Source organism: Kitasatospora sp. NPDC004289 (assembly GCF_053602875.1).
Genome location: NZ_JBSGEL010000051.1, coordinates 1 through 55,378, shown reverse-complemented (window position 1 = coordinate 55,378; position 55,378 = coordinate 1). Strand labels below are relative to the sequence as shown.

The window sequence follows — 55,378 nt, the reverse complement described above, 5'->3', positions numbered from 1 at the left end:
GATGGTGCTCGGCCGCTGGCTGGCGGACTACCGGGCGCCGGACGCCGGGTTCGTCTATCCGGTACTGCCCGTCGGCTGACCTGCCGTCAGACGGCCCCGTCCGATGCCGGTTTGCCCTACCCGGCGCCGGATTGCCGCGCGCCCCATGCTCGCCCCATGCGGGCCCCGTGCTCGCCCCATGCGCGCGACTTGACGCCAGACAGGGTGACTTGATGGCGGGGCCGGGAATCCGACCACATCCGTGAGAGGCTCTTGACCGGCGAGCGGAGGACTGGCTTCATATCCCTTGGGAGCGCTCCCACGCTCCGTCCCCCACCCAGGCAGAAGGGCCCCACCCCCATGTCGCCCGTCACGTCCCGACTCCACCTGCGCGCTGCCGCCGCCCTGGTGACCGGCCTCGCGCTGCTCGCCCCCGGCACCGCGACGCTCGCGGCACACGCCGCCGAACCCGCCGCCTCCGTCCGCGTCAACCAGCTCGGCTACCTGCCGGACGGCCCCAAGCGCGCCACCGTGGTCAGCGCCGCCACCACCCCGCTCCCCTGGCAGCTGCGCGACTCGGCCGGCCGGACCGTGGCCTCCGGCACCACCACCGTGCGCGGCGCCGACCGCGCCTCCGGCGAGTCGCTCCACACCGCCGACTTCTCCTCCTACTCCGGCACGGGCACCGGCTACACCCTGGTGGTGGACGGGCAGGCCGGCCACCCCTTCGACCTCTCCCCCGCCCTCTACGACGGCCTGCGCTCGGACAGCCTCGCCTTCTTCCACCACCAGCGCAGCGGCATCGCCATCGACGCCTCCGTGGTCGGCTCCGCGTACGCCCGCCCGGCCGGGCACCTCGGGGTGGCACCGAACAAGGGCGACACCTCGGTGCCCTGCCAGTCCGGGGTCTGCGACTACCGGCAGGACGTGCGCGGCGGCTGGTACGACGCCGGCGACCAGGGCAAGTACGTGGTCAACGGCGGCATCGCCACCTGGCAGCTGGTCAACTCCTTCGAGCGGGCGCGCCGTTCGGGCACCGAGGCCGCCCTCGGCGACTCCACGCTGAAGGTCCCCGAGCGGGGCAACGGCGTGCCGGACGTGCTCGACGAGGCCCGCTGGGAGCTCGACTTCCTGCTCCGGATGCAGGTCCCGGAGGGCAGGCCGCAGGCCGGCATGGCCTTCCACAAGGTGCACGACGCGCAGTGGACCGCCCTGCCGACCAGGCCCGAACTCGACTCCGAGCAGCGCGAGTTGCACCGCCCGTCGACCGCCGCCACGCTCAACCTGGCCGCCACCGCCGCCCAGGCCGCCCGGGTCTACGCCCCCTACGACGCCGCCTTCGCGGCCCGCGCGCTGACCGCGGCCAAGCGGGCCTGGTCGGCCGCCCAGGCCAACCCGGCGGTCTACGCCCCGGCCACCGACTCCACCGGCGGCGGGGCGTACGACGACGCCTCGCTCTCGGACGAGTTCTACTGGGCCGCCGCCGAGCTCCTCGCCACCACCGGGGAGTCCCAGTACCGCGACGCGGTGGTCAACTCCCCGGTCCAGGCGGCCCCGGCCACCCCGTTCTGGTGGGGCGACACCGGGACGCTGGGCCGGATCACCCTGGCCACGGTGCCGGGGGTTGCGCTGCCCGCCGCCGAACTGGCCAAGGTGCGCGCCTCGTTGACCACCGTCGCGGACGCGCAGCTGACCACCCAGAACGGCCAGGGCTACGCGGTGCCGCTCGCACCCGACGGCTACGTCTGGGGCTCCAACAGCGCGGTGGCGGGCAACGGCGCCCTGATGGCCGTGGCCTACGAGCTGACCGGCCAACAGCGCTACCGCGCAGGCGCGTTGGAATCGCTGGACTACCTGCTGGGCCGCAATGCGCTCGACCTCTCCTACGTCACCGGCTACGGCGAGCGCGCGGTGGAGAACCAGCACCACCGCTTCTGGGCCCACCAGTACGACGCCTCGCTGCCGCACCCGCCGGCCGGCTCCTTCGCGGGCGGCCCGAACGCCGGGCTCCAGGACCCGGTGGCGCAGGCCAAGTTGGCCGGGTGCGCGCCCGCCAAGTGCTACGTCGACGACATCGGCTCGTACTCCACCAACGAGGTGGCGATCAACTGGAACGCCGCGCTGGCCTGGCTGGTCTCCTTCGCCGCCGACCGGCCGACCGGCACGCCCACCACCCCGAAGGTGCTGGCCTCCCCGACCGTCACCGTCCCCGAGGGCGGTTCGGCCACGGTCGGCGTCCGGCTCTCGGCCGCCCCCGCCCAGAACGTCACCGTGACCGCGACCCGTACCTCGGGCGACCAGGACCTCGGCGCCTCGGGCTCGCTGCTCTTCACGGCCGCCAACTGGTCCACCGCGCAGAACCTGACCCTGACCGCCGCCCCCGACGCCGACACCGCCAACGGCTCCGCCGTCTTCACCCTCGCCGGCCCGGGCGTGGAGGCCGCCACCCTCACCGCCACCGAGGCGGACAGCACCACCCAGCCGCCCGCCGCCTCCTGCGCCGTCACCTACAAGGTGGCCGGCGACTGGGGCACCGGCTTCACCGCCGACGTCACCCTGAAGAACACCGGCACCACCGCGCTCAACGGCTGGACCCTCACCTGGTCCTTCCCCGGCGCCCAGCGCCTCACCAACGCCTGGAACGCCGCCGCGACGCAGTCCGGCACCACCGTCGCCGCCAAGGACCTCGGCTGGAACTCCACCGTGGCCCCGGGAGGTTCGGTCTCCTTCGGCTTCCAGGCGACCAACACCGGCACCAACCAGCCCCCGGCCCAGTTCCGCCTCAACGGCTCCCTCTGCGGCTGACCCACCGACGGACGGGGCCCCCGACCCGTGGTGGGTCGGGGGCCCCGTCCGTCGGTCAGTGCCCCTCGACGACCGCGAAGACGCCGCTGCCCCAGTACACGGTCGCCTCCTCGGCACCGCTCGGCCAGTCGCTGTGCAGATGGCGGCGGTCGGCTCCCAGCGCCCCCACCTGGTGCGGGGTCAACCGCCCCGCCACCAGGTCCTCCGCCTCGGCGTCCGTGATCGGCAGCACCGTGCGGTACTGCGCGTCCCGCGAGCCGGCCCAGTCGACGAACTCGGTGAACACGCTCACGAAGGCCTGCGAGCACAGGGCGCACCGCTTGACGGAGACGATGAAGTGCGAGTCGTCCTGGATATAGCTCTCGAGCCGGACCCCGTCACGGTCGCGGTGGTGCGCCTGCGCCACCGCAGCGTCCTCGGCGAAGCACGCCGCGCACCCGAAACCCGCACGGTCACTGCCGTCCTGCGAACTCATGGATCCCCACCCCTCAGCCGTTCTTGATCGACCATCACCCTAACAATCCACGGTGACGCCCGGCCGCCGAACCGACGATCAAGCGCCGCCCGACCCGCGGGTTCCGTGCCGAGGCGAGGCCGACGGTCACCGCGTCGGGGCGCTCGTCGAGCCCGCGGCCGCTCAGCGCGTGCCCGGCGTGCCCGTCGGGGCGGCGGGGGCCGGGCAGGTGACGGCGCCGGGGCGGACGGTGATGCGCAGGCCCGGAGTGGAGAGCAGCCCGGGGAGCTGGAGGTCGTGGACGGTGGCGGTGACGCGGTCGAACTTGGCGTAGCCGGCCTGGATGCCGAAGCGGTGCTCGGGGCTGCCGAGGGGGTTGGGGACCGGCGGGCTGCCGTCCGGGGCCATCACGGTGTCCGGGCCGTTGATGTTGAGGTCGACCAGGCCGTCCATGTCGAGTTCGCCGGTCGCGCTGCGCAGGTCGAGCACGGTGTTCTCGGTGACGATCTCCCAGGTGGCCGGGTCGTTGTCGCCGAGCGAGAACATCAAGGTGTAGGTGGCGCCCATGATCTGCTGCTGCTGGGCGAGGCAGAGTCCGTTGATCACGCCCTTGGCGAAGCCCATCCGCAGCGGGTGGACGGTCGTGGTGGTGCCGTCCGCCCGGACCGAGGTCTGGTCGACCACGGCCGCCGCGTACCGGGTGCCGTAGAGGCTGCTGGTGGTCAGCTGGACGGTGCCGGACTGGATCTGGAGCCCGCCCGCCAGCGCGCCGTTCGCCATCGCGCCGCCGAGCGAGCCCGCCGCCACCAGGGCGGGGAGCGCGATCAGCGCGCTGCGGCGCCAGTGGGTGCGCCCCGTCTCGCCGTTCACGGGCCGGTCACCGAGATCGTGCCGGGCAGGTGGACCGGGTTGTTGGTGTTGCTGAGGTCGGAGTGGTCGTCGATGGTCCGGATCCCGTAGACGTCGGCGTCGAAGTTGGTGGCCCCGGCGGTGAGTTGGATGAAGGAGCCGAAGAAGTTCAGCAGGCCCTGGATGCCGCAGATCGGGATCAGCAGGATCGGGACGCAGATCTGCCTGATGTCGCCCCACATCACGGTGGTCTCCGGCTGGCCGGCCCTGTCGATGCCACCGAGCGAGCCGGTGTCGGGCACCGAGATGGAGATCGCGGTGCCGTCGGGTGCGGTGTGGCGGACCTGCATGTTGTCGCGGATCTGCAGCTTGGTGAAGGTGTACTGGGTGGTGACCCGGGTGGTGCCGTCGGAGAGCCGGATGGTGACGTTGTTCTTCACCGTCAGGCCGACCGCGACCATGCTGTCGATGGTGACGCGCATGGGCGTGGGCGTGGGGAGGAACGGCATTCCGAGCGGCTGCGGCTCACCGGGCAGCACGGCGGCGGGCGCGGCGAGCCGCGGCGGCCCGGCGGCATCCGCCGACCGGTCGGGGACGAGGGCCGTCCCGACCAGGGCCGCGAAGGCGGCGGTGACGGCCGCGGCCCGCCGCGTGCGGATCACGGCGCGCCCCCGCCGACCGCGGCACCGACTCCGGTGGCCCCGGCGGCTCCTGATCCTCCGACTTCCCGGCTCTCACCGGATGTTCCGGCTCCTCCCCGGTCGGGTCCGGCGGCAGGTGCCCGGCCGCGCCGCGGCCCCCAGCCCGCCGTCATCGCCCCGCCGAGCACCCCCAGCACCATCCCGAGCAGGAAGCCGCCCAGGTTGGACACCACCAGCGACACCACCGCCAGCACGGTGCCTATCAGCCCGAAGGTGACCCGCTGGCGCGGCGCGGCGATCGGGATCAGCCCGCAGAGCATCATCCCGCCGCCGACCAGGTACCCGGCCACCGCGTTGAAGCCGACCGCGGTGACCAGTTGGATCGCGCCGAGCGAGAACTTCAGCACCGTCCAGCCACCGGCGACCAGCCAGAGCCCGCCCCAGAACGGTCTGGTCCGGCGGAAGGCGGTGAACCAGCGCCAGCCGGCCCCGGCGGCGGAGCGGGTCCTGGCGGCGGCGCGCGTCCCGGTCAGCACGTGTTCGCCGATCCGGCGACGACCCGGATGTTGAGGGCGGGGAGGGTGAGCGAACCGGCGATCTCGGCGGTGTACGCGTTGGCGTTCAGCCCGGCCAGGTTGACGGTCGAGCCGTTCGGTCCGGACCCGGCCGAGCCCAGGCCGAAGCCGCCCGCCTGGGCTCCCGTCAGCGGCTGTCCGGCGACCATCACCTGGTCGGCGGACATGCCGAGCACCGCGTTCTGCAGCGTGGTGTTGCCCGAGGCGGTGAGCGTCGGCGCCTCGATGTAGAGGTTCGAGGCGTTGATGTCGGTGGTGACGGTGGCCGGCGGGGTCGCGGCCACCGGCTGACCGGCCGTCAGGAGCAGCGAGTACGGCACGCCGGCGATCGACTGGTGGACGATCCCGCACAGCCCGGCCAGCCCGGCGCTGGCGAAGCCGACCCGGGCCATCGCGGTGCTGGTGGAGGTGGAGCCGTTGGCGTTCTCGATGGTCGGGGTGTTGAGGATCGCGCCGAAGCCGGTGCCGGAGACGCCGTTGGAGGTGAGGGTGAACGGGGTGTTGGTGACGTTGAAGCCCGCCGCGAGCGCGCCGTGGGCCAGGGCCGCGCCGAGCGCGCCGACGGTCAGGGTGGCCGGCAGCAGGACGGCGGCGGAGCGGGCCCAGCGGGTGCCGTGCGCGGTGCCGTCGGCGGCCTCGCTGCGCATCGTCCGGTTCCAGTCGACCGCCGACTCGCGGAGGCGCCGCGGGAGTTGACGCAGGTTCACGGTCATCGTCTCAGGCCTCCGCTGTCTCGGGCGCCGACGGGACGAGCCCCTTGCCGGTGCGGCGGCGGAGGAGTCCGGGCCGACGGGCGGGCTTCTCCGGGAGCCAGCCGACCGCCATCGAGCCGCCCAGCACGGAGAGGAACATGCCGACGAAGAACCCGCCCAGGTTGCTCAGCGGGAACGAGGCGACGCCGACGATCACGGCCACCACTCCGGCGGTGTGCCGCTGGCCCGGGAGCAGCAGCATCAGCCCGGCCAGTGCCATCAGGATGGCGCCGCCCGCCATGCCGGTGATGCCGCCGACGCCGACGTGCAGGATCTGGCCGATCGGGGCGAGCGGCAGGTAGAGGATCACGAAGCCGCCGAGTGCGGTCCACACCGCGGCCCAGAACGGACGGGTGCGGCGCCAGCGGCGGAGCGCGAGCCGTGCGCGGGTGGGCGCGGCGGGCCGGGTCTGCCCGGGCGGGGCTTCCGGGGCCGACGAGCCGGAGACATCGGCCGGGTGGTCGGGGGCGGCGGGGGTGGTTGCCATCGGGGTCCTCGCTGGGGTCTTCGGAGGTCGGGCGTCGAAGGTTCGGGGGTGGGTGGAGCGCCGTCCGTGCACGGCGCTCCACCCCGGGTGCGGGCGGTACCGGCGGACCGAGGGTCCGTCAGCAGTCGCCGCCGCCCGCGCCCTTCCCGGCGGTGTCCCCGTTGGCCAGGTTGATCGCCAGGTTCGGCAGGGTGATGGCGCCGCCGATGGTGGCGCCGTTGGCGTTGGCCTTGAGGCCGAGGATGTCGGTCTGGCCGCCGGTGGCGTCCAGGCCGAACTGGCCCGCGGTGCCGTCGGTGATGCCGGTGCCCTTGATGTTGGCGCTGTCGGCCGCCGCGCCGATCTGGTTGGGGGTGGCGGCGGTGGCGTTCAGGGTCGCGGTGGCGCCCTTCACCGACTGGGCGTCCAGGATCAGGTTGTTCGCCTGGATGCCCTGCCCGGCGGCGAGTTGGGCGGTGGTGAGGGGGGTGGCCGCGGCCGGTGAGGAGATGTTCATCGACCAGGTGCCGATCGTGCCGACGACCGGCAGGTTGACCGACTGGACGGCGTGGATGCAGATGCCGTCCAGACCCGCCTTGGGCAGACCGACCTCGGCCGCGGCGGTGGGGCTGCCCGCGGTCACGGTGGTCATGACCGCGCCGAGGCCCTTGGAGGCCGCGACGGTGTTCGAGGACAGGGTGAACGGAACGCTGGTGAGCGAGAGGTTCGCGGCGAGCACGCCCTGGGCCATCGCCAGCGTCATCGCGGCGATGGCGGCCGTGGCGGGCACCGCGATCAGCGCGGATCTGCGCCAGCGCGTGACACCTCTGGATTCTTCCTGCATGGGGTCTCCATCCGTCGTCCCGCGCCGCTGAGGGTGTGCGCGGGTACCTGAGGCGCGGCCGGCTCCGGGAGCGCCCATCCCGACACCCCCGGAGCGCTTTACATATTTCGGCTGCGTGTCCAGAAAGTAAGCAGGAGGTGAGTAGGTGTCAATAGCGTTGGCACGGACCGGTACAGGTGTCTGCTCAGCTGACCTGCGGCGTGGCTATAGTCGGCGGATGGCATGGATCAGGGAGACCGTCAGGTCACTGCTGCGGGACCGGCTGCTCGACACCGCCCGGGACCTGGTCGCCGCCGACGGCTTCGACCGGCTGCGGATGACCCAGGTCGCCGCCGTCGCGGGGGTCAGCCGGCAGACCGTCTACAACGAGTTCGGCTCCAAGGACGCGCTCGGCGAAGCGCTCTTCAACCGCGAGCTCGAACTCTGCCTCGGCGGCATCGAGCAGCAGCTCGACGAGCACCCCGAGGACCCGCGGGCCGCGGCCGAGGCCGCCGCCCTCTTCACCCTCCGGCTCGCCGGGCGCAACCCGCTGGTCAAGGCCATGCTCACCGCCACCCGGGACGGCGAGGACGGCCTGCTCTCCTACCTCACCACCCGCGCCGAGTCGGCCTTCACCACCGCCACGGCCATGCTCGACGGTTACGCCGCCGCGGCCTGGCCCGCGATCGACCCCGACTCGCGCGAGCTCGCCGTCGACACGGCCGTGCGCCTGACCGCCAGTCACATCGTCCAGGGCGCGGACGACCCCGGCGCCTCCGCCCGCCGGATCGCCGAGGTGTTCGTCCGGGTCGCCCGCGCCTGAGGCGGGCGCCGCACGTCAGTCGGTCGGCGCCGGGACCTCGGTGAGGGTCGGCGCGGCGTCGAGCCCGCCGAACGCGGCCGGGGGCCAGACCCGCAGGCCGACCCGGCCCGAGACGGTGGCGAGGTCGCCCCAGCCGAAGGCGCGCGAGTCCTCCGAGCCGTCCGGGTTGTCCCCGAGGAAGAACAGCCGCCCCGGCGGCACCGTCTGCGCGGCCGGCCCCGCCGTCCGGGTGCCGTCCGGGGTACAGCAGCTGACGGTCCGGTGCGCCTGCGCCGTCCAGGCGGGGAGGCCGACCCGGAACCACGGGCCGCTGCCGCCCGGCTGCACCAGCACCGCGAACGGGTCCTGCGGCGTCGAGGAGATCTCCACCCGGTCACCGGGCAGTCCGATCACCCGCTTGACGATCACTTCGTCCCGGCCGGGCCGCTTCAGCAGCACCACGTCCAGCCGGTGCACGTCCGTCCCGTCGCTGCCGGGCACGGTCAGCAGCCGCTGACCGTCGGCCAGCGTCGGCCGCATGCTGGACCCGTCCACCCGCACCGCGAGCGCGGCGACCGCCACCGCCGCCAGGACCCAGGCGACGAGCAGTCCCACCAGCACGCCGGACAGCACCCGGGCGAGGAGGCGACGCGGCGGCGCGGACTCGGCGTCCACGGCAACGCCCGTGGCGGGCTGGGCAGTCGACATCGGGCGCTCCTGAGGGGAGAGGGCCAGTGGACGGTGCGGATGCGCATGCGGATGCGAGCACGGACGTGGATGCCGGGCACGGCTCGCCGATCACCGCTCGCCGGTGTGGGACGGTAGCCGGGCCACCGGCCGTTCGGGAAGACCCGGGACCGCCCCGGATTCAGGGCCGGCGGTCGAGGGCCGCCCGGATCTCCCGCCAGCGGTGCGGGTCGTCGACGGCCACCGCGACCAGCTGGTAGGCGCTGCGCTCGCACAGATCGGCGAGCTCGGCGGCGGTCAGCTCGGTCCCGTCCAGCCAGCCGACCAGCAGCTCCTCCATGTACGCGAGCCAGCCGTGCACGGTGGCGGTGACGGCGGGAGTCCGGGGCGTCCCGGCGCCGACCAGAGCGGTCAGGATCCACTCCGCGAACCGGGCCCGGAGGTCGCGGTGCAGCGTGGCCATGGCGCCCGTGCCGCCGCGCTCCACCTGCCGGACCACCGCCAGGTAGAGCGTGGGGTGGCGACCGACGAAGGCGATGAACGTCTCGATCCCGCCGCGCAGTTGCTCCGCCCCGCTGAGCGTCGGGTCCGGCGCGACCTGCCCGAGCAGCTCCTCCGCCACCAGCTGCACCACCGCGGACCGGAACCCGCGCTGGGAGCCGAAGTAGTGGAACAGCAGCCCGGGCGAGACCCCCGCCGAACGGGCCGCCGACTCGACGGAGAGCGTCTCCAGCCCGCTGGAGTGCACCAACTCCCGGGCGGAGTCCAGGATCTGGCGGCGGCGCTGGTCCGCCGAGAGCCGCCGTCCAGCGCGGGGTGGGGGAAGCATCTGCGCATCCTATTGACTTCACCGCACTCATGGCTACTTTTGAGTACTACTCAACAAGCTCCGTCCGGCCGACCCGCGAGGCGAGGTACCCGCCATGCCCAGCAGCCCCCTCCGGTCGCCCGGCACCGCCCCGGCCCGCACCCGGGGCCCGGCGCTGCCCTACGAGGAGTCGGACCTCGACCGCTACCGCGACCTGCAGCAACTCGCCTACCGGGTGGCCGAACGGGCCGCGGGGCAACTGCGTTCGGGGATGCGGGAGTCCGAGGCGGCCGAGTGGCTGCGGCAGTCCCTGCGGGCGGCCGGCCTCGGCGGCTTCGTCCGGCGGCCGGCGGCCCGGTTCGGACGGCGGACGGCCACCGGACTGACGGGCGCCGGACTGGCCGGCGCCGGACTGGCGCGCACCGGAGGCCGGTTCCTCTCCCTGCTGCGCGAGCCGGAGCGCCTCCGGGACGGCACGCCCTACCTCCTCGACGCGGTCGTCACCGCGCAGGGCTGCACCATCGGCATCGCGCTCGCCGGGCACCTCGGCGGCAACCCCGTCTGGGACGCCCTCCGGGCCGACCTGCCCGCCTACCGCGACCTCGTCCTCCACGAAGTCCGGTGCGGCAGCCCGCTGTTCCGCATCCGCCGGGCCGTCGACGTCCTCGCCGCCCGGCACGGCTACGCCGCCGTCGACCGGTCGCTGCCCGGCGGCGTCGTCGTGCACCCGGCGCGGCCCCTCCCGGACGGCCAGCGGCTGCCGCCCGGCCTGTGGTCGATCGCCCCCCGGGTCGCCTTCCGCGGTGTCGGCGTCGCCTTCGAGGAGCTGCTGCTGGTCACCGAGGACGCCGCCTGCTGGCTCGACGACGACCTCCCACACGCGCGTCCCACGGCCTGACGGGGCACCAACTGCCGTGCACGGCGGGCCGTTCGCGGGGTTACCCGGACGAAACGGCGCGGGCACCACGGCTTCACACGGCGTCCCTAGCCTCACCGGTCATCTGCCTCCGACTCCCAGGAGTGGCGATGACCGAGATCAGCAGTCCGCCCGCCCACGCGGCGAGCGAAGCGACGGCAGGCGCCCCGGCACCGGGCCCCCGGCGCTCCTACGCCAAATCGGCCGCGGACGAGAGCCTCGAGGACTACTCGCTCCGCTACGCCCCGCACTCCTTCCGCCGCTGGTCGCCCGCGGCGGTCGCCTCCACCGCCCTGGGCGGGATCGCCTACCTCGCGGACTACGCGATCGGCGCGGGCATCGTCATGTCCTACGGCTTCACCAACGCGCTGGCCTCGATCCTCACCGCCGCGGTGGTGATCTTCCTGACCGGCATCCCGATCGCCCGGGCCTGTGCGGCCAACGGGGTCGACATGGACCTCCTCACCCGGGGTTCCGGCTTCGGCTACTTCGGCTCGACCCTGACCTCACTGGTCTACGCGAGCTTCACCTTCATCTTCTTCGCCCTCGAAGGCTCGATCATGGCGCAGGCCTTCCACGAGGTGCTGGGCCTGCCGCTGCCCCTCGGCTACCTGCTGACCACGGTGATCGTCGTCCCGATCGTCTTCAAGGGAATGGCGTGGATCGCCCGGATGCAGTCCTGGACGCAGCCGGTGTGGATCGTCGGCCTGGTCGCCCCCTTCGTCATCCTGGCCGTCGAATCACCCTCCTCCTTCCGGGAGTTCACCTCCTTCGGCGGGACCCACGGGGTCGGTTCGGGCTTCACCCTGCTGGGCTTCGGCCTCGGCACCGGCGTCGCCCTGTCGCTGATCGCGCAGATCGGCGAGCAGGCCGACTACCTTCGCTTCATGCCGGCCCGGACGCCCGCCAACGCCCGGCGCTGGGACCTCGCCGTGCTCGCCGCCGGCCCGGGCTGGGTGGTGATCGGCGCCCTGAAGCAACTGGGCGGCGCCCTGTTGGCGTTCGCCGCGCTCGGCGCGGTCGGCGAGGCCAAGGCACTGGAGCCGATCGCCCCGTACGTGGAGTCGTTGCGGCCGTGGCTGGGCGGCGCCGCCCTGCCGCTGGCCGGGCTCTTCGTGGTGGTCTCCCAGATCAAGATCAACTCGACCAACGCCTACTCGGGCTCGCTCTCCTGGTCGAACTTCTTCTCCCGGATCACCCACCGCCACCCCGGCCGGGTCTGGTACATCTTCCTCAACTGCGGTGTCGCACTGCTGCTGATGGAACTCGACATGTTCAGCGCGCTCGGCTCCCTGCTCGGCTTCTACTCCAACGTCGCCATCGCCTGGATCGGCGCCGTCACCGCCGACCTGGTGATCAACAAGCCGCTGGGCCTGAGCCCGAAGCACATCGAGTTCAAGCGCGCCCACCTGCACCCCGTCAACCCGGCCGGGTTCGGCGCCATGTGCGTGGCCGCCGCCGTCTCCATCGCCGCCTTCTTCGGGCTGTTCGGCACCTACGCCGAGGCGTTCAGCCCGTTCATCGCCCTCGCGCTGGCCATGGCGCTCTGCCCGCTGATCGCCTGGGCCACCAAGGGGCGCTACTACCTCGCCCGGCCCAACCCCGAAGCGGGGATGACCGATTCGACCGAGACCCGGCAGTGCGTGGTCTGCGAGGGCCACTACGAGATCCCCGACACCGCCTCCTGCCCCTTCCACAGCGGGACGATCTGCTCCCTCTGCTGCAGCCTCGACGCCGACTGCCACGACGTCTGCACCCGGCCCGCCGCCGGACCGGTCCCCCTGGGACTGCCGACCGTGCGGGGTTAGAGCCTGCCTGACCGGCGCTAGTCGTTCTCCGCTCGCCGGGACGCGAGCTCCCGCAGCAGGGCGAACGCCGGTCCGTCCACCGAGTGCTGGGTGTCGGTCAGCACCACGACACCGGTGCCGCGCTCCGGGGCGAGGCCGACGAAGGAGCAGAAGCCGCCCGTGCCGCCGTTGTGCCAGAGCTCGGTGCCGCCGCCCAGCTTGGCGTGCAGATCCTGGCCGAACCAGCCGAGATGGGCCCGGGCGAACGGGGTCAGCGGGTGGCGGACGCTCCGGGTGAGGGCGATCGCCTCGGGCAGGGCGCTGCGCTCCGGTGCGAGCTGGGCCCCGAGGAAGGAGGCCAGCTCCCCGGCGGTGGCGCGCAGCGCCCCCGCCCCGGCCAGCGCGGCCAGGTCCCAGGCCGGGACGGGACGGCGACGACGGTCGTGGCCCTGGGTCTGAGGCCGTTCGGTGACCACCCGCACCCCGGGCAGTCCCAGCGGCCCGGTCACCAGGCGGGCCAGCATCGACTCGTAGTCGGTGCCGGTGTGCCGGGCCAGCGCCAGACCGAGCAGTCCGGCGCCGAGGTTGGAGTAGCGGTGCCGCTTGCCGGGCACCGCGCCCAGCCGGGTCCTGGCCAGGGTGCCGAGGAGCACCGGCTCGGTCAGCCCGGCGTACGGGTCGGGCGTGGAGGGGCGGAGCAGCGCGCGCAGCATCATGCCGTGCGGCAGGCGCGGCAGGCCGGAGGTGTGCTGGGCCAGTTGACCGAGCGTCACCGCGACCCCGTCCCGCTGCAAGTGGCCCGCCTCCGGCAGGAGTTCGGCCAGCGGCTGGTCGAGCCGGAGCTCACCGTCCACCACCAGGGCCGCCAGTGCCAGCGCGGTGAACAGCTTGGTCACCGAGCCGATCTCGAAGACGTCGTCGACCCCCACCGCCCCGGCGGCCCGGACCTCCACCGCCCCGCCGGACAGCGCGGCCACCACCACTCCGACCCGTTCCCGCGCCAGTCCGTCCGCCGTCCGCTGCGCCGCCGCGCCGAGGTCATCCGCCATGCCGACACCCTAACCACAGCCCGGAACTCCGGCGCAGGCTCCCCCGTTGGGGCGGAAAGGAGGGATGCGTACGATGCGGACGAGGCAGCAGGACCGGGAGGTGCCGGGGCCGGAGCAGCCGTGGAACGAGATCGTTCCCGGGCTCTGGATGGGCGGTCACGTCTGGACCGACCGGACCGGGGAGTTACAACTCGCGGTGGTCGGGGGCGAGTTCGACCTGGTGGCGAGTCTGTACCGCAGCCCTGGGCACGGCCCCGCCCCGGGGGTGGAGCACCTGGTGGCCGAGATGCCGGACGCCCGGCTGACGGGTGCTCAGCTGCGGGCGGCGGAGCGCCTCGCGGCCTCGGTGACGGGCGCCGTCCGGAGCGGCCGCACCGTGCTGGTGCGGTGCCACTCCGGCTACAACCGCTCGGGGCTGGTGACCGCGCAGGCCCTGGTGGGGCTGGGCCACCGGGTGCCCGACGCGATCGACCTGATCCGGCGGCGGCGTTCGCCCTGGGCGCTGAACAACGAGGTGTTCGTGCAGTACCTCACCACCGGCCTGGGGGTGTCCGCACTGCTCAGCGAGCTCGATGCCATCGCCTGAACTCCCGTCCGCCACCTCGGCGGTCAGCGCCGTCCGAGCACCTCGGCGGTCAGCGCCGTCCGAGCACCTCGGCGAGCCGGCTGACGCCGTCCGCGCCGTGCCCGAGCGCGATGGTGCGGCGGGTGAGCCCCTCGGCGGCGCGCATCACTCCGGAGTCGATGCCGTGCGCCTCGGCGGTGTGCACCACGTGCGCCATGGTGGAGACGCCGGAGGTGAGCGGGTTGATCGCGCCGGAGTAGCTCCCGCTGTCGAAGTCCTCGGCGAACTCCGCGAACAGCGGCGGCAGGATCGCCCCGATGCCCTGGGCGAACGGCGCCAGCTCCCGTCCGCTGATGCCCTCCGCCTTGGCCAGCGCCAACGCGTGCACGTAGCCGGCCATCGCGGTCCAGAAGATGTCCAGCAGGGCGATGTCGAAGCCCGCCGCCCGACCGATGGACTCGCCGAGGTGGGTGTGGGTGCCACCGAGCACCGCCAGGACCGGCGCGTAGCGCTCGTACAGCTCGGCCGGTCCGCTGTGGATGAGGACCGCCTCCGGGCCGCCGATGCTCGGGGCCGGGGTCATGATGGCGCCGTCCAGGTAGTCGATGCCGTGTCCGGCCGCCCAGGCGCCGGTGTCGCGGGCGCGGTCCGGGGAGTCGGCGGTGAGGTTGACCAAGGTGCGGCCCTTGAGCGCGGCCTCGACCTCGGGGCGGCGCAGCACCGCGTCCGAGGCGTCGTAGTTGACCAGGCAGACGACGGTCAACTCGCTCGCCGCCACCGCCTCTTCGGCCGTCGCGGCGCTCGCCGCCCCGGCCGCGAGCAGCTCGGCGTCGCGGCCGGGGGTGCGGTTCCAGACGGTGGTGCGGACGCCCGCCGCCAGGAAGGCGGCGGCCAGGGCGCGGCCCATCGGGCCGAGGCCGAGCACGGTGACGGACGGGAAGGCGTGGTTGGTGGACATACGGCGTCTCCTGTAGACATGGTGGTGGACAACGAAGAACCTCGGGGGAAGAGATGACGCGCAGTCAGGCCGTGGACCCGAACGTGTGCGGGGTCACCGCCGCGATCGCCGTGATCGACGGCAAGTGGAAGACGTCCCTGCTCTGGCTGCTGGAGGCCGGCCCGCACCGCCCCGCCGAACTCCGCCGACGGCTGCCCGGCCTGAGCGAGAAGGTCCTCACCCAGGCGCTGCGCGAGATGGAGGCCGACGGCCTGGTGCACCGCGAGGTGCACGACGTGCTGCCGCTGAAGACGGTCTACTCCCTCACCGACTTCGGCCGGCGCCTCTCGGTCGCCCTCGGCCCGGTCTCCGACCTGGGCCACGAGCGCCTCGACCTGCTGGCCGCCGAAGCGGCGGCCGAACGTCCGGCCTCCTGACCCGCTGTCATCTCCCCTCTGCCCACAAGTCTGCGCGCCCCGCCCGCCCCTGCCCAGTACGCACAATTAAGTGGGTACTCCCGGCGCCGGCTCGGCCCCCGCCACGGCGGACGGACCGGGCTACGGGCGGCGGGCGACGGTGACGATCTCGCGGCTGTCGGGGGTGATCGGGCCGCGGTGCCAGTCGCCGTAGTGGGCCTCGACCTGGAGGCCGGCGGTGGCGAGGAAGGCGTCGAGGGCGGGGACGTCGAGGAAGCGCAGGCTCGCGCGGTCGGTGCGGACGACCCGTCCGGCCTCGGCGGTGGTCTCGGTGAAGGTGACCACGTCGCCGGTGACGGACTCGACGCGGTGCTCGACCCGGAGGCTGCGGCCGGTGGCGGTGGTGAGCTCGGAGGCGTTGGCGGGGTTCCAGGCCTCCCAGGCGCGGGCCCGGGGGTGGCGGGTCTCGAAGACGAAGCGACCGCCCGGGCGCAGGGCGGTCCGGACGGCGGCCAGCGAGGCGGTCACCTCCTGGTCGGTGACCAGGCACTGGAAGGCGTGGCCGGTCATGGTGGCGAGGTCGAACTCGGCGTCCCAGGCCGACTGCGCAGCCGTCCTCTCGACCCATTCCACGTCGGTGCGGCGGCGGGCCCGCGCCAGCGCGGCCCGGTCCGGGTCGATCCCGGCGAGCCGACCGGTGTGGCCGCGCTCGCGGGCGCGGTGGAGCATCTGCCCCGTCCCGCACCCGACATCCAGAACGGAGGGCGCGGCGGCCACCAGGTCGTCGTAGAAGGCGTCACCCGGCCAGCGGTCCGGGTCCCAGGGGTTCAGCTGGTCGTAGAGCGCGGCCGCTTCGGCGTCGGTGAACATCGCGTCAGTATCGTCGGCCGACCACCGCGTCCCAAGTGAATTTCCGTCCTCCGCAAGGGCGTTGACGGCCCGGCATGCGGAAGGGCCCGCACCGCGTCGCGACGGTGCGGGCCCTGGCTCACGCCGCTCAGGCGACGGTGACCACGATCTTGCCGCGGGTGTGGCCCTCGGCGTTCAGCCGCTGGGCCTCGGCCGCCCGCTCCAGCGGGAAGGTGGCGGCCACCTCGACGGTGAGCAGGCCCTTGTCCGCCAGCTCGGCGAGCTCGGTCAGCCCGGCCGTGTCGGGGCGGACGAAGACGTACCGGCCGCCCAGGGCCAGCACCGCGCCGTCGGCGATGGAGGCCAGCCGGCCGCCCTCGGCGAGCAGCGACGGGGAGACGGTCAGGGCGTCACCGCCGACCAGGTCGAGCACGGCGTCCACGCCCTGCGGGGCGAGCGCGCGGACCCGCTCGGCCAGGCCCTCGCCGTAGGCGACCGGCTCGGCGCCGAGGCCGCGCAGGAACTCGTGGTTGCGCTCGCTGGCGGTGCCGATCACGTTGGCGCCCAAGGCGACCGCGATCTGGACGGCGAGCGAGCCGACGCCACCGGCGGCGGCATGCACCAGGACGGTCTCGCCGGCCCGGACGGCCAGCGCCTGGGTCAGTGCCTGGTGCGCGGTGAGCCCGGCCAGCGGCAGACCGGCCGCCTGCTCGAAGCTCAGCGCGGCGGGCTTGTGCGCCAGCGTCCGGACCGGGGCGGCCACGTACTCCGCGAAGGTGCCGCGGCTGACCATGTCCTCCCGCACGTACCCCATCACCTCGTCGCCGACTGCGTACTCGGTCACCCCGACGCCGACCTGCTCGACCACACCGGCCACGTCCCAGCCCGGAATGACCGGGAAGACCGCGTCCAGGAACCCGTCGAGGTAGCCGGCCTGGATCTTCCAGTCCACCGGGTTCACCGCGGCGGCGCGGACCTTGACGAGCACCGCGTCCGGGCCGACCTTCGGCGTCGGGACCTCGCCGTACTCGAGGACGTCGGCTCCGCCGTAGGCACGGTAGGTGATGGCCTTCATGGTGACACTCCTGTGCATAAAGATTTGAGGCACTCGATGTTTCAGTTCCTCAAGTACTTCACCGACCGTAGACCTGAATGGTTGAGAGTGTCAAGTAACTGCCGCCGCGCCCGTCAGCGGTAGAGGTCGGGGACGTCGGTGGGGTCGAGGGCGCGGACGGCGGAGCTCCAGGCCTCGGCCAGGGCGGTTTCGAGGGCGCCGTCCCGGTCGGGGTGGAGGGGGGTGCCGAAGTGGACGTGGACGCGGGGGCGGCGCAGCGGGGCGGTGACCCAGCCGGCGAGCTGTTTGGCGGTGCCGCCGGAGGCGACGCGGCGGGCACCGGCGTGGCCGATCGGGAGCAGGCGGGCGCCGGTGGCCTCGGCGAGGCGGACCGCGCCGGACTTCAGCGGGCGCGGCGGTCGGTCGGCCGAGGCCCGGTAGCGGGGCAGGCCGCCCTCGGGGTAGAGCAGTACGCAGCGTCCGGCCGCCAGCGCCGCCCCGGCGGCGACCAGTGCGTCCCCCGCGCGGGCGGTGCCCCGGTGGACCGGGACGTGACCCTCCCGGACGAGGGCCCGGCCCAGGACCGGGACCTTCCAGAGCCCGGCGGTGGCCAGCACCACCGGCCGTACGCCCAGCCGCCCCAGCACGCCGAGCATCAGCACCGGGTCGGCGAGCGAGGTGTGATTGGCCGTCAGGATGAGGCCGCGCGCGCCGCCCTCCGCGAGCTGCTCGGCACCGCTGACGGTGATCCGCCCCAGTGCCGGGAGCAGCGCCCCGGCCACGCCCGTCAGCATCCCGCCGCCGGCGGGCCGGGCCCTGTGATCGTTCATGCGGCCCACGGTAGCGCGGCGGAGCGACACCGCCCGGCAGCCCGGCGGGTGCGCACCTCCCGGGCGGCGGCGCGGTTCAGCGCGCGACCACGGACCCGGCGCCCGGCTGCCCGTACCAGAACTGCGCCAGCGCGCCCTCCTTGTAGGGCGCCGGGCTGACGCTCAGTTCACCGGAGAACGGACGGTCGAGCACCAGGGTGAGCAGCAGGCTGAAGCCCACCAGCGCGGCCACCGTGCCGACGAAGAGGAGCTGCATCCGCCGGCTGCGGACGCCGTAGAGGAAGGTCAGCGGGATGATCACCAGCGCCCCGCCGAAGACCAGCACCTGGAGCAGCAGCGGGAGTTGCTGGGTGGCCATGGTGATCCTGGCCCGGCGCTGGGCGACCACCTCGTTGAGGTTGCCGGCGGCCAGCTCGTAGAAGGTCTGCTGGGTCTCGGTCTGCGGCTCGTAGGACTGGAGCGCGTCGTAGACCGCGTCCAGACTCCGGGCCGTGGACTCGAAGTTGGGCTCGCCCTCGCGCATCAGCGGCCACTGCACGTCCACCACCGCGTGCAGGTAGCCGCCGATCGCGGCGTTCACCCGGTCCTGCTCCTGCGGGGGAAGGGCGCGGACGTTGCGCACCAGCGAGGCGGCGGCGGTGGACTCGGAGGCGACGATGGAGTTGGTGGTCTCCAGCTGGGTCCAGAGGGTGACGATGACGAACGCCAGGATGATGCCGTAGATCGCACCGAACATGCCGAGCACCACACCGACCATCTCGTTGTGCTCACCGTGCACGGTCTGCGGGAACCGCCGCCTGGTCAGCAGCGCGCCCGCCACGGCCAGCAGCACGATCCCGCCGACCACCACCGCGCTCAGCGCCGCCGTGTCCATCCCGTTGAGCAGCCAGAGCTCCACGGCGGCACCCCTCTTCCGGTCCTCGTCCCCGGGGGAGCGTAGGCCATCCGGCACGCGCCCCTGGGCGCCGCTCACCCGTACGGATGAAGCTTTCACTCCCCCGGGCGGGAACGCGGCAGTGGGCCGCCTCCGCGCTGCGCGGGGACGGCCCACCGGGTCGGACGACGGCCCCCGGCTGCGGGGCTGGGCATCCGTCAGATCTTCACGGGCTGGACGGGGGCCTCCGCCCGGGCCGGCTGCTCGACCTCGGGCGCCGCGGCACTGCCCTGCATCCGGTCGGCGAGCTTGAGCCAGATCACGCCGACGATGATGACGGCCAGCCAGACGCCCTGCACCACGGTGAGGTGCTCGTCGAAGACCACCGGCCCGAGCAGCGCGGCGCCGACCGAACCGATGCCGGCCCAGACGGCGTAGCCGATGCTGACGTCGATGGTGCGCAGCGCGGCGCTCAGCGCCCAGAGGGTCAGCAGGAAGAACACCACCGCGACCAGCGACCACCAGAGCTTGGTGAAGCCGTCACTGCCGCCGACCGAGAGTGCGTAGCCGACCTCGAACGCGCCGGCGAGGAGGAGCATCAGCCACGAGTTGGCCGATCCGGAAGTGGAGCTGGTGTTGGACATGTGCGCGGTCCCTTCTTGGTGGATCGGAGTGGGGTGCGGGGGCTCAGACGCCGCTGAGCTGGAGGCCGACCACGCCGGCGATGATGACGAGGATGCCGAGCGCCTTCTGCCAGCTGAGCTTCTGGCCGAACAGCGCGGCGCCCAGCAGGGTGATGCCGATGCCGGAGACGGAGGTCCAGATGGCGTAGCCGACACCGACGTTGAAGGTCTGCAGTGCCTTGCTGAGGAAGTAGGTGCCGATCGCGCCGCTGATCAGGGTGGCGGCGGTCCACGGGCGGTTCTTGAAGCCTTCGGCCTTGCCGGCCGCGATGGCCACCGCGATCTCGAAGATGACCGCGATGCCGAGGTAGAGCCACTGCATGGCTGATGCCCTTTCGCTGCTGGGGAGTTGGGGAGGTCGAACCGGTGGCGCGGGTGGAGCACGGGGAGCAGGGGGTGCGGATCGGCTGGGGCCGGGTGCCGGTCAGCAGCCGTCGATGCCGCAGGCCGCTCCGCTCGCGACGGCCTGCTCGGCCTGGACGTCGAGCACGGCCTTGCGGATCTGGGCCGCCGTGGCGACGCCCTCGATCCGGTGGCGCTCGCCGATGATCAGGGTGGGGGCGACGGAGATGCGGTACGCCTCGGCGGTCCGCAGCGCCTCCCGGTGGGCCTCGGTGTAGCTGCCCTCGGCCAGGGCGCGGGTGAACTCCTCGGCGTCCAGGCCGAGTTCGGCGGCGATGTCGGCGAGCACCTCGGTCCGGCCGATGTCCCGGTTCTCCTGGAAGAAGGCCCGGAGGAGGCGCGGGGTGTACTCGGCCGCCCGGCCGTGCTCGGCGGCGTACTGGTAGCCCTCGAAGGCCAGCCGGGTGTACGGCTGCGGCGAGACGGTGGGCAGCGTGATGTCCACGCCCATCCGACGGGCCATCGGGTAGACGGACCTGGCCCACACGGCCGGCAGGTAGGCGTCCTCGGGGCGCAGCGTCGGGGTGGGGTGGGGCCGCAGCTCGAAGGGCATCCACTCGATCTCGACGTCGAGGTCTTGGGTGGCCTCGTGCAGCGGGCCCTCGGCCAGCATGCAGAACGGACAGACGTAGTCGGACCAGACCTTGATCCGGACCTTCTCGGCCGCGGGTTCGTTCTCCAGCTCGTTCACGGTCGCTCCCGGTCGGCGGTGCGGGTGGTGGTGCGGTCGGCGGTGCTGAGGTCGGTGCGGTCCAGGCGGAGGAAGTCCTCGAAGGGCTCGGTGTCGCCCGGGGTGCGCAGCGAGGTGACGCGCAGCGGCCAGCTCTCCGGGTCGTCCGCGAAGATCGAGTACGAGCCGGTGTAGTCGAAGCCGTACCGGGCGGCGGTCAGGCGGTCCACGGCGTGCACGATGTGGGACACGTTGAAGTAGAGCGAGGCCATGTAGCAGAGGGCGCAGGGTTCGCCGGAGGCGATCAGCGTGGCCCCCGCGGTGGCGTGCAGGCCGTAGGTGCCGGCCGCCTGGCGTAGTGCCACCACCTCGGCGTGCGCGGTGGGGTCGTTGTCCTCCCGCACCCGGTTGAAGCCGGTGCCGAGGATGCGGCCGTGATTGACGACGACCCCGGAGAACGGAATGCCGCCCCTGGCCACGTGTTCACGACTGATCCGGACCGCCTCACGGACGTACTCGGTCAGCTCGCTCTCCGAGATCTCGGAGTGACGCATGCTTCCCCCTGGTCATAGCCGAAGCACTTGCATGTATATGCATCTTCATCTCTCGCGCAGGGCCCCATGACTGGGGCTCTGCGATGAATAAAGCTTGCATGAGCAAGCATCTTACTGTCAAGCACCGAGCTCAGGCGGCCCGGAGGACGTCCTCGGAGGCCTCGGCGACGGGGGCGGCGGCGAGCCTGCTGTAGGCGAAGGCCGCCGCCACCAGCGTCATGTGGTGATGCCAGCCCGGATAGGACCGCCCTTCGAAGTCCCTTAGCCCGAAGGCCCGTTGGAGCTGAAGGACGGTCTCGTCCGCGGCCGGCCGGCGCTCCGCGTAGGCCAGCAGCTCACCGGCCGGACGGCTCACCATGTTGGTGAGCCAGAGCTGGTCCTGCTCCTTGGCGCGCAGCGCGGGCCGGCTGAACACGCGGTGCAGCCGGGCCCGGCCGGCGGCCGCGGTGACTCCGGGCACCTGCACCAGACCACCCCGCTCCCCCACCCGCCCCGACGCGGCCGGATCGCCTCCGCCGCAGTCGGCGAGGATCCGCACCGCGGGCATCACGGCCCGTCCGGAATTGCAGGCGCGGACGTCCAGCGGGGCCAGCGGGAATCCGTCCGGAATCGCCAGCAGGAATTCCAGACCGCGCCGGTTCAGCCCTTCCGCGATCGGGGCCGGATCCAGGTATCCGTCGAGGTCCACCACCAGCGGCACGGCCGCGTGGCGCGAGCGGCCCACCGTCAGGTCGACCAGCCGCAGGACCTCCTCCTCGGTGGTGGCCGTGACCGCGAACGGGATCCGGGCCTGCTCGCGCAGCGCGCCGCCCGTCCAGGACTCGGGGAGCAGCAGCCGCCAGCCGACCGGGAGGTCTCCCACGTCGGTGGACATGAAGACGGCCGTGCCCACCTGGCAGTTGACGGTGCGTCCGGCGCCGGGGACGAAGCGGCGGTGAACACCGCAGGACTTGTCCCCGCGCTTGGGCAGGACCACCGGGGCGACCGTCCAGGCCCGCGGTCTGGCCCGGTCCTCGGTCCACTGTCTCAGCCGGTCGAGGACCGGCTCCCAGCCCCAGGGGCTCTCGTTGACGAACTGGTGCAGCGCCTGCGCCGCCGTGGGCGAGTCACTGGCCAGCTCGGCCAGGCGGCGCACCGACTTCTTGCCGGAGGTGCCGAGCAGGCCGTACACATACGCGTGTGCCCACCTGCGCTGGTCGGATCTGCGGAAGTGGGCGAACAGTTGGTCCGAGAACTGGGCGACGGGATCCCGCCTGCTCATGTCGTTGGTCCCTCCCGTGGCTGCTCAAACGCGGCGTCAATTCGGGCTTCCCTCACAGTAAAGAACGTCCGCGCCGTTTTCCACCGGCGGAAAGTAGTGCCACCACTCCGTCAAATCCGAATGCCCGGAAGCACCCCTTCCCGATGTTGTCCGGGGGCTGCTCCGTCAGTACGCGGGCCGGAAAACCGACCGCCCGGCCCAGAAACTTGCATGAGCATGTATCATTCCCGGGAGACCGCAGCAACCCCAGAGGAGGCACCATGGCGAACTCTCCACCCGTGTCCCTACCCACCTCCGACCACGCGGTGTGGAACCGCGTGCTCACGCTGCACTCCTACGTGGAGCGCGAGTTGGCCCTGGCCCTGCAGCGCAGGCACGGGATAGGACTGTCCGAGTACCGCTCCCTGGAGCACCTCCAGCACTCCGCGACCAGCGAGCTGCGCATGCAGGACCTGGCCGACAAGGTCGGCCTCGGCCAGTCCTCGGTGACCCGCCTGGTGGGCCGCCTGGAGACGGCCGGCTTCGCGTTCAAGGACCTGTGCCCGTCGGACAAGCGGGGCGTCTACGCCGTCATCACCGACGAGGGCCGCCAGCGCTACCAGGCGGCCAGGGCCACCTACGCGGAGGTGCTCTCCTCCGCGCTCAACACCTTCACCGCCGACCCCGCCCTGGGCCCCACGGTCCAGGCACTGCGCGCGGCCCAGGGCTGACCGCCCGGCCTCGTGCCCGACCCCGAACGCCTCGGCGTTCGGGGTCATTTTTATTTGCACAAGCAAGTTGAGTGGTCCGCGTCACAACCACTTCGCCAAGTGGATGCTTGACCAAGCATGTACCTGCTCGGCTAACTTTTCTCTCGACAGCGCACGATTCGAACAGCCGAACGGCACCCCGACTGCCCCAGGCTGCGACCGCGAGGAATCCCGCCGTGCCATCGTCCCGCCTCGCCGAGACCGTCGCCTCCCACGGCCGCACTCGGCCCCACCAGATCGCACTCCACCACCACGATCAGGCCGTCACCTACGGCCAACTGCTCACTCTCACAGAGGAGTTGAGCAGGAAACTGGCACAGCTGGCGCTGCCGGAAGGCAGCACCGTCTGCGTGCCGGCCCACAAGACGCCGCGCACCGTCGCCCTTCTGCTGGCCCTGGCCGGCCGGGGGCACGTCGCCCTGGCCCCCTCGCCCGACCTCGGCCGCGAGGTGCTCGACCGCCTCGCCCGGCAGGCCCGGGCGGTGCGGGTGCTCACCGCGGAGGAGAACGGCGCCCTCGCCGCCGCCCCGGTCGCGGCGGACGAGCTGGAGGCCGAGGGCTTCGCGGTGGCGGACCCGGCCCGGAGCAGGCTGCTGCTGACCACCTCCGGCTCCACCGGCACGCCGAAGATCGTGCCGATCGAGCAGGACGGCTTCGAGGCCTTCGCCGACTGGGCCACCGAGGAGTTCGGGCTCTCCGCCCACGACACCGCCCTGTCCTACGCCCCGCTCAACTTCGACCTCGCCCTGCTGGACGTCTGGGCCTTCCTCCGGCTGGGCGCCACCGTGGTCCTGGTCGACCGTCAACGGTCCACCGACGGCGAGCAGTTGGCCCACCTGGTGGCCCGGCACGGCGTCAGCTTCCTCCAGGGCGTCCCGATGATGTACCGGCTGATGCTCGAGCGGGCCGGGGTCTTCCGCACCGTCCGGCACGCCGTCTTCACCGGCGACCGGATGCCGGCCGAACTGCTCGGCCGCACCGCACCGGCCTTCCCCCGGGCGGCGTTCCACAACGTGTTCGGATGCACGGAGACCAACGACTCCTTCATCCACCGGCTGGACCTCGCCGACCTGTCCGGCCCGATGCCGATCGGCCGGCCGATCCGCGGCACCGACGCCCTGGTCCTGGACCCGGACGGCCGGCGGATCACCGGCCCCGGGAGCGGCGAGCTGCTGGTCAGCACACCGTTCCAGACCACCGGTTACCTGCGCCGGGAGCTGAACGCGGCGGCCTTCACCGAGCTCGACGGCAAGGTCTTCTACCGCACCGGCGACATCGTCAGCCGGGCCCCGGACGGCCGTCACTTCCTGGAGGGGCGCGCGGACTGGCACGTCAAGGTCCGCGGCATCCGCACCAACCTCCAGGAGGTGGAGAACGTCATCGCCGCCCACCCGGACGTCGCCGAGGCGGTGGTGGTCCCGCTGCCCGACCCGGAGGCCGGGGTCCGCCTGCACGCCCACGTCACCCACCGGCCGGGGACCCCGCTCACCGGTCTGCGGCTGCGCACCCACCTGGGCCGCCACCTTCCGCGCCACGCCATCCCCAGCTCCGTGCACGTCACCGGCACCGCCCTGCCCCGCACCTCGACGGGCAAGCCCGACCGCAACCTCATCAAGCAGAACCGCCTGAAGGAGAGCGACACATGAGCAGCAGCACCGAGATCGCCGACGAGGTCCGCACCTACGTCGCGGCCGAGTTCCTGGCCGGCGAGGACGCCTCGGACCTGACGGGCGACTACGACCTGATCGAGTCCGGCGTGCTCCACAGCCTGGGCCTGGTGCGCCTGCTGTCGCACTTCACCGAGGCCTACCGACTCCCCGTCGACGACCTGGACTTCACCCCCGACGACTTCCGGACCATCGACTCCATGGTGGCGCTGATCCTCGAGCACAGCCCCGCCACCGTCTGACGCACCCTCCGTTCCACCGCGTCACCGTTCCACCGTTCCACCGGCACCCCCACCACCCACACGGAACACCTTCCGCGTTTCGCATAGGAGAGACAGACATGTTCGTTCGCAGCCTCGATGACGTCGCCCCGGTCGAGTGGGGCAACGGCACCAGCCACCGCCTGCTCACCAAGTCCGACGGCATGGGCTTCGCCGTCGCGGACACCCTGGTGCGCAAGGGCACCTCCAGCGCGCTGCAGTACCGCAACCACCTGGAGGCCTGCTACTGCGTCGGCGGCTCCGGCGAGGTCGTGGAGAAGGACGGCACCCGTCACAAGATCACCAAGGGCACCATCTACGTCCTGGACCAGCACGACCCGCACTACCTGATCGCCTCGGACGACGAGGACCTGCTGCTGGTCTCGATCTTCAACCCGCCGATCGTCGGCACCGAGAAGCACACCCTCTCCGAGGACGGGTTCTCGCAGTACTGATCCGCCCCGCACCCGGGCCCGCCGCACCCCCTGGCGGCGGGCCCGACCCGAGCGGCCGGCGGACCCGGACCGCGCGCGACCCACCCGAGGAGCCTGACGTGACCGAGGACCTGTACCAGCTCACCGCGCCCTGGGCCGACCGGCTCAACGCCGACCTGGCGAAGTCGGACGCCGCCGGGGAGTTCCCGCGCGACAAGTGGGAGGTGCTCCGGGAGACCGGTCTGCTCCGCACCCACGTCGCCACCCAGTACGGCGGCGCCGGCCACGGCCTGACCGCCACCATGCGCGCCCTGGAGGGCCTCGGGTACGTCTCGCACGACGCCGGGCTCTCCTTCTCCGCCTCCACCCAGATCGTCTCGGTCGGAGTGCCCCTCCAACGCTTCGGAAGCCCGGAGTTGAAGGAGCAGCACCTGCCCCGGATCGCCTCCGGCGAGGCGGTCACCGCACACGCCATCACCGAGAGCGGCGGTGGCTCGGACGCGATGAACCTGACCACCACCGCCCGCCGCGAGGGCGACCACTACGTGGTCGACGGCGGCAAGATGTTCATCACCAACGCGCCGGTAGCCGACCTCTTCCTGCTCTACGTCCGCACCGGCAGGCCCGGCCCGTTCGGCCTCACCACCCTGCTGGTCGAGGCCGGCACCCCCGGTCTGACCGTCGGGCCCGCGATGGACAAGATCGGTCTGCGCACCAGCCCGGTCGGCACCCTCTCCTTCGAGGGCCTGCGGGTGCCGGTCCGCCAGCGGGTCGGCCAGGAGGGCACCGGCTTCCTGGTGCTGGACCACGTGATGAAGCGCGAGGTGCTGTTCGGCTTCTCGCTCACCCTGGGCGAGATGACCAGGCGGCTGGAGACCACCATCGCCTTCGCCAAGGAGCGTCACCAGTTCGGCCGGCCGATCGGCGACTACCAGGCCGTCTCGCACAAGATCGCCGACATGAAGATCCGGATCGAGACCGCCCGCAAGTGGCTGACCGACACCGGCGCCAAGGTGGAGCGCAACGAGGACTCCGCCCTCGACCTCGCCGCCACCAAGACCGTGGTCTCCGAGGCCAACCTGCAGACCGCGCTGGACGCGGTGCAGATCCACGGCGGCCGCGGCGTGCTCACCGAGTACGGCATCGAGCGCGACCTGCGCAACTCGATCGCCGGGACGATCTACTCCGGCACCTCCGAGATCCAGCGCAACCGGATCGCCACCCTTCTCGGGCTCTGAGAGGGCCCTCCGAGAGGAACTTCCCGTCATGACCGAGCAGTTGGACCACCTCATACTCCCCACCGCCTTCCTGGACCACCAGACCGATCAGGTGCAGGCCTTCATCGACCACGCCGTCAAGGACCGCTCCGCCGACCCGGTCACCAAGGCGGTCGAGCTCTACTACGCCGTCCGCGACGGCGTCTTCTACGAGGTCTACGGCGCCCCGCTGACCCCCGAGGGCCTGCGCGCCTCGAACACCGTCACCACCAAGTCCGGCTTCTGCATGCACAAGTCGGTGCTCTACGCCGCGGCCGTCCGGGCCGTCGGCATCCCCTCCCGGCTGCTCTACAGCGACGTGCGCAACCACCTCGCCTCGCCCCGGCTGCTGGAGCACATCGGCAGCGACGTGTTCTTCCACTCGCTCACCCAGGTGCACCTGGAGGGGAAGTGGGTCAAGGCCACTCCCGTCTTCAACAAGCTGCTCTGCAAGCTCTACGGCATGCAGCCGCTGGAGTTCGACGGCCGCACCGACAGCCTGTACCACCCGACCGCCGAGGGCGGCGGCTCGATGGAGTTCCTGACCGACCACGGCGCCTTCGACGACCTGCCGTACGACTTCGTGCTGGCGAACATGCGCCGCAAGCACCCCAAGTTCCTGGACGACACCGGCACCGGCACCGTGTCCGGCGGACGGCTGGCCGACGAGGCCGCCGCCCCCACCCACTGAGGAGAGCGACGATGAGCAGCACTCCCCCGCCCGTCGACGGCTGGGACGCCTCCACCCGGATCGGCGTCGTCGTCCCGCACGCCGACGTCGGCCCGGAGGCCGAACTCCAGGCCCTCGCACCGGAGTCGGTGACCATCCACGGCTCCCGGATCCACTTCGCCGCGATGCGGGCCGGCGGCGAGATGGACGAGAAGATCCCGCACGACCCGATCCGTTCCTTCGTCCAGGCCCCCTACCTGGACCAGGCGGTCGAGCTGCTGGCCGCCTCCCCGCTGCACGCCCTCACCCTCGGGTTCACCTCCTCCTCGTACGCGCTCAAGGCCGCCGGCGAGCAGGAGCTCTACGAGCGGCTGCTGCCGGTCACCCGCGGACTGCCGCTCACCGGCACCACCAAGGCCGCCCGGGCCGCCTTCGACGCACTAGGCGCCCGGCGGATCGCGGTGGTGAACCCGCCCTGGTTCGACGACGCGCTCTCCACCCAGGGAGCCGACTACTTCCAGGAGTTCGGCTACCAGGTGATCCACCACGGCCCGTGCGGGCTGCCCTCGAACCAGAAGGCGATCACCCCGGAGAACCTCTCCGCCTGGATCCGCACCACCGTCGCCGCGTACCGCCCGGACGCCGTCCTGGTGGCCGGCAACGGCATCCGCGCGGTCGGCACCATCGGGCCCTTGGAGGAGGAGCTCGGCTTCCACGTCCTGACGGCCAACCAGGTCCTCATGTGGCACGCCCTGCACCTCGCGGACGCCGCCCACCTGGCCGCCGCCGTCACCGACTACGGCCACCTGTTCTCGGTCTCCCCGAAGGAGGGCGCGGCATGAGCCTGCTCGACGCCCAGTCCTACGAGGCGGTCTTCGGCACCCCCGAGGGCGACACCTACCGCGTCCCGCTGGTCTGCTGGCGCGAGGACGGCGAGCACGTCCACGGCCTGGCCCTGATCAAGGGTCACCTCCGCCGGGTCGACCGCCTCCCGCAGTTCCTCCGCTACGCCGACCGCACCGAGACCCGCACGGTCCCCCCGGTGACCACCCCCGAGGTCACCACGCTGGCGACGGTCCGCCCCCTCTCGGACGCCCAGCTGTCCTGACCCCCTCGCCCCCGCCCCCACCCCCGGGCGGGGGCGTCCGGCAGAATCGGCGCCATGACGGGGAACGACATCCGAGCGGTGTTCGAGGCGGCCGGCTGCGAGGGCGCGCTGTGTGTCCTGGAGGTCGGCGGTGAGGGTGAGGTCGCGCTCGACGCCGAGGCGCCGGTGGTGGCGGCTTCGGTGAGCAAGGTGCAGATCGCGTTGGAGGTCGAGACCTGGTTCGCCGAGGGCCGGCTCGACCCGCGCGAGCGGGTGGTGCTGCGGGCCGGGGAGCGGACCGACGGGCCCACCGGGCTCTCGCTGCTGGCGGACGACGTCGAACTCTCCCTGCGGGACCTGGTGGTGCTGATGCTGACCGTCAGCGACAACCCCGCCACCGACGAGCTGCTGCGCCGGGTCGGCACCGCCTCCGTCAACGCCACCGCCGAACGGCTGGGCCTCGCCGGCACCGTGCTCGGCTCCGACCTGCGGACCATGCTCGACACCGTCGGCGAGGACCTCGGCCGGGCCGACTGGGCCGACCTCCAGCGCTGGTCCCCCACCGCCACCGCCGCCGAACACACCGAGGCGGAGCGGCTGTTGGCCACCTCTCGCGTACTGGACCCGGGCCGCACTCCGCTGCGCACCACCCCGCGCGACATGGCCCGCCTGCTCACCCTGATCTGGACCGACCGCGCCGGGCCCGCCGAAGCCTGCGCCCGGGTCCGCTCGGTGATGGCCCGTCAACTCACCCGCCACCGCCTCGCCGCCGCTTTCCGCCCGCCCGCCCGGGTCGCCGCCAAGAGCGGCAGCCTGTTCGGCGTCGTCCGCAACGAGGCCGGCGTGATCACCCTCCCCGACGGCCGCCACTACGCCGCCGCCGTCTTCACCCGCTCCGCCCCCGGCGCGGACGACGCCGCGATCAGCACCGCCATCGGCACCGCCGCGGCCCTCGCCGTGGCCGCCCTCGCCGCGAGCGGGTGATCGGACCGCGCTCCCGGCCTGCTACGGGGTGGGCCCGAGGGGTCCCCGCCGAAGGTGCTGTTCAGGAGCCGGGCGCGCGGAGGGAGGCGGAGAGCGCGCGGGCTTCGTGTTCGGTCATGCGCGGGGTCTCGTAGGGGACGGCGTTGACCCAGCGTTGGGTGAGGCGGGCGATCCGCTCGCCGTAGCGTTCGGCGGTGAGAAGGTCGCCGCGGGAGCCGGCGCTCTCGGGGCCCTGGTCGGCGTGGCTCTGGCTCATCAGGCCGAGCCAGGAGCCGAGGCGGTTGAGGTCGTCGCGGGTACCGCCGCTCCAGTTGTTGCCGGGCATGTCGCCGACGCCGACCCACTGCATGCCCATCTGGGCGCCGAACACGGCGAGTTGTTCCAGGACGGTGAGCTTGTCGCCGCTCTGCGAGGCCGACATGGTGAAGGCCCCGGCCAGCTTGTCCTTCCAGGCCTGGGTGGTGAACGGGGTGAAGGCGGCCTCCATGAAGGCCTTGAACACCGCCGAGACGCTGCCCATCAGGGTCGGGGACCCGAAGACGATCGCGTCCGCCCGCTCCAGCAGGGCCATCACCTCCGGGTCGTACCAGCGGCCGGCGTTGACGTCCTCGGCGCGCAGCGGCACCAGGTGCACCTCCGCCCCCGGCACCGACCGGGCCCCGGCGGCCAGGTGTTCGGCCAGCACCTCGGTGTGTCCGTGGATGGAGTGGTACACCACCGCCAGGGTCACCGTGGGAGTGCCGTCCAGATCGTGCGAGGTCATCACAGCCGTTCACCGCTTCCGTTCGTCGGTCCTTCGCTCTCGCCGTCCATCACACCCCGTGGCTGACGGACCATCAACGGCGATCTGCGGACCGCAGCGATCGGCTGCGCCGATCGATCGGGGTAGCGTGGCTCCCGTGGACAGGATCGAGTTGGAAGCGTTCGTCGCCGTCGCCGAGGAGCTGCACTTCGGCCGGGCGGCCGCCCGGCTGCACCGGGGGCAGCCCACCGTCAGCGAGGCGGTCCGGCGGCTGGAGGGGAGCCTGGGCGGGCGGCTGTTCCACCGCACCAGCCGCCGGGTCTCGCTGACCGAGCTCGGGGAGGCGATGCTGCCCGAGGCCCGGGCCACGCTGGCGCAGCTGCTCCGCTTCCAGCAGCGCGGACGCTCGCTGGCGGCGGGCGAGCGGGCCCACACCACTCTCGTGGTCGCGCACGCGGAGTACACCTGCCACCAACTCCTGGTGCGCTGCCTGCCGTTGCTGCGCGAGCGGTTCCCGGAGGTGACGATCGTGCCGGAGGTGATGTCCACCGCCGCCCAGGTCTCCGCGCTGCGGGCCGGGACGCTCGGGCTGGGCGTCGCCTGGGCGCTCGGCGAGGTCACCGGGGTCAGCGCCACCGCACTCTCCACGGAGCGGTTCGTGGCTCTGCTGCCCGCCACCCATCCCCTCGCCCGGCAGCGTGAGTTGAGCACCGCCGAGCTCTCCGCCAGCAGCCTGCTCACCTGGCCGCACCAGGTCAACAGCGGCCTCTGCGACCGCCTGCTGACCGCCTTCCGGATCGGCGGCGCCGACCTGCGCATCATCCGCACCGCCGACAGCGTGCACGCCATCGCGGCCCACGTGGCGGCCGGCACGGGCATCGGCATCACCGTCGAGTCGGCCTTGGACGTGACTCCGCCCGGGCTGCGGGCCGTACCGCTGACCGGGCCGTCGACCGCGGCCGAGCAGGTGGTGCTCACCGCGGCCGATCCCTCCGAAACCGCCCTCGCCCTGCGCGAGTTGCTGCTCCGGGAGGCATCGGCGGGGTGACCCTCAGTGCCGGTGGTGGTTGTCCGGCTGGGACGGGTCGCCGGGGTGTTCCAGACCGGGGACGAGGGTCAGGCGGGTGGCGCGGGTGTGGTCGAGCCAACGGGCGAAGGTGAGGCGGCGGGCGGCTCCGTGGGGGTCGGCGGTGGGGGTGGTGGCGGGGCGGGAGCGCAGGCCCACCAGGGTGGCGGTCCAGCCGTCGGCGGTGACCTGGGTGCCGGGCGGGGCTGCGCGCAGGGCGGCGGCAAGGGCGGCCGGGAGGCTCTCCGGCGCGGCCTCGAACTCGCCGTCCGGGGTCGCCAGTTGCCAGAGCGGATCGACCGGCCGCGGAGGCGGTGGGGGCGGGGCGGGAACGGCGGAGGTGACGGCTGTGTAGACGGCGCGGACGGCGGCGCTGCCCTCGAAGGCGGCGGCCGTGATGGAGCCGAGCTCCACGGCGGCGCGCTGGTCGAGGCGGACGGGGCCGGGCTCGGCGAGGTCGAGGCCGCGCTCGGCGGCGACGGCGGCGCACAGCTCCTCGGTGAGCAGCACCTGGGCCACCCAGCGGGTGAGTTGGCGGTCCTCGGCGCTGCCGGGGGCGGGCAGGGCGGAGGAGCGCGGACCGGAGCGCAGCGCCGCCAGGCGGCGGTCCAGCCCGGTGCGCGGGATCGGACGCCCGTCGAGGAGCCCCAGCACGGACGGGGCGTGGTGGGTGCCGTGGGTGCCGTGACCGCCGGCGGCGCCCGGGACGGCGGGGCCGTTCACGGGGACACCACCAGCTCCACGGTCGGGGCGTACTGGCAACGGCCGTACCACATCACCTTGGTGACGGCCCAGAAGGTGCCCGGTGCGGTGCCGGCCGGGGCATGGACGGTGAACGGGACCTCGGCCGTGGCACCGGCCGCGATGCGGAAGCCCCGCACCGGGTCGGGCAGCAGCTCCCAACTCCCCCAGGGCGAGACCAGTTGGAGCTCGCCGCGGATCTCGCCCCGGGTCCGGTTGGCCAGCCGCAGCACCAGCTCGGCCCGGCCGCCGGGCGCGACCCGCACCGTGTCCGCGGCGACGTCGACCGTGAGCCCGGTGTCCCGGCCCTCAAGGGCGGTGGTGCCCTTGGTCTGGGACCACTCCTCGGGCGCGGGCCCGGGCGAAGGCAGGTCGACGCCGACGGCCACCGTGCAGACGTCCTCGACCAGTTGACCGTCGTGCTCGGTCCGGACCGCCACGAAGTACAGCCCGGGCGCGGCGTCGGCGGGCGGCGTGAGGGTGACCGGGAAGCGGAGGTGGCCGGAGGCGGCGAGCCGGTAGGGGCGGCGGCGCGGGTTCACGCGCCAGCCCTCGGGGGCGATCACCTCCGCGGTGCCCTCCACCTCGGCGTCCACCAGCTGGGAGGCGAGGACGGCGGAGAGCTCGACGGGGGCGCCGTCCGTCACGGGGACCAGGCCGGGCGTCAGGCCGACCGAGACCGGGAGGTACCCGAGCGGAGCGGGGCCCCGGTTGTGCAGCCAGTAGCGGGAGTGGACGGGCTGGGCCGCCTCCGCCGCCGGGCCGAGCAGCGCACCGCCGGGGGCCGCGGGCGCGGCCGGACGGGCCGTCAGGGTGACGATCCCGGCGCCGTCCAGTGCGAGCGGGAGCGCGACCGGGGCGAGCGGACGCTCCAGCAGGTCGGCCCGGTGCGGGTCGGTGAGGGTGAGCGCGCCGGAGAGGGTGGCCGCCCGGCCGAGGCCGGTGGACTCCACCAGGCGCAGCGTGACGCTGCTCGCCGGATCGGCGGGGACGGCCGAGCCGTGCGCGTGCGGGTTCCCGGTCGGTTTGAGCGTGCTCAGCCGCACCTCCCGCTGCGGTTCGACCCGCAGCCAGGAGTGCTGGGCCGGCAGGCTTCCCGCCCGGGCCGGGAGCACGGCCGCCAGCAGCGCATGGTTGAACTCCTGCCCCTGGGAGGGCAGGTGCAGGGCCCGCCAGTCGCCCTCGCCGGATACCAGGCTGTAGTCGAAGTGGTGCGTCCAGTGCTGGAGTTGGAAGGAGGAGCCGTCCGGGGCGGTGCGCCGGGGCGGGTCGATCCAGACGCCCGAGGGCCAGCCGGTGCAGGAGCGCAGCAGGGAGAGGTGCAGGGCTCCGGTCGGGTCCACCGCGAAGCCGGGCATGCCGCGGTTGAGCAGGGCCACGGTGTGGTCGCTGAGCCGCTCGGCCTCGGGCAGCGGCCCGTCGGGGCTGACGGCCTCGATCACCGCGCCGTCCAGCGGGACCGAGGCGGGGTCGGCCAGGATCAGGGCGGGCAGCGCCCGCGGCCCGCGCAGGTCGGCGTTGGGCTGCCAGACCTCGCGCAGCGGCTTGTGCGCCGGCACCCAGACCCGCCCGTGCTCGGCCAGGACGGCGCGGTGCGCGTCCCCGGCCGACGCCAGCAACTCCGCGGCCAGCGGGTTGACTTCGGGCCCGCCGAGGACGATCCGGACGTCGGGCAGGTTGGAGTCCACCTCCAGCCAGCCGTAGCGCGCCCAGTCGGCGCCGGCGGTGGTCGCGGTCACCCCGCAGCGGGCCAGTGCGACGACCAGCTCCCGTGCCTCCCCCGCCCGTTCCAGCGAGGGGACGACGACCTCGGCCACCCCGACCGCCCGCTCGCCCAGCGCCGAGCCGTCCGGCGCGCCGAGCCGGACCCTGGCGGTGGAGCCGAGGCCGAACCAGGTGTTGGCGGGGTTGTCGAGCGTCCAGGGCGCCTCGGCCACGTCCACGTCCGGCAGGGCGAAGCCGCGGCCGATCACGGCGTCCGCCACCTCGCTGACCGGCAGGGCACCGGGCAGCTCGACCGGGAAGCGGACCCGGAGCAGCCGGTCGGCGCCCCGGTGGTCCACGACCGTGGTGCGGAAGTCGATCCGCTCCTCGCCGGCCCAGAGGGTGACGGTCTGCCGGTGGGCCAGGCCGTCCACCTCCCCGGTGACCACCAGGCGCTCCCCCAGCGGCCCGGTCTCCCGCCGCACCGCGGCGGGCTCCGCGGCCGAGCCGACCACCGGGCCCTTGGGCAGCAGGTGCCAGGGCCCCTCACCGAAGTCGGGGTGCTGCGGGTACTCCTGGTAGACCCTCAGCTCGTTGCCGACCCGCCCCTCCTGCAGCAGCTCGCGCCCGCACCGCAGGTCCAGGACGCTGCTCAGGGCGCCGCCGCGCGCCGGGTCGGCCGTCACCCGGTAGCGCGCGTTCGCGGCGGTCGTGCCCTCGGCCGCCGACCAGAGCGGCCGGGCGGAGGGGCCGGGGAGCAGCCGCCAGGAGCGCCATCCGAGCGTCGGGACCTGCTCGGCCCGGAACCACAGCTCGCCGTCCCGGACGGCGCTCGGCAGCTCCGCTCCCCCGTCCGGGGCCAGCAGCCGTCCACCGGTCACGCCCTCCGGCAGCGGCACCCGCACCACGCCCGAGCGGTCGAAGGAGAGCGTGTTGGTGACCACCACCGCCAGCCCCTCCCCCCGGGTGTCCACCGCACCGGTGAGCGCGGCCAGGGCCGCGTCCCGCACGCCTGCCGCCAGATCGTGCGCCTCCCGCCAGCCGCCGGCCAGGTCCAGGTAGACCTGGTCGGACTCGGAGCCGGTGATGGCGTCGTGGTGCGCGCCGTACGCGAGGTGGCGCCAGACCTTGTCCAGGGCGGCGGCCGGGTAGCGGCCCAGGCCCTGGAGGGCGGCCAGGGTGGCGAGCTTCTCGGCGTCCACGGCGGCGGTCTCGCCGGCCCGTTGGGCCTGCTTGGTGTCGATGTAGGAGACGTCCTTGCCGGTGTAGACCGGGTTCATGTCCCGGCTCTGCGGGCTCAAGGTCCGTCCCGACGAGGCGAGTTCGGCGCGGACGGCGTCCAGGAAGTCGCGCGGGGTGCCGCAGACGAAGCGCGGCCAGAGGTACTTGGCGGCCCAGGAGCGGTGGATCTCGGTGACCCACTTGTTGGGCGGGGTGTAGTCGGTGCCGACCGGAAGCAGCAGGTTCCTGGTCGCGCCGACGGGCTTGAGCTTGCGGTAGAGCCCGTACACCGCCGCCTCGGCGGTGGCCAGGTCCGGGGAGCTGTCCATCCACCAGCCGGCCGAGTAGTGGTGCGGCATGTAGTGGGTGAGCACGCCCCGGCCCGAGGGCGAGAGCCACTCGAACTCGCTGGGGAACTGCATCACCGTGGCGTCGTCCTTGGCCTCCCGGAAGTTCTTCTGGATCGGGCCCCACTGGTGGAAGGGCCCCCGCGCCCAGGCGCTGCCGGTGAGCCCGGCCTCGGCGAGCAGCCCGGGGAACTGCGGGTCGTGGCCGAAGACGTCCAACTGCCAGGCGGTGCGCGGGTCCCCGCCGAGGACGTCGCGCTGGTAGCCGATGCCGTAGAGGACGTTGCGGATGGTGGTCTCGGCGCCGGTGAGGTTGGTGTTGGGCTCGTTGTAGGTGCCGCCGACCAGCTCCACCCGGCCCTCGGCCGTCAACTGCCGGAGCTCCGCACGGCGTTCGGGGTGGAGGTCGAAGTAGGGCTTGAGGTAGTCGACCTCGGCCAGCACGAAGCGGTAGTCCGGATCGCGCAGGGCCAGGTCGAGGTGGGCCTCCATCAGGGCGAAGCCGTTGCGCTCCCAGAGCGGCCGGGTGGTGGCGTCCCCGGCGAGCAGTTCCCAGGGGGAGGTGTAGGCGGCCTGGGTGTTCCACCAGACCGGGTCGTAGTGGAAGTGCGACACCATGAACATGGTCCAGCCGGGCTCGGCGACCACCACCCTGGCGGCCGCCAGGGCGTCCCCGGCCCTCACGGTGACCGGGAGCTCGGTGCCCACCGGGTGGGCGGTGAGGTCGAGCGGGACCTCGACCGCCCCCGTGCCGGCCGCGGCGCCCTCGACCCCCGGCCCGGTCACGGTGACCACGGCGGGCGGCCCGTCCAGGGTGACCCGCAGGAGCTGGCGCGGGGCCTCGGCGGTGCCGGTGAACAGGTCGGTGGACTCGACGGCGGTGATGCTGACCGGCACGGGGCTGGTCCTCTCTCTCGTCACCTCGAACGCGGACGGGGCGTCAGGAGCCCCAGGCCTCGAACTCGTAGATCCGGGCGGCCGGGTCGGTGGTCTGGGTCGGCTTGGTCACCACCAGCCGGACGTACCGGGCGGTGAGGTCGACCGGGTGGGTGGTGGTGCCGGCGGTGTTCCCGGTGACCGTGACGGCGGTGGTCCAGGCGTCGGTGGTGGCGTTGCGGACCTGGACGGTGAAGTCGCGGGTGTTGTAGCTCGTGCTCTCGCCGCCCGCGCTCGCGTGCTTGACCACGAAGCTGGAGAGCGGCCTGGCCGCGCCGAGGTCCACCTCCAGCCACTTGGTGGAGGTGAGGGTGCACCACTTGTCGCCGTTCCCGCCCGAGACGCTGCCGTTGACGGCCTTGGCCGGGCCCTCGTTGGCGTTGCAGGTCCCCGAGGCAGTGGCGGGGCGGTTGAGGGCGAGGTTGGTCTGCGGGGTGGTGCCGCCCCAGGCGACCGTGGTGGTGGCGACGCCCGAGCGGCCGTACTCGGTCGAGACCGCCTCCACCTCCAGGGTGGTGGTGGTCTCGCTGCCGGCCCGGTCGAGCCGGGGCGCGAAGAGCGCGTCGTTCGGGGTCGCGCCGAGCAGGGTGCGGCTGCCGTCGGCGTTGCGGCGGTAGACCTCGTAGTGGTGCACGGGGGCGCCGCCCGAGGAGGCCGTCCAGGCGAGGCGGAGCGACTTCTGCGCGGCGGTCACGTCGGTGGAGCCGAGCACCGTCAGGCCCGAGGGCGCCGCGGGGGCGTCCACCGCGCCGTCCTGGACCGCGAGCTGACCCACCTTCACGTCGTAGGAGGCGGCGCTTCCGGTGACCTGGAGGCCGAGCTGGGCGATGGTCCGTCCGGCGTACGCCGACAGGTCCAGGGTCTTGCGCTCCCAACCGGTGCCGGTGGTGGCCCCGAGGTCGAGCGGGACGAAGGTGGTCGGTGCGTCGGTGAAGGCCACCGCGGCCTTGAGGTTGGAGGCCCCGGCGGCCGGGGTCTTCAGTACCACCGAGAGCTTGGTGTCGGCGGCCACCGGCAGGCGGGTCTGGTAGAGCCGCAGGGTGTTGACGGCGTCCAGGGTGCCGGACAGGCGCAGCGAGGAGCCGCCCTCGTAGGCGTCGGTGAAGTCGATCGAGGGGGTGAGCCGGCTGCCGGAGGAGGAGACCAGCCAGCGGTAGGTGGGCGGGACGTCCTGGAGCGAGAGGTTGTTCCAGCCGGTCGGGCTCACCCGCGCCCCGGCCGAGTTCCAGAAGTCGCCCTGGCCGCCGTTGAAGGAGGTGACGAAGGGCTTGGCCGTCACCGGGGAGGACTCCGGCACGTAGGTGGCCAGGCCCTTCCAGGACGAGGAGGTGGTGGTGTTGGAGGGGTCCCCGTTGGCACCGTCCCAGTACCGCGCCTCGCGGGCGTGCGAATCGGCCCGGGAGGACGAGGAGTTGTACGTCCACTCGGGGCGGTAGAGGCCGAGCGAGGTGGTGTGCGGCTGGCCGGCCGGGAAGAGCGAGGCCCAGTCCACCGAGGTGTTGTAGCCGTTGGCCTCGGTGTCGATGCCGGAGTAGAGCTCGAACTCGTTGCGGCCGAGCGAACGGGCCAGGTTCTTCGAGGAGTTGAGCCCGGAGGAGCTCCAGTTGAAGTTCAGGAACATCGAGTCGGAGGTGCGCTGCGAGCCTTCCTGGAGGAAGGCGTCGTTGGCCGAGGTGAGGGCGTTCTGCCAGCTCACCGAGCCACCCTCGGTCATCGCGTCGTACCACATGAAGTCGACGGCGCCCTTGGACCTGGCGTACCGCATGGTGTTGCGCACCTCGGTGGCCAGGGCCGCATCGCCGCCGCCGGTCTCCTGGTTGACGAACCATCCGTCGAATCCGTACTGCTGGGCGACCTGCACCAGCTTGTCGGCGACGGGGTAGGTCGAGCCGGACTTCTGGACGAAGTCGCGCACCCACTGGAGCTGGCCGCCGTAGGCGGCGGGCGGGAAGAAGACGGTGCCGTAGACCTTCACGCCGTTGCGGTGGGCGGCGTCGATCACGGTGGAGTTGGGGGCCAGGATCAGGCCCTCGGAGGCGGAGCCGCCCCAGAACACCAGGGTGTCGACGTACTGCCAGTGGCTGAAGGCGTAGTAGTTCGGGCTGGCGGAGCCCTGGGAGGGGTTGTTGGAGGTGGGCCCGAAGGAGACCAGCGAGACCACCTTGCCCTCGCCCGCCCTGGCGTTCGGGTTGGCCTTCAACTGCGGCTCGGAGACCCGGGGTTGGAGCGGCACCTTGGAGCGGTTGAAGCGGGCGTCGGGGTCGGTGGCCGGGTCCCAGTTCAGGATGGTGCCGGGGTGCCAGTAGGACGCGTAGGGCTGGTTCCCCGCCGCTGCGACGGGAGCTGCCGCGGCCGCCTGCGGTACGGCGAGCGCGGCGGTGCCCAGGGCGGCGCTGAGCAGCAGGGGCAGAAGGGTTCGTCTCATCCGAGTGCTCCGATCCGGCGAGGGGACGCCGAGAGGGTGGGCTGGTGCGGATGGCGCTGTGGCCCGGCCGTCGAGGTGTGCGGCCGGGCTGGGCGGGAACCTAAATCGCTTTAGCTGTCCCTGTCAAGGGCACCGTGCCGTGCTCTCCCGGACCACCAGCCGCGGCGTGGGCATCTGCAGCACCACCTGCCGCCCCGGTTCGTCCACGGCCGACAGCAGGGTGCGGGCCACCTGCTCGCCGAGCGCGAAGGTGTCCCGAGTGAGGGCGGTCAGCGCGGGGTGCACCACCCGGGTCAGCACCGAGTCGTCGAAGGAGACCACCGAGAGCTCGCCCGGCACGGAGACCCCCATCTCGGCCGCCACGCCCAGCCCGGCCAGCGCCATCACGTCGCTGTCGTAGACCAGCGCGGTCGGCCGGGCCGCCTTGGCCAGCTGCGCCCGGGTGGCCGCCGCGCCCTCCGCGTCGCTGAAGTCGGTGGGCACCGAGACGGCCTCCAGGCCGAGCCGCTTCGCCGCGTCCCGCACGGCCCGGATCCGGCGCTGGGTGTGCTGGAAGGCCGGCAGGCCGGCCAGGTGGGCGATCCGGCGGTGCCCTAGCGCGGCCAGGTAGTCCACGATCGAGAGCATCGCCTCGCGGTCGTCGGCCCAGACGCTGGACAGCGTGCCGTGGCCACCGGGGCCGCCCAGCACCACGGTGGGCAGGGCGAGTTCCTCCAGCACGGCGATCCGCCGGTCCCGGGTCTGCAGGTCCACCACCACCAGGCCGTCCACCCGGTGCTCGGACGCCCAGCGGCGGTAGACCTCGGTCTCGGCGGCGGTGTCCTCGACCACCATCAGCTCCAGCGCCACCGAGCGGGCCGAGAGCCCGGCCTGGAGACCCGACAGCAGCTGGGCGAAGAACGGCTCCACCCCGATGGTCCGGGCCGGGCGCGCGATCACCAGCCCGACCGCCCCGGCCCGGGCCCCGCCGAGCGCCCGCGCGGCGCTGTGCGGGCGCCAGTTCATCCGCTCCGCCACCGCGAGGATGCGCTGCCTGGTGGCCTCGCTCACCCCCGGCCGCCCGTTGAGCGCGAACGAGACCGCGCCCTTGGAGACCCCCGCCTCGCGGGCGATGTCGGCAATCGTCGGTCTGCCCATCGAACCTGACCTCTCTCTTGACACCGGAGTCTAGCCAGGAGCATGCTCCCCGACGTCACTAGACCGGTTTAGCACGTTCCTCTTCCACCCCTCGGCAGGACGGACACCGGAACCCTCATGAGACGAATCCGTGCGGCACTGGCCACCGCCGTGCTCGCCACCGCCGCCCTCACCGGCTGCGGCCTGGGCAACGACAGCAAGAGCTACGACACCGTCCCCGTCGGCGGCGAGGTCAAGGGCAAGGTCTCGCTCCAGACCTGGGCGCTGAAGCCCAAGTTCACCGCCTACGTGCAGGGCGTGATCGACGGCTTCCAGAAGCAGTACCCCGGCACCGAGGTCGAGTGGCTGGACCAGCCCGGTGACGGGTACTCGGACAAGGTGCTCAGCCAGGCGGCGGGCGGCACCCTGCCGGACGTGGTCAACCTCCCGCCCGACTTCGCCCTCCCGCTGGCCAAGCAGGGCCTGCTGCTCGACCTCGCCACGTCCGACCCCAAGCTGACCGGGGAGTACGTGGCCGGCGGCATCGACGCCTACCGCTTCCCCGGCCAGGACGGCGCCTACGGCTACCCGTGGTACCTCAACACCGACGTCAACTACTGGAACTCCGAACTCCTCGCCAAGTACGGCCTGGACCCCCGGAAGCTCCCCACCAACCTGGACGAACTCATCGCCCAGGCGCGGGTGTTCAAGGAGAAGGCGGGCGCCGACGCCTACCTGATGAGCCGCAAGCCCGGCCTCGGCGACCTGGCCAACGAGGGCGTGCCGATCATGGCCGCCGACGGGAAGAGCTTCACCTTCAACACCCCGCAGGCCGCCGCCCTGCTGGACAAGTACCGAGCCGCCTTCAAGGAGGGCCTGCTCCCGCGCGACGTGCTGACCGACAAGTACGCGGGGAACTCCAAGCTCTTCACCGCCGGCACCGTCGCCTGGACCACCGGCGGCGGCAACCTGATCACCTCGCTGGCCACCGACAACCCGACGCTGGCCCCCAAGGTGGTGCCCTCCGCCGCCTTCGGCACCCCGCCCCTCTACGTCCAGGGCGTCTCGGTGGCGAAGTCCACCAAGAACGCCCCGGCCGCGATCGCGCTGGCCCGCTGGGTCACCAGCCCGGAGAACCAGGCCGCCTTCGCCCACCTGACCAGCATCTTCCCCTCCACCAAGGCCTCGGCTGGGGATCCGTACTTCGCCAAGAGCGACGGCACCAACGCGAGCGACGCCAAGGTGATCGCCTTCGGCTCGCTCGCCAAGGCCAAGATGCTCCAGCCCGTCCAGGTGCAGGACGCGATGAGCGACGTCATCAACCAGCAGATCGCCCTGGCTATCAGCGGGGACACCACCTCCCAGGCCGCCCTGGACACCGCGGTGGCCCGCTGCAACCAGCTGCTCAAGAACTGACGCACCCCCAGATCGGGCGGAGCCGGGCCGCGCCCCCAACGCACCCCCGGCTCCGCCGCTCACCCCCCGACACCCCCGGCCCCAGGAAGGAACGGATGACCCACCGCCGCTGGTTCACCCCCTGGCTACTGGCCGGCCCCGCCGTGGTCTGGCTGGCGGTCTTCAACCTCTGGCCCACCCTCAACACGGTGGTGCTCTCCTTCACCAACGCCAAGCCGCTCGGCGGCGGGCACTTCACCGGCCTCGCCAACTACGAACGGGCCTTCAGCGACGAGCAGTTGGCCGACGCGCTGGTCAACAGCATCGTCTACCTGCTGGTCTGCCTCCCCCTGCTCACCCTGCTCCCGCTGCTGCTCGCCCTGCTGGTGCAGCACCGCCTCCCCGGCATCACCTTCTTCCGCACCGCCTTCTACACCCCCGTGATCGCCTCCGCCGTGGTGGTCGCGCTGATCTGGGGCTGGGTGCTGGACGACCGGGGCGTGGTCAACGGCCTGGCCCAGCAGCTCGGGGTGGTCACCGCCCCCGTCCCCTTCCTCACCGACCGGTGGCTGCTGCTGCTCAGCGCCATCGCCCTGACGGTCTGGAAGGGCCTCGGGTACTACATGGTCATCTACCTCTCCGCGCTGGCCAACGTCGGCCGCGAGCTGCACGAGGCGGCCGCCGTGGACGGGGCCTCCGCGCTACGCCGGTTCTGGCACGTCACCCTGCCCGGGGTGCGCCCGACCATGCTGCTGGTCTCCGTCCTGATCTCGGTCTCCGCGCTGCGGGTCTTCTCCGAGCTGTACGTGCTCTCCAACGGCACCGGCGGGCCGGGCGGGCGCGACATGTCGGTGGTGATGCTGATCCAGATGTACAGCCGCGGCTTCACCGGCCACCTCGGCTACGCCTCCGCGCTCAGCCTGCTGCTCTTCGCCATCACCCTGGCGCCGATGCTGCTGCTGGCCCGGCTCAACCGGAAGGCGGCCTGACCACGATGCCCACCCGTACCGGCCCCGCCACCCGCACCGCCCGCACCGCCCGCACCGCCCGGAGCGCCCGCCGCGGCTTCAACTCCCCCTCCCCGTCCGGGAACGCCGTCCGCTACGCGCTGCTGCTGCTGGTCCTCCTGCTGACCGTCGGCCCCTTCCTCTGGCAGCTCTCCACCTCGCTCAAGGGCCCGGCCGAGGACATCTACACCCGCACCCCGGCCTTCCTCCCCGAGCACCCGACGCTGGCCAACTACCGGGCCGTCGCCGACACCATCCCGGTCTGGACCTACGCCGCCAACTCCCTGCTGGTGGCCGCCGTCGCGGTGTTCGGCAACGCGGTCGGCGCGACCCTGGCCGGCTTCGCGCTGGCCCGGCTGCGCTTCCGCGGCGGCCGGCTGCTGCTCGGCCTCTTCCTGGCCACCCTGATCCTGCCGGGTGAGGTCACCATCGTCTCCCAGTACGTCACCGTGCGCGGCCTGGGGCTGGCCGACACCCTGCTCGGGGTGGCGCTGCCCGGCGCGCTGGCGATGCTCAACGTGCTGCTGATGCGCACCGCCTTCGCCGCCGTGCCGCCGGAGTTGGACGCGGCCGCGCTGGTGGACGGGGCGAACGTGTGGCAGCGCCTGTGGCACGTCGGGCTGCCGAACGTGCGCGGGATGCTCAGCGTGGTCGTCATCTTCACCTTCATCGGCGCCTGGGACGACTTCCTCTGGCCGCTGATCGTGCTGAACGACCCGCAGAAGTACACCCTCACCGTCGGGCTCCAGTACCTGAACGGCACCTTCAGCGCCAACCCCCGGCTGATCGCCGCCGGGACCATGATCGCTTTCCTCCCGATCGTCGTCGTCTTCGCCACCCTCCAGCGGTTCTTCTTCCGCGGGGTCGAGGAAGGAGCAGTGAAGGGTTGACCAGGTCAACTGCCGTACCGCGCTTCGGCGTCAACTACACACCGAGCGAGGGGTGGTTTCACCACTGGCTGGACTACGACCCCGGCGCCGTCCGGGCGGACCTGGACTCGATCGCCGCGCTCGGCCTCGACCACCTCCGGGTCTTCCCGCTCTGGCCGCTGTTCCAGCCCAACCGCACCCTGATCCGCCCGCGCGCCGTGGAGCAGCTGGCCGACCTGGTGGACGCGGCCGCCGAACGCGGGCTGGACGTGGCGGTGGACGGCCTCCAGGGCCACCTGTCCAGCTTCGACTTCCTGCCCGCCTGGACCCAGACCTGGCACCGGCGGAACATCTTCACCGACCCGGAGGTGACGACGGCCCAGGAGGAGTACCTGCGCACCCTGGCCGCCACCCTGGCCGGCCGGCCGAACTTCCTCGGCATGACGGTGGGCAACGAGATCAACCAGTTCTCCTCCGGCCCGCACCCCGACCCGGACCTGATCACCCCTCAGCAGGCCGAGGACTGGCTGGCCCGGATGCTGGCCGCCTGCGAGCGCGGCGCCCCGGGGAAGCTGCACGTACACGCCGAGTACGACGCCGCGTACCACCAGGACGACCACCCCTTCACCCCCGGCCAGGCGGCCCGGATCGGCGGCGCCACCGCCGTGCACTCCTGGGTCTTCAACGGCACCGCCCAGCGGCACGGCCCGGACGCCCCCGCCACCACCGGCCACGCCGCCTACCTGATCGAGCTGGCCAAGGCCTGGGCCGAGGACCCCGCCCGGCCGGTCTGGCTCCAGGAGGTCGGCGCCCCCGCCCCGCACGTCCCGCCCGGGCGGGCGGACCGCTTCACCGCCGCCACGGTGGCCGCCGCGCTGGACTGCCCGGACCTGTGGGGCATCACCTGGTGGTGCTCCCACGACGTCAGCCGCTCGCTCGCGGACTTCCCCGAACTGGAGTACACCCTCGGCCTGTTGACCAACGACCGGCACCCCAAGCCGGCCGGCCTGGCGCTGGCCGCCGCGGTCGCCGAGGCCCGGGCCGACTGGCGGCCGCCGGCCACCCGCAGCACCGCACTGGTGCTGGACGTGGGCGGCGAACGGGAGGCCCCCAAGCGCTCGGTCTGCGCACCCGGCGGCCCGTACTTCGAGGCGTTCGCCGCGCTCGCCGCCGACGGTGCCCGCCCGACCGCCCTCCTGCTCGAACGCGTGCACGACGAGGCCCACTTGGCCGCGCGCGGCATCACCGAGATCCTCACAGTCGACGACGTCCGCTGACCACTCCAGGGAGCCCTCACCCCATGCACGACGACCGCAGCCTTGTCGAAGCCCGGCTCAAGCGCGTCCTGGAGGAGCGCGTCCGCCCGGCGGTGTACCCGGAGAGCGTGCCGCTGACCGCCGGGATCTGGACCGCCCCGGACGAGCCCGTGCCGGTCGCCGAGGGGATCGCCGCGCCCCGCACGCCGGTGGCGGCCGGTGACCGCTGGGGCGCACCCTGGGGCACCAGCTGGCTGACCGTCAGCGGCACCGTGCCGGCGGAGTGGGCGGGCCGGACCGTGGAGGCGCTGATCGACCTGGGCTTCGACGCCAACATGCCCGGCTTCCAGTGCGAGGGCCTGGTGTACCGGCCCGACGGCACCCCGGTGAAGGGCCTCAACCCGCGCAACCAGTGGGTCAGGATCGCCGACCCGGCCGTCGGCGGGGAGGAGGTGCTGCTGCACGTGGAGGCCGCCTCCAACCCGGTGATCCTGGACTACCACCCCTTCCTGCCCACCGAGCTGGGCGAGAAGGAGACGTCGGGCTCCGAGCCGCAGTACCGGCTCGCCCGGCTCGACCTGGCGGTCTTCGACCGAACCGTCCACGAGCTGGTCCTCGACCTGGAGGTGCTCGGCGAGCTGATGGCCGAGCTGCCGGTGGAGGGTGCCCGCCGCTGGGAGATCCTGCGGGCCGTCGAGCGGGCCCTGGACGCCCTCGACCTCCAGGACGTCAACTCCACGGCCGCGGCCGCCCGTTCGCAGCTGGAGGCGGTGCTCGCCTCCCCCGCCGAGCCCACCGCCCACCTGCTGAGCGCGGTCGGCCACGCCCACATCGACTCGGCCTGGCTCTGGCCGCTGCGCGAGACGGTGCGCAAGGTGGCCCGCACCACCGCCAACATGACCGCCCTGCTGGAGGACGAGCCCGAGTTCGTCTACACCATGTCCCAGGCCCAGCAGTACGCCTGGATCAAGGAGCACCGCCCCGAGGTCTACGCCCGGGTGAAGAAGGCGGTGGCCGAGGGCCGGTTCGTCCCGGCCGGGGGCATGTGGGTGGAGTCGGACACCAACATGCCCGGCTCGGAGGCGATGGCCCGTCAGTTCGTCCACGGCAAGCGGTTCTTCCTGGACGAGTTCGGGATCGAGAACGAGGAGGCCTGGCTGCCGGACACCTTCGGCTTCGCCGCCGGGCTGCCGCAGATCATCAAGGCGGCCGGCTCCAAGTGGCTGCTCACCCAGAAGATCTCCTGGAGCCAGGTCAACAAGTTCCCGCACCACACCTTCCTCTGGGAGGGCCTGGACGGCACCCGGATCTTCACCCACTTCCCGCCCGTCGACACCTACAACTGCTCCATGCTCGGGCGCGAGATCGCCCACGCTGCGAAGAACTTCAAGGACAAGGGCCGGGCCAGGCACTCCATCGCGCCGACCGGCTGGGGCGACGGCGGCGGCGGCACCACCCGCGAGATGGTCGGCAAGGCGGCCCGGCTGCGCGACCTGGAGGGCTCGCCCAGGGTCCGCTGGGAGCGCCCCGCCGAGTTCTTCGCCAAGGCCGAGGCCGAGTACCCGGCCCCGCCGGTCTGGGTCGGCGAGCTCTACCTCGAACTGCACCGCGCCACCCTGACCAGCCAGGCCCGCACCAAGCAGGGCAACCGGCGCAGCGAGCACCTGCTGCGGGAGGCCGAGCTGTGGGCCGCGACCGCCGCCGTCCGGACCGGATTCCCTTATCCCCAACAGGAGTTGGACCGGATCTGGAAGACGGTTCTGCTGCACCAGTTCCACGACATCCTGCCCGGCTCCTCGATCGCCTGGGTGCACCGGGAGGCCGAGGCCACCTACGCGGCGGTGGCCGCCGAGCTGACCGGGATCATCGAGGGAGCGCTGGCCGCGCTGGCCGGCGAGGGCTCCGCCGACCTGGTCTTCAACGCCGCGCCGCACGGGCGCTCGGGCGTTCCGGCCGGGGCCGGCGCGGTGGTGGCTCCCGGCGCGGGCTGCTCGGTGACCGAGCGGGACGGTGGCGGCTTCCGGCTGGCCAACGGCCTGCTGACGGTCGAGGTGGACGGGCGCGGCCTGGTCGTCTCGGTGCTGGACGGTGCCACCGGCCGGGAGGCGGTGGCCCCCGGCGCGGCGGCCAACCTGCTCCAACTCCACCCGGACTTCCCGAACATGTGGGACGCCTGGGACGTGGACCAGTTCTACCGCAACACCGGCACCGACCTGACGATGCTCGACTCGCTGGAGGTCGCCGCCGACTCCCCGGGCCTGGTCTCCGTCCGGGTACGCCGGTCCTTCGGCTCCTCCACCGTCGCGCAGACCCTCACCCTGGCCGCCGGCGCCCGCCGGCTCGACCTGGACACCGAGGTGGACTGGCACGAGACGGAGAAGTTCCTCAAGGCCGCCTTCCCGCTCGACCTGCACACCGAGCGGTACGCGGCCGAGACCCAGTTCGGCCACCTCTACCGGCCCACCCACACCAACACCAGCTGGGAGGCGGCCAAGTTCGAGGCCTGCAACCACCGCTTCCTCCACCTCGGCGAGCCCGACTGGGGCGTGGCCCTGGTCACCGCCTCCACCTACGGCCACGACGTCACCCGCACGGTGCGCCCCGAGGACCACGGCACCACGACCACCGTCCGGGTCTCACTGCTGCGCGCCCCGCGCTTCCCCGATCCGCACACCGACCAGGGACTGCACCGCTTCCACCACGCGCTGGCGCCGGGCGCGACGGTCGGTGACGCGGTCCGCGAGGGGTACCGGATCAACCTGCCGGAGCGGCGGATCACCGGCGCGGCGGACGGGGTGGCACCGCTGGTGACGGTGGATCAGGAGGCCGTGGTGCTCAGCGCCGTCAAACTGGCGGACGACGGCAGCGGCGACGTGGTGGTCCGCCTCTACGAGGCCCACGGCACCCGGGCCACCGCCCGCCTCAGCACCGGCTTCCCGCTGGCCGGGGCCCGGCTCTGCGACCTCCTGGAACGCCCGACGGGCGAGGCGGCCACCGCGGGGGACGCGGTCGAACTGCGCCTGCGCCCCTTCGAGTTGGTCACCTTGAGGCTGACCCGCTAGTCGTCGTCCCACCGGGCCCGCACCGACTCGCGGCGAACCCGCCGCGAGTCGGTGGCGACGGCTCAGGCCCCGTCCTGCGCCTGGCGCCTGTCCACGTACTCGGCGATGATCGAGAAGAACCGCGCCGGGTCCTCGAACGGCAGGCCGTGGCCGCCGGGGACCTGGAGGAGGTCGGCCCGGTGGATGGCGGCGGCCAGTTCGCGTTGGTGGTGGGGCGGGATGATCAGGTCGTCGGCGCTCGCCAGCACGAGCGCCGGCGCGGTGACCCGGCCCACCGCGTCACGGAGGTCGATGCGGGCGTCGAGCTCCATCTGCCCGAGGATGCGCTCGTCGAGCATGGCCGTGAAGCCCGCGGCCATGGCGGCGAACTGCGCGTCGTCGAGGGTTCCGAGGAGCCCGGGCCCCATCGCGGTGAGGATCAACTGGCGGGCCAGCAGGGCCGGGTCGGTGCGCAGCAGGCGCGCCCACAGGTCGAACATGAACGCCTCGCGCGGGCCCGTCCTGACCCATCCGGCGTGCAGGACGAGCGAGGTCACGGCATCGGTATGGCGGGCGGCCACGGCCGTGGCGACGACGGAGCCCAGCGAGTGACCGACCAGGTGGAACCGTTCCAGTCCGGCGGCCCGGGCGGTGGCGGCGACCCGGTCGGCGAGTGAGTCCAGGTCGATCGGTCCGGGGTCCACGGGGGTGGCGCCGGCGCCGGGCAGGTTCGGGGCGACGACGGTGTACCGGTCACGCATCGCCTCGATGAGGGCTTCCCAGTTCGAGGTCGCGTCGGCGCCGGTGCCGTGGATCAGGACCAGGCCCGGGCCGGACCCTGCGACGACGTGATCGAGCGGTTCGCGGCTGGCCAAGGGGTGCCTCCATGGGTGAGTGGCCGAGTGATGCCCCGAAGATAACAGAGTTCTGTCATGTAGCAGAGCTCTGTCATCAGCCAGGGTTCGAGCCGGTGGCGTACGATCGCCCCCATGGGAATGCCGGTCACGGAGCGCGTCGGACTGCACATCAAGCGGGTGGAGCAGGAGCTGATGGCGGCCAAGCACGCGGCGCTCCGGCCGCTCGGGCTCACCGTTCCGCAGTACGCCGCGCTGTACACGCTGGACGACCAGCCGGGGCTCTCCGCCGCCGCACTCGCCCGTGCCTGCCTGGTCACGCCGCAGACCATCGCCACCGTGCTCGCCAACCTGGAGGCGAAGGGCCTGATCACCCGTCAGCCGCACCCCTGGCACCGCAAGGTGGCCGAGGTGCACCTCACCGACGACGGACGCCGGCTGCTCGCACGGGCCGACGCGAAGGCCGTCGCCATCGAACGGCGGATCGCCGACGGCTTCAGCCCCGAGGAACGCGCTCTGCTGATCGACCTGCTGGCCCGCGCGTCAGGTCAACTGGCGCTCGCACCGGAGCAGGACTGACACCGCCGACCGACCCCCACCGGCGGTGAGCACGCGCGGGAGCCGCGCCCGCACGCCCGTCCGAGGCACCGTCCTCACCGCACGCCCGCGTACGTCGCGGCGACCTCGCGGACCTGGGTGCGGAGCCAGCTGTGGGTGCCGTCGAGTTCGTAGCGGGGGTGCCAGGCCATCGCGATCGGCAGCTCCGGGAGGTCCACCGGCACGGGGAAGGTGCACAGCCCCAGCCCCTCGACCGTGCGGCGGCAGAGCCGCTCCGGCACCATGCCGACCAGATCGGTCTCGCGGAGCAGCAGCAGGGCGGCGGCGAAGGTGGGCACGGTGGCGGCGACCGTCCGGGCCAGGCCGGTCTCGGCCAGGGCGTGGTCGAGCGGGCCGGTGAGCCGGCCGCGGCGGGAGACGGACAGGTGCCGGGCCCCGGCGAGGCGCCGTGCCGTGACCCGTCCGGAGGCCAGCGGATGGCCGCCCCGGACCACGCCCACCAGACGGTCCGTCAGCAGCGCCTCCACCCTGGTCTCCGGCGGGGCGTCGGCGATCACGCCGATCTCCAGCGCGACCTCGCCGCGCCGCAGCAGGTCGCTGTCGTGGGAGGGCTCCGCCAGGAACCGCAGGGTGAGGCCGGGGGCCAGCCGCCCCACCGAGGCGAGCAGCCCGGCCCCGAGGGAGTGCACGATCTCGTCGTGGGCGAGCAGGGCGTGACTGCCCGTCAGGGTGGCCGGGTCGGGTGCCGCGTCCGGGGCGAACAGGGACTGCGCCTCGGCCAGCACCCCGTGCACCCGCGCGCGCAGCGCCACCGCCCGGGGTGTGGGCACCATCGCACGCCCGGAGCGGACCAGCACCGGATCGCCCAGGGCCCTGCGCAGCCGCCCGAGGGTGCGGCTCATGGCCGGCACCGAGAGGTGCAGCCGCTCGGCCGCTCCGGTCACGCTCTCCTCCTCCAGCAGCGCGTCCAGCGCCACCAGCAGGTTCAGGTCCAGCTCGGCCATCCCGCCCACCTCTCTCGATTGCGTCCGGCGCAATCCTCCCTTGCCATCTTTGCACTTGAACGCAACTGTCCGTGCTTCCTAGCCTGGGCCCATGCCACCTCAACTCCTCCACGAGCCCGGAGCGTCCGTGCCCACCACCGCCTCGCACCGGCCGCGGCGCGTGCTCGCGCTGCTCTGCGCCTGCGTGGTGCTGACCATCGCCATGGTCGCCGCCATCAACCTGGCCGTGCCCCCGATCGCCGCCAGCCCGATCCACCCCGACGCCACCCAGCTCCTCTGGATCGTCGACTCCTACGTCATCGTCTTCGCCGGCCTGCTGATACCCGCCGGGGTCGCCGGCGACCACTACGGCCACAAGCGCACCATGCTCGCCGGCCTGGGCGTCTTCGCCCTCGGCGCGGTGCTCTGCGCGGCGGGCTCCTCGGTCGCCCTGCTGATCGCCGGCCGCGCCGTGATGGGCGCGGGCGCGGCCCTGGTCCTGCCCGCCACCCTCTCCGTCATCGTGCACGTCTTCCCGCCCGCCGAGCGCCCGCAGGCCATCGCCACCTGGGCCTCGATGACCGGCCTGGCCGGTGTGCTGGGCAACGTCGGCGGCGGCGTGCTGCTCCAACTGCTGCCCTGGCAGTCGCTGTTCTGGGCCGCCGCGCCGATCGCCCTGGTGCTGCTCGCGCTGGTCGCGGTCGTCGTCCCGGTCACCCCGCTGCGCGGGACCCGGCAGGACCCGGTGGGCAGCGTCCTGCTGGTGCTCGGCTTCGTCGCCCTGCTGCACGGCGTGATCGAAGGCCCTGCGCAGGGCTGGGGCTCGCCCGCCGTGCTGCTCAGCCTGGCCGCCGCCGCGCTGCTGCTGGCCGGGTTCACCTGGTACGAACTGCGCTGCGCGCACCCGATGCTGGACCCGCGGCTGTTCCGCGTCCCGGCCGTCCGGGCCGGCGCGCTGGGGATCGGCGCGGTCTTCTTCGGGATGTTCGCCCTCTTCTACGTGAACGCGCAGTACCTCCAGCAGGTGAAGGGCTTCTCGGTGCTGGCCACCGGATTCGGCGTGCTTCCGCTGGCGGTCGGCATGCTGGTGGTCTCCCGCCGCAGCGCCGCACTGGCGGCCCGCTTCGGCCGGCTCACGGTGGTCGCCAACGGCTTCGCCTTCCTGCTGGCCGGGCTGGCGCTGCTCTCCACCACCGGCCCGGCCACGCCGTACCCGCTGTACGCCGTCTACATGGTGCTGATGGCCTGCGGCGCGGGCCTGGCCACCCCACCGCTCTCGGCCGGGATCATGGCCGCGCTGCCGCCGCAGAAGGCCGGGCTGGGCTCCGGCATCAACAGCTCGACCCGGGAGCTGGGCAGTGCCCTCGGAGTGGCCGTGGTCGGCACCGCGATCTCCACCGGGCCGCTGAGCGAGGGCCTGGCCCAGGGCTACCGGGTGGTGGCCGTCGTCGTCCTGGTCCTCGGCGTGGCCGCGCTCTCCCAACTGCGCCGCGCCTGACCGCACCTGACCGCGCCGCACCGTCGCGCACCGCACCCGCCGACGGCTGCGCCGCCCAGCACGGCCGGACGCCCGCGCACGCGCCCTTCACCGGGCCCGGCGCGGGTGCAGCCGTGCGCCCCCGAAGTACTCTGCTACCGGTCCGACCATGTTGTTTTACTCATTCTTGACGCACCGTCAAGAACCTGAGAGGGACTCGATGCCCCGTCGTCCCGTCCTCCCGCGGCAGGACCTCGCCGCCTCCCTGGTCGTCTTCCTGGTGGCCCTCCCCCTCTGCGTCGGCGTGGCCGTGGCCTCCGGCGTCCCCGCCGAACTCGGCCTGGTGACCGGCATCGTGGGCGGTCTGCTGACCGGCCTGCTGCCCGGCAGCAGCCTCCAGGTCTCCGGCCCCGCCGCCGGCCTCACCGTCCTGGTGCTGGAGGCCGTCCGCACCTTCGGCCTGGCCGCCCTCGGCGTGCTCACGCTCGCCGCCGGCCTCCTCCAACTCGCCATGGGCGCCCTGAAGTTCGGCCGCGCCTTCCGGGCCATCTCGGTGGCCGTGGTGCAGGGCATGCTGGCCGGGATCGGCCTGGTGCTGGTCTCCGGCCAGCTCTACGCCCTCACCGACACCCCCGCCCCCGGCCACGGCCTGGCCAACCTGGCCGGCCTGCCCCGGCTGCTGGCCTCCACCGCCGCCTCGCCGGGCGCGCTCACCGCCGCCGCCCTCGGCTGCGGCACCGTCTCCGTCCTGCTGCTCTGGCGGCACCTGCCGCCCGGCTTCCAGCTGCTGCCCGCCCCGCTGGCCGCCGTCGCGCTCGCCTCACTGGCCGTCTGGGCGCTGGGCCTGGAGGTGGCCCGGGTCCGGGTCTCCGGGCTGCTGGAGGCCGTCCACCCGCCCGGGGCCGGGGAGTTCGCCCTGCTCGGCCGACTCGACGCGCTCGGCACGGTGCTGGCCTTCGCGCTGATCGCCTCCGCCGAGAGCCTGTTCAGCGCCGCCGCCGTCGACCGCCTGCACGACGGCCCCCGCACCCGCTACGACACCGAACTGGTGGCCCAGGGCGTGGGCAACACCGTCTGCGGCCTGCTCGGCGCCCTCCCGATGACCGCCGTCATCGTCCGCAGCGCCGCCAACGTCCAGGCCGGTGCCCGCACCAAGGCCTCCCGCGTCCTGCACGGCCTCTGGCTGCTGCTCTTCGCCGCCCTGATCCCCGCCGCCCTCACCGCCATCCCGCTGGCCGCCCTGGCCGGCGTCCTGGTGCACGCCGGGGCCAAGCTCATCCCGGTCAAGTCCCTGGTGCCGCTGTGGCGTTCGCACCGCGGCGAGGCCGTGGTGCTCGCCGTCACCGCGCTCGCGATCCTGGCCACCAACCTCTTCGAGGGCGTCCTGCTCGGCCTGCTGCTGGCCGTCCTCAAGGCCGCCTGGGAGACCTCCCACCTCCACCTGTCCGTCACCGACCACCGCGACGGCAGCGTCACCCTACGGCTGGCCGGCAACGCCACCTTCCTCCGCCTCCCCCGCCTGCTGGAGACCCTCGAACGCCTGCCGGCCGACCGCCCCGTCCACCTCGACCTGAGCGAGCTGCGCCACCTCGACCACGCCTGCCGCACCGCCCTGGCCCCCTGGACGGACAAGTCGCTGGACGATCACCTGGCGAGCCGTTAGCTTGCTCCGACGTGGACACGATCATCTTCAACGACAGCACCCCGACCGCCCTCCCCCTGGACGTCCGGTGGATCCACGGCTCGGAGTCGTCCAAGCACAACACCGACCCGGACATCCAGGTGTACGCGTACGACGAGCACACCCTGATCCTCCGTCAGAACAAGGCCGTCCACTTCGAGGCCCCGTTCCTCTTCCTGCTCTTCGGGGCCGAGCGCGCCGTCCTGATCGACACCGGGGCGACCGCCTCCCCCGAGTACTTCCCGCTGCGCGCCACCGTGGACGGCCTGATCGACCAGTGGCTCGCGGCCCACCCGCGCGAGGGCTACCGGCTGGTCGTCCTGCACACCCACGGCCACGGCGACCACAAGGCCGGCGACCCGCAGTTCGCCGACCGCCCGGACACCGAACTCGTCCAGGCCGACCGCGACTCCGTGTACGCCTTCCTCGGCCTCACCGAGGACCCCACCGCCACCGTCCCGCTGGACCTCGGCGGCGGCCGGGTGCTCAACTGCTTCGCCATCCCCGGCCACCACGCCGCCTCGGTCGCCTTCCACGACCCGCACACCGGCATCCTGCTCACCGGCGACACGGTCTACCCGGGCCGCCTCTACGTCGAGGACTGGGAGGCCTTCACCCACTCCGTCGACCGCCTGATCGCCTTCGCCGAGACCCACCCCGTCACCCACGTGCTCGGCTGCCACATCGAGATGACCAGCACCCCGGGCGTCGAGCACCAGTACTTCGCCTCCTACCAGCCCGACGAGCACGTCCTGGAGCTCACCGTCGACCACCTCCGCCAGATCCGCACCGCGATCGACGAGATCGGGGACAAGGCCGGCCACCACTCCTACCCGGACTTCGCGATCCAGCGCTGATCCGGCCCCCCTCCGGGCTCCGGGACGCCGGGGCGAGCCGTCCAACAGGTCCGCCGGGACTTCGTCAGCTCGCCCCCCGCGCCCCGGAGTCCGCCGGTCCGCCCGCCCCGCCGTGCCACCATGCGCAGACCAACGACCGGGGGGTTCGGACATGGTCACCAGTACGGACAGGGGCGCGGGCACCGGCACGAACGCGAGCACCGGCGCGGCGCCGGGCACGGGAGCTGGCGCGGGAGCGGGAGCGGGCACCGGCAGGACGGCCAACGCGGGCACCAGTTGGGGCACCTCCGCCGACGGCGGCAGCTGGGAGCTGGCGGTCCGTCAGCCGACCACCGCCCTGCGTGGGCAGGTGCTGGAGTACCGCGGCTACCGGATGGACCTGCGCCACCCGCGCCGACGGCTCGAAGTGCCCACCGCCGTGGTCACCATGGTGCTCGGCTTCGACGGCCCGATGCGGCTGACCGACGCCGTCGACCCGGCCAGGACCGCCTCGTTCACCTCGCTGATCGGCGGCATGCGGCGCACCGGCACCATCGGCGAGCACGACGGACGGCTGCACGGGCTCGCCGTCTCGATGACCCCGCGCACCGCCTTCGGGGTCTTCGGCCCGGCCCTCGGCGACCTCACCAACCAGTGGGTCGAACCGGCCGACGCCCTCGGTCACCGCACCTTCCAGCGACTGCTGGAGCAGCTCTTCGAGGCCCCCGGCTGGGACGCCCGGGCCCGGGTGATGGACGCCTTCCTGCTCTCCCGGCTGGCCCGCAGCCGCCCCTGCACCTCCGCCGTCGACTGGGCCTGGCGCGAACTCCGCCGCACCAACGGCCAGATGGCCGTCAAGGAGCTCGCCGACACCATCGGCTGGAGCCGCCGCCGACTGGAGACCGTCTTCCGCGAACAGGTCGGCCTGCCGCCCAAGGGCTGCGCCCGCATCCTCCGGCTCCAGCACGCCCTGCGCGAGTACCGCGACTCCACCGACCGGGACGGCGCCCGGATCGCCACCCACTGCGGCTACTTCGACCAGGCCCACCTGGTCCGGGAGTTCCGCGCCACCCTCGGCTGCACGCCGTCCCAGTTCTTCGCGCACCGCAGCCGCCAGCTCGGCGCCGAACCCGCCGACCGCCTCGCCGGCGAGGTCACCACCGCCCTGCTCCCCAACGGCGACCGCGCGCCGGTCGGTTGACGGATCCCCGGCGGGGGTTCGCATTTTTACAAGCCCCGCCCCGCCCTCCCGGGAGAGGGTGGGCACCGGAGCCGGACGGTCGCACCGCGACCCTTCGAGAACGGAACGCCATGCGCCCGAGGAACTCCAGTCCGACGGCGGTCCCCGGAGCGGGGCACGGGCAAGGTGCCCCGCCCCGGGTCCGCCCGACCGTACCGGAGAAGGTCCCTCCCGTGCAGCGCCCGAGTGCCGTACTCCCGCCGGCCACCACCGAAGGCCCGGTCGCCGGCCCGGGCCGACCCTGACCACCTGTCCCATCGGGGGCGGTCGTCGCCCCGGCCCGCCGGG

At 73.1% G+C, this 55,378-nt stretch carries 54 protein-coding genes (1 of these 54 cut by a window edge); 27 read left to right on the top strand and 27 right to left on the bottom strand.

All coding sequences use genetic code 11. From position 1 onward, the window contains the following. Both ACWEPF_RS28640 and ACWEPF_RS28635 read left to right on the top strand, forming a co-directional pair. On the top strand, positions 1-79 hold the 3' portion of the coding sequence (locus tag ACWEPF_RS28640) for a nucleotide triphosphate diphosphatase NUDT15 (RefSeq protein ID WP_345281840.1). It extends 374 nt beyond the left edge of the window; the window shows 79 of its 453 coding nt (coding positions 375-453); the start codon falls outside the window, past its left edge; the stop codon is at positions 77-79. Between the two features lie 260 nt (positions 80-339). Beyond that, the gene (locus ACWEPF_RS28635) at positions 340-2,784 is read left to right on the top strand and encodes a glycoside hydrolase family 9 protein (protein ID WP_452174812.1); all 2,445 of its coding nucleotides are present in this window, start codon (positions 340-342) and stop codon (positions 2,782-2,784) included. 55 nt (positions 2,785-2,839) lie between these two features. On the opposite strand, the gene ACWEPF_RS28630 is transcribed toward ACWEPF_RS28635, so the two are convergent. The 7 genes from ACWEPF_RS28630 to ACWEPF_RS28600 form a co-directional block, all read right to left on the bottom strand. Beyond that, positions 2,840-3,259, bottom strand: a complete 420-nt coding sequence (locus tag ACWEPF_RS28630; RefSeq protein WP_452174811.1) for a hypothetical protein — start codon at positions 3,257-3,259, stop codon at positions 2,840-2,842. Positions 3,260-3,421: 162 nt separating this feature from the next. Beyond that, positions 3,422-4,108, bottom strand: coding sequence for a DUF6230 family protein (locus tag ACWEPF_RS28625; RefSeq protein WP_452174810.1), 687 nt, complete (start codon positions 4,106-4,108; stop codon positions 3,422-3,424). Continuing rightward, a complete protein-coding gene (locus ACWEPF_RS28620; protein WP_452174809.1) occupies positions 4,105-4,749 on the bottom strand; it encodes a hypothetical protein in 645 nt (214 codons plus the stop codon). The genes ACWEPF_RS28625 and ACWEPF_RS28620 overlap by 4 nt, the downstream gene beginning before the upstream one ends. Beyond that, entirely contained in the window at positions 4,746-5,264 is a 519-nt protein-coding gene (locus tag ACWEPF_RS28615) for a DUF6114 domain-containing protein (protein WP_452174808.1), read from the bottom strand. Before ACWEPF_RS28615 ends, ACWEPF_RS28620 begins: the two co-directional genes overlap by 4 nt. After that, positions 5,258-6,016 (bottom strand): DUF6230 family protein, encoded by a 759-nt coding sequence (locus ACWEPF_RS28610; RefSeq protein ID WP_452174807.1) that lies wholly within the window; start codon positions 6,014-6,016, stop codon positions 5,258-5,260. Before ACWEPF_RS28610 ends, ACWEPF_RS28615 begins: the two co-directional genes overlap by 7 nt. A gap of 4 nt (positions 6,017-6,020) precedes the next feature. Then, complete coding sequence (locus tag ACWEPF_RS28605) at positions 6,021-6,542, bottom strand: DUF6114 domain-containing protein (RefSeq protein ID WP_452174806.1); 522 nt, start codon at positions 6,540-6,542, stop codon at positions 6,021-6,023. 118 nt (positions 6,543-6,660) lie between these two features. Beyond that, complete coding sequence (locus ACWEPF_RS28600) at positions 6,661-7,365, bottom strand: DUF6230 family protein (protein WP_452174805.1); 705 nt, start codon at positions 7,363-7,365, stop codon at positions 6,661-6,663. A 217-nt stretch (positions 7,366-7,582) separates the two neighbouring features. On the opposite strand from ACWEPF_RS28600, the gene ACWEPF_RS28595 reads away from it, so the two are divergent. Next, complete coding sequence (locus ACWEPF_RS28595) at positions 7,583-8,167, top strand: TetR family transcriptional regulator (protein WP_345281828.1); 585 nt, start codon at positions 7,583-7,585, stop codon at positions 8,165-8,167. 15 nt (positions 8,168-8,182) lie between these two features. Here ACWEPF_RS28595 and lepB read toward each other — a convergent pair whose 3' ends face one another. Together lepB and ACWEPF_RS28585 are read right to left on the bottom strand one after the other, a co-directional pair. Then, entirely contained in the window at positions 8,183-8,854 is a 672-nt protein-coding gene (lepB, locus tag ACWEPF_RS28590) for a signal peptidase I (RefSeq protein WP_452174804.1), read from the bottom strand. A gap of 160 nt (positions 8,855-9,014) precedes the next feature. Continuing rightward, positions 9,015-9,662: a TetR/AcrR family transcriptional regulator gene (locus tag ACWEPF_RS28585; RefSeq protein WP_452174803.1), complete on the bottom strand. Its 648-nt coding sequence runs from the start codon at positions 9,660-9,662 to the stop codon at positions 9,015-9,017. 94 nt (positions 9,663-9,756) lie between these two features. Between ACWEPF_RS28585 and ACWEPF_RS28580 the strand changes: the two genes are divergently transcribed. Both ACWEPF_RS28580 and ACWEPF_RS28575 read left to right on the top strand, forming a co-directional pair. Continuing rightward, positions 9,757-10,539, top strand: a complete 783-nt coding sequence (locus ACWEPF_RS28580; protein WP_452174802.1) for a M24 family metallopeptidase — start codon at positions 9,757-9,759, stop codon at positions 10,537-10,539. 128 nt (positions 10,540-10,667) lie between these two features. After that, a complete protein-coding gene (locus ACWEPF_RS28575) occupies positions 10,668-12,365 on the top strand; it encodes a purine-cytosine permease family protein (RefSeq protein ID WP_452174801.1) in 1,698 nt (565 codons plus the stop codon). A 17-nt stretch (positions 12,366-12,382) separates the two neighbouring features. On the opposite strand, the gene ACWEPF_RS28570 is transcribed toward ACWEPF_RS28575, so the two are convergent. Further along, positions 12,383-13,393, bottom strand: coding sequence for a serine hydrolase domain-containing protein (locus ACWEPF_RS28570; protein WP_452174800.1), 1,011 nt, complete (start codon positions 13,391-13,393; stop codon positions 12,383-12,385). Positions 13,394-13,466: 73 nt separating this feature from the next. Here ACWEPF_RS28570 and ACWEPF_RS28565 point away from each other — a divergent pair, with 73 nt between their 5' ends. Further along, complete coding sequence (locus tag ACWEPF_RS28565; RefSeq protein ID WP_452174799.1) at positions 13,467-13,979, top strand: protein-tyrosine phosphatase family protein; 513 nt, start codon at positions 13,467-13,469, stop codon at positions 13,977-13,979. 49 nt (positions 13,980-14,028) lie between these two features. Here the strand turns inward: ACWEPF_RS28565 and ACWEPF_RS28560 are convergent, their stop codons facing one another. Beyond that, entirely contained in the window at positions 14,029-14,916 is an 888-nt protein-coding gene (locus ACWEPF_RS28560) for an NAD(P)-dependent oxidoreductase (RefSeq protein WP_452174798.1), read from the bottom strand. Between the two features lie 53 nt (positions 14,917-14,969). On the opposite strand from ACWEPF_RS28560, the gene ACWEPF_RS28555 reads away from it, so the two are divergent. Then, positions 14,970-15,332, top strand: a complete 363-nt coding sequence (locus ACWEPF_RS28555; protein ID WP_452174797.1) for a winged helix-turn-helix transcriptional regulator — start codon at positions 14,970-14,972, stop codon at positions 15,330-15,332. Between the two features lie 120 nt (positions 15,333-15,452). Here the strand turns inward: ACWEPF_RS28555 and ACWEPF_RS28550 are convergent, their stop codons facing one another. The 9 genes from ACWEPF_RS28550 to ACWEPF_RS28510 form a co-directional block, all read right to left on the bottom strand. Beyond that, positions 15,453-16,181 (bottom strand): class I SAM-dependent methyltransferase, encoded by a 729-nt coding sequence (locus ACWEPF_RS28550; RefSeq protein WP_452174796.1) that lies wholly within the window; start codon positions 16,179-16,181, stop codon positions 15,453-15,455. 127 nt (positions 16,182-16,308) lie between these two features. Continuing rightward, positions 16,309-17,235, bottom strand: coding sequence for an NADP-dependent oxidoreductase (locus ACWEPF_RS28545; RefSeq protein WP_345281809.1), 927 nt, complete (start codon positions 17,233-17,235; stop codon positions 16,309-16,311). Between the two features lie 113 nt (positions 17,236-17,348). Beyond that, the gene (locus tag ACWEPF_RS28540; RefSeq protein WP_452174795.1) at positions 17,349-18,044 is read right to left on the bottom strand and encodes a lysophospholipid acyltransferase family protein; all 696 of its coding nucleotides are present in this window, start codon (positions 18,042-18,044) and stop codon (positions 17,349-17,351) included. 76 nt (positions 18,045-18,120) lie between these two features. Then, entirely contained in the window at positions 18,121-18,942 is an 822-nt protein-coding gene (locus ACWEPF_RS28535; protein WP_452174794.1) for a bestrophin-like domain, read from the bottom strand. Between the two features lie 194 nt (positions 18,943-19,136). Continuing rightward, a complete protein-coding gene (locus ACWEPF_RS28530; protein ID WP_452174793.1) occupies positions 19,137-19,562 on the bottom strand; it encodes a DMT family transporter in 426 nt (141 codons plus the stop codon). Between the two features lie 43 nt (positions 19,563-19,605). Beyond that, complete coding sequence (locus ACWEPF_RS28525; protein WP_345284374.1) at positions 19,606-19,923, bottom strand: DMT family transporter; 318 nt, start codon at positions 19,921-19,923, stop codon at positions 19,606-19,608. Between the two features lie 102 nt (positions 19,924-20,025). Then, entirely contained in the window at positions 20,026-20,694 is a 669-nt protein-coding gene (locus ACWEPF_RS28520; RefSeq protein WP_452174792.1) for a DsbA family oxidoreductase, read from the bottom strand. Continuing rightward, positions 20,691-21,227, bottom strand: a complete 537-nt coding sequence (locus ACWEPF_RS28515) for a nucleoside deaminase (protein WP_452174791.1) — start codon at positions 21,225-21,227, stop codon at positions 20,691-20,693. Before ACWEPF_RS28515 ends, ACWEPF_RS28520 begins: the two co-directional genes overlap by 4 nt. A 130-nt stretch (positions 21,228-21,357) precedes the next feature. After that, positions 21,358-22,488, bottom strand: a complete 1,131-nt coding sequence (locus ACWEPF_RS28510; RefSeq protein WP_452174790.1) for an IS701 family transposase — start codon at positions 22,486-22,488, stop codon at positions 21,358-21,360. Between the two features lie 260 nt (positions 22,489-22,748). On the opposite strand from ACWEPF_RS28510, the gene ACWEPF_RS28505 reads away from it, so the two are divergent. The 9 genes from ACWEPF_RS28505 to ACWEPF_RS28465 all read left to right on the top strand — a co-directional run bounded on the left by ACWEPF_RS28505 (position 22,749) and on the right by ACWEPF_RS28465 (position 29,595). After that, positions 22,749-23,198 (top strand): MarR family winged helix-turn-helix transcriptional regulator, encoded by a 450-nt coding sequence (locus ACWEPF_RS28505; RefSeq protein WP_380150314.1) that lies wholly within the window; start codon positions 22,749-22,751, stop codon positions 23,196-23,198. A gap of 215 nt (positions 23,199-23,413) precedes the next feature. Next, on the top strand, positions 23,414-24,883 hold the full coding sequence (locus ACWEPF_RS28500) for an AMP-binding protein (protein WP_452174789.1): 1,470 nt from the start codon (positions 23,414-23,416) through the stop codon (positions 24,881-24,883). Further along, complete coding sequence (locus ACWEPF_RS28495; protein WP_345282912.1) at positions 24,880-25,146, top strand: acyl carrier protein; 267 nt, start codon at positions 24,880-24,882, stop codon at positions 25,144-25,146. The genes ACWEPF_RS28500 and ACWEPF_RS28495 overlap by 4 nt, the downstream gene beginning before the upstream one ends. A gap of 98 nt (positions 25,147-25,244) precedes the next feature. After that, positions 25,245-25,619, top strand: coding sequence for an ectoine synthase (locus ACWEPF_RS28490; RefSeq protein WP_345282915.1), 375 nt, complete (start codon positions 25,245-25,247; stop codon positions 25,617-25,619). Between the two features lie 98 nt (positions 25,620-25,717). Beyond that, positions 25,718-26,836 (top strand): acyl-CoA dehydrogenase family protein, encoded by a 1,119-nt coding sequence (locus ACWEPF_RS28485; RefSeq protein WP_452174788.1) that lies wholly within the window; start codon positions 25,718-25,720, stop codon positions 26,834-26,836. Between the two features lie 28 nt (positions 26,837-26,864). Then, positions 26,865-27,545 (top strand): transglutaminase-like domain-containing protein, encoded by a 681-nt coding sequence (locus tag ACWEPF_RS28480; protein WP_452174787.1) that lies wholly within the window; start codon positions 26,865-26,867, stop codon positions 27,543-27,545. Between the two features lie 11 nt (positions 27,546-27,556). Next, a complete protein-coding gene (locus ACWEPF_RS28475; protein ID WP_452174786.1) occupies positions 27,557-28,366 on the top strand; it encodes a maleate cis-trans isomerase family protein in 810 nt (269 codons plus the stop codon). Beyond that, positions 28,363-28,632 carry a DUF6253 family protein gene (locus ACWEPF_RS28470; RefSeq protein WP_452174785.1) on the top strand — a complete coding sequence of 90 codons (270 nt, stop codon included), beginning with the start codon at positions 28,363-28,365 and terminating at the stop codon, positions 28,630-28,632. Before ACWEPF_RS28475 ends, ACWEPF_RS28470 begins: the two co-directional genes overlap by 4 nt. A gap of 54 nt (positions 28,633-28,686) precedes the next feature. Further along, positions 28,687-29,595: a serine hydrolase gene (locus tag ACWEPF_RS28465; RefSeq protein ID WP_452174784.1), complete on the top strand. Its 909-nt coding sequence runs from the start codon at positions 28,687-28,689 to the stop codon at positions 29,593-29,595. A gap of 61 nt (positions 29,596-29,656) precedes the next feature. On the opposite strand, the gene ACWEPF_RS28460 is transcribed toward ACWEPF_RS28465, so the two are convergent. Continuing rightward, positions 29,657-30,358, bottom strand: a complete 702-nt coding sequence (locus ACWEPF_RS28460) for a flavodoxin family protein (protein ID WP_452174783.1) — start codon at positions 30,356-30,358, stop codon at positions 29,657-29,659. Between the two features lie 136 nt (positions 30,359-30,494). On the opposite strand from ACWEPF_RS28460, the gene ACWEPF_RS28455 reads away from it, so the two are divergent. Beyond that, positions 30,495-31,385: a LysR family transcriptional regulator gene (locus ACWEPF_RS28455; protein WP_452174782.1), complete on the top strand. Its 891-nt coding sequence runs from the start codon at positions 30,495-30,497 to the stop codon at positions 31,383-31,385. A 3-nt stretch (positions 31,386-31,388) separates the two neighbouring features. On the opposite strand, the gene ACWEPF_RS28450 is transcribed toward ACWEPF_RS28455, so the two are convergent. From ACWEPF_RS28450 to ACWEPF_RS28435, 4 genes are all read right to left on the bottom strand, one after another. Further along, positions 31,389-32,126 carry a DUF7158 domain-containing protein gene (locus ACWEPF_RS28450; RefSeq protein WP_452174781.1) on the bottom strand — a complete coding sequence of 246 codons (738 nt, stop codon included), beginning with the start codon at positions 32,124-32,126 and terminating at the stop codon, positions 31,389-31,391. Then, positions 32,123-36,313, bottom strand: a complete 4,191-nt coding sequence (locus ACWEPF_RS28445; protein WP_452174780.1) for a glycoside hydrolase family 38 N-terminal domain-containing protein — start codon at positions 36,311-36,313, stop codon at positions 32,123-32,125. The genes ACWEPF_RS28450 and ACWEPF_RS28445 overlap by 4 nt, the downstream gene beginning before the upstream one ends. 43 nt (positions 36,314-36,356) lie before the next feature. Beyond that, positions 36,357-38,777, bottom strand: a complete 2,421-nt coding sequence (locus ACWEPF_RS28440) for an endo-beta-N-acetylglucosaminidase (protein ID WP_452174779.1) — start codon at positions 38,775-38,777, stop codon at positions 36,357-36,359. A 123-nt stretch (positions 38,778-38,900) separates the two neighbouring features. Beyond that, positions 38,901-39,914: a LacI family DNA-binding transcriptional regulator gene (locus ACWEPF_RS28435; protein ID WP_452174778.1), complete on the bottom strand. Its 1,014-nt coding sequence runs from the start codon at positions 39,912-39,914 to the stop codon at positions 38,901-38,903. A 117-nt stretch (positions 39,915-40,031) separates the two neighbouring features. Here ACWEPF_RS28435 and ACWEPF_RS28430 point away from each other — a divergent pair, with 117 nt between their 5' ends. The 5 genes from ACWEPF_RS28430 (at position 40,032) to ACWEPF_RS28410 (ending at position 47,482) form a co-directional block, all read left to right on the top strand. Then, a complete protein-coding gene (locus tag ACWEPF_RS28430) occupies positions 40,032-41,309 on the top strand; it encodes an ABC transporter substrate-binding protein (protein ID WP_345282937.1) in 1,278 nt (425 codons plus the stop codon). Between the two features lie 95 nt (positions 41,310-41,404). Beyond that, entirely contained in the window at positions 41,405-42,277 is an 873-nt protein-coding gene (locus ACWEPF_RS28425; protein WP_452174777.1) for a carbohydrate ABC transporter permease, read from the top strand. Positions 42,278-42,282: 5 nt separating this feature from the next. Further along, on the top strand, positions 42,283-43,185 hold the full coding sequence (locus ACWEPF_RS28420; RefSeq protein ID WP_452174776.1) for a carbohydrate ABC transporter permease: 903 nt from the start codon (positions 42,283-42,285) through the stop codon (positions 43,183-43,185). Further along, a complete protein-coding gene (locus tag ACWEPF_RS28415; RefSeq protein ID WP_452174775.1) occupies positions 43,182-44,441 on the top strand; it encodes a glycoside hydrolase 5 family protein in 1,260 nt (419 codons plus the stop codon). Before ACWEPF_RS28420 ends, ACWEPF_RS28415 begins: the two co-directional genes overlap by 4 nt. Before the next feature lie 23 nt (positions 44,442-44,464). Next, a complete protein-coding gene (locus tag ACWEPF_RS28410; protein WP_452174774.1) occupies positions 44,465-47,482 on the top strand; it encodes an alpha-mannosidase in 3,018 nt (1,005 codons plus the stop codon). Positions 47,483-47,544: 62 nt separating this feature from the next. Here ACWEPF_RS28410 and ACWEPF_RS28405 read toward each other — a convergent pair whose 3' ends face one another. Then, positions 47,545-48,336: an alpha/beta fold hydrolase gene (locus ACWEPF_RS28405; protein ID WP_452174773.1), complete on the bottom strand. Its 792-nt coding sequence runs from the start codon at positions 48,334-48,336 to the stop codon at positions 47,545-47,547. A 114-nt stretch (positions 48,337-48,450) separates the two neighbouring features. Here ACWEPF_RS28405 and ACWEPF_RS28400 point away from each other — a divergent pair, with 114 nt between their 5' ends. After that, a complete protein-coding gene (locus ACWEPF_RS28400; protein ID WP_452174772.1) occupies positions 48,451-48,894 on the top strand; it encodes a MarR family winged helix-turn-helix transcriptional regulator in 444 nt (147 codons plus the stop codon). 74 nt (positions 48,895-48,968) lie between these two features. Here ACWEPF_RS28400 and ACWEPF_RS28395 read toward each other — a convergent pair whose 3' ends face one another. After that, the gene (locus ACWEPF_RS28395) at positions 48,969-49,877 is read right to left on the bottom strand and encodes a LysR family transcriptional regulator (protein WP_452174771.1); all 909 of its coding nucleotides are present in this window, start codon (positions 49,875-49,877) and stop codon (positions 48,969-48,971) included. A gap of 91 nt (positions 49,878-49,968) precedes the next feature. Here ACWEPF_RS28395 and ACWEPF_RS28390 point away from each other — a divergent pair, with 91 nt between their 5' ends. From ACWEPF_RS28390 to ACWEPF_RS28375, 4 genes are all read left to right on the top strand, one after another. After that, positions 49,969-51,354 (top strand): MFS transporter, encoded by a 1,386-nt coding sequence (locus ACWEPF_RS28390; protein WP_452174770.1) that lies wholly within the window; start codon positions 49,969-49,971, stop codon positions 51,352-51,354. 199 nt (positions 51,355-51,553) lie between these two features. Next, a complete protein-coding gene (locus tag ACWEPF_RS28385; protein ID WP_452174769.1) occupies positions 51,554-52,996 on the top strand; it encodes a SulP family inorganic anion transporter in 1,443 nt (480 codons plus the stop codon). Between the two features lie 11 nt (positions 52,997-53,007). Further along, a complete protein-coding gene (locus ACWEPF_RS28380; protein WP_452174768.1) occupies positions 53,008-53,871 on the top strand; it encodes an MBL fold metallo-hydrolase in 864 nt (287 codons plus the stop codon). 151 nt (positions 53,872-54,022) lie between these two features. Continuing rightward, positions 54,023-55,051: a helix-turn-helix domain-containing protein gene (locus ACWEPF_RS28375; protein WP_452174767.1), complete on the top strand. Its 1,029-nt coding sequence runs from the start codon at positions 54,023-54,025 to the stop codon at positions 55,049-55,051. Positions 55,052-55,378 lie beyond the last annotated feature (327 nt).

Excerpts from the sequence above, each read along its gene's own strand:
- ACWEPF_RS28410 (WP_452174774.1), top strand. The coding sequence starts at position 44,465 with ATGCACGACGACCGCAGCCTTGTCGAAGCCCGGCTCAAGCGCGTCCTG.
- ACWEPF_RS28470 (WP_452174785.1), top strand. The coding sequence starts at position 28,363 with ATGAGCCTGCTCGACGCCCAGTCCTACGAGGCGGTCTTCGGCACCCCC.
- ACWEPF_RS28480 (WP_452174787.1), top strand. The coding sequence starts at position 26,865 with ATGACCGAGCAGTTGGACCACCTCATACTCCCCACCGCCTTCCTGGAC.
- ACWEPF_RS28490 (WP_345282915.1), top strand. The coding sequence starts at position 25,245 with ATGTTCGTTCGCAGCCTCGATGACGTCGCCCCGGTCGAGTGGGGCAAC.
- ACWEPF_RS28570 (WP_452174800.1), bottom strand. The coding sequence starts at position 13,393 with ATGGCGGATGACCTCGGCGCGGCGGCGCAGCGGACGGCGGACGGACTG.
- ACWEPF_RS28435 (WP_452174778.1), bottom strand. The coding sequence starts at position 39,914 with ATGGGCAGACCGACGATTGCCGACATCGCCCGCGAGGCGGGGGTCTCC.
- ACWEPF_RS28610 (WP_452174807.1), bottom strand. The coding sequence starts at position 6,016 with ATGACCGTGAACCTGCGTCAACTCCCGCGGCGCCTCCGCGAGTCGGCG.
- ACWEPF_RS28375 (WP_452174767.1), top strand. The coding sequence starts at position 54,023 with ATGGTCACCAGTACGGACAGGGGCGCGGGCACCGGCACGAACGCGAGC.
- ACWEPF_RS28580 (WP_452174802.1), top strand. The coding sequence starts at position 9,757 with ATGCCCAGCAGCCCCCTCCGGTCGCCCGGCACCGCCCCGGCCCGCACC.
- ACWEPF_RS28530 (WP_452174793.1), bottom strand. The coding sequence starts at position 19,562 with ATGTCCAACACCAGCTCCACTTCCGGATCGGCCAACTCGTGGCTGATG.
- ACWEPF_RS28545 (WP_345281809.1), bottom strand. The coding sequence starts at position 17,235 with ATGAAGGCCATCACCTACCGTGCCTACGGCGGAGCCGACGTCCTCGAG.
- ACWEPF_RS28510 (WP_452174790.1), bottom strand. The coding sequence starts at position 22,488 with ATGAGCAGGCGGGATCCCGTCGCCCAGTTCTCGGACCAACTGTTCGCC.
- ACWEPF_RS28585 (WP_452174803.1), bottom strand. The coding sequence starts at position 9,662 with ATGCTTCCCCCACCCCGCGCTGGACGGCGGCTCTCGGCGGACCAGCGC.
- ACWEPF_RS28605 (WP_452174806.1), bottom strand. The coding sequence starts at position 6,542 with ATGGCAACCACCCCCGCCGCCCCCGACCACCCGGCCGATGTCTCCGGC.
- ACWEPF_RS28635 (WP_452174812.1), top strand. The coding sequence starts at position 340 with ATGTCGCCCGTCACGTCCCGACTCCACCTGCGCGCTGCCGCCGCCCTG.
- ACWEPF_RS28495 (WP_345282912.1), top strand. The coding sequence starts at position 24,880 with ATGAGCAGCAGCACCGAGATCGCCGACGAGGTCCGCACCTACGTCGCG.
- ACWEPF_RS28515 (WP_452174791.1), bottom strand. The coding sequence starts at position 21,227 with ATGCGTCACTCCGAGATCTCGGAGAGCGAGCTGACCGAGTACGTCCGT.
- ACWEPF_RS28460 (WP_452174783.1), bottom strand. The coding sequence starts at position 30,358 with ATGACCTCGCACGATCTGGACGGCACTCCCACGGTGACCCTGGCGGTG.
- ACWEPF_RS28385 (WP_452174769.1), top strand. The coding sequence starts at position 51,554 with ATGCCCCGTCGTCCCGTCCTCCCGCGGCAGGACCTCGCCGCCTCCCTG.
- ACWEPF_RS28595 (WP_345281828.1), top strand. The coding sequence starts at position 7,583 with ATGGCATGGATCAGGGAGACCGTCAGGTCACTGCTGCGGGACCGGCTG.
- ACWEPF_RS28395 (WP_452174771.1), bottom strand. The coding sequence starts at position 49,877 with ATGGCCGAGCTGGACCTGAACCTGCTGGTGGCGCTGGACGCGCTGCTG.
- ACWEPF_RS28630 (WP_452174811.1), bottom strand. The coding sequence starts at position 3,259 with ATGAGTTCGCAGGACGGCAGTGACCGTGCGGGTTTCGGGTGCGCGGCG.
- ACWEPF_RS28425 (WP_452174777.1), top strand. The coding sequence starts at position 41,405 with ATGACCCACCGCCGCTGGTTCACCCCCTGGCTACTGGCCGGCCCCGCC.
- ACWEPF_RS28400 (WP_452174772.1), top strand. The coding sequence starts at position 48,451 with ATGGGAATGCCGGTCACGGAGCGCGTCGGACTGCACATCAAGCGGGTG.
- ACWEPF_RS28600 (WP_452174805.1), bottom strand. The coding sequence starts at position 7,365 with ATGCAGGAAGAATCCAGAGGTGTCACGCGCTGGCGCAGATCCGCGCTG.
- ACWEPF_RS28555 (WP_452174797.1), top strand. The coding sequence starts at position 14,970 with ATGACGCGCAGTCAGGCCGTGGACCCGAACGTGTGCGGGGTCACCGCC.
- ACWEPF_RS28560 (WP_452174798.1), bottom strand. The coding sequence starts at position 14,916 with ATGTCCACCAACCACGCCTTCCCGTCCGTCACCGTGCTCGGCCTCGGC.
- ACWEPF_RS28540 (WP_452174795.1), bottom strand. The coding sequence starts at position 18,044 with ATGAACGATCACAGGGCCCGGCCCGCCGGCGGCGGGATGCTGACGGGC.
- lepB (WP_452174804.1), bottom strand. The coding sequence starts at position 8,854 with ATGTCGACTGCCCAGCCCGCCACGGGCGTTGCCGTGGACGCCGAGTCC.
- ACWEPF_RS28465 (WP_452174784.1), top strand. The coding sequence starts at position 28,687 with ATGACGGGGAACGACATCCGAGCGGTGTTCGAGGCGGCCGGCTGCGAG.
- ACWEPF_RS28565 (WP_452174799.1), top strand. The coding sequence starts at position 13,467 with ATGCGGACGAGGCAGCAGGACCGGGAGGTGCCGGGGCCGGAGCAGCCG.
- ACWEPF_RS28440 (WP_452174779.1), bottom strand. The coding sequence starts at position 38,777 with ATGAGACGAACCCTTCTGCCCCTGCTGCTCAGCGCCGCCCTGGGCACC.
- ACWEPF_RS28550 (WP_452174796.1), bottom strand. The coding sequence starts at position 16,181 with ATGTTCACCGACGCCGAAGCGGCCGCGCTCTACGACCAGCTGAACCCC.
- ACWEPF_RS28525 (WP_345284374.1), bottom strand. The coding sequence starts at position 19,923 with ATGCAGTGGCTCTACCTCGGCATCGCGGTCATCTTCGAGATCGCGGTG.
- ACWEPF_RS28390 (WP_452174770.1), top strand. The coding sequence starts at position 49,969 with ATGCCACCTCAACTCCTCCACGAGCCCGGAGCGTCCGTGCCCACCACC.
- ACWEPF_RS28430 (WP_345282937.1), top strand. The coding sequence starts at position 40,032 with ATGAGACGAATCCGTGCGGCACTGGCCACCGCCGTGCTCGCCACCGCC.
- ACWEPF_RS28420 (WP_452174776.1), top strand. The coding sequence starts at position 42,283 with ATGCCCACCCGTACCGGCCCCGCCACCCGCACCGCCCGCACCGCCCGC.
- ACWEPF_RS28475 (WP_452174786.1), top strand. The coding sequence starts at position 27,557 with ATGAGCAGCACTCCCCCGCCCGTCGACGGCTGGGACGCCTCCACCCGG.
- ACWEPF_RS28575 (WP_452174801.1), top strand. The coding sequence starts at position 10,668 with ATGACCGAGATCAGCAGTCCGCCCGCCCACGCGGCGAGCGAAGCGACG.
- ACWEPF_RS28505 (WP_380150314.1), top strand. The coding sequence starts at position 22,749 with ATGGCGAACTCTCCACCCGTGTCCCTACCCACCTCCGACCACGCGGTG.